At 66.9% G+C, this 57,671-nt stretch carries 47 protein-coding genes, 1 tRNA gene, 1 rRNA gene and 2 riboswitches (1 of these 51 running past the window's edge); of the genes, 24 read left to right on the top strand and 25 right to left on the bottom strand.

What is annotated here, in order from left to right; all coding sequences use genetic code 11:
• On the bottom strand, positions 1-846 hold the 5' portion of the coding sequence (locus CXZ05_RS15550) for an NtaA/DmoA family FMN-dependent monooxygenase (protein WP_102973448.1). Its footprint begins 450 nt before the window's first position; 846 of the gene's 1,296 nt are visible here — the first part of the coding sequence; it begins with the start codon at positions 844-846; its stop codon lies beyond the left edge, outside the window.
• A gap of 164 nt (positions 847-1,010) precedes the next feature.
• Positions 1,011-1,125, top strand: a riboswitch (SAM riboswitch).
• A gap of 13 nt (positions 1,126-1,138) precedes the next feature.
• Here CXZ05_RS15550 and CXZ05_RS15545 point away from each other — a divergent pair.
• The 5 genes from CXZ05_RS15545 (at position 1,139) to CXZ05_RS15525 (ending at position 6,513) form a co-directional block, all read left to right on the top strand.
• Complete coding sequence (locus CXZ05_RS15545) at positions 1,139-1,447, top strand: DUF1737 domain-containing protein (RefSeq protein ID WP_180987413.1); 309 nt, start codon at positions 1,139-1,141, stop codon at positions 1,445-1,447.
• Complete coding sequence (locus CXZ05_RS15540; RefSeq protein ID WP_102973447.1) at positions 1,444-1,854, top strand: rhodanese-like domain-containing protein; 411 nt, start codon at positions 1,444-1,446, stop codon at positions 1,852-1,854. The genes CXZ05_RS15545 and CXZ05_RS15540 overlap by 4 nt, the downstream gene beginning before the upstream one ends.
• 1 nt (position 1,855) lies before the next feature.
• A complete protein-coding gene (locus CXZ05_RS15535; RefSeq protein WP_102973446.1) occupies positions 1,856-3,064 on the top strand; it encodes an O-succinylhomoserine sulfhydrylase in 1,209 nt (402 codons plus the stop codon).
• Between the two features lie 326 nt (positions 3,065-3,390).
• A complete protein-coding gene (locus CXZ05_RS15530) occupies positions 3,391-3,816 on the top strand; it encodes a YegP family protein (RefSeq protein ID WP_102973445.1) in 426 nt (141 codons plus the stop codon).
• A 165-nt stretch (positions 3,817-3,981) separates the two neighbouring features.
• Positions 3,982-6,513 carry an AMP-binding protein gene (locus tag CXZ05_RS15525; protein ID WP_102973444.1) on the top strand — a complete coding sequence of 844 codons (2,532 nt, stop codon included), beginning with the start codon at positions 3,982-3,984 and terminating at the stop codon, positions 6,511-6,513.
• Positions 6,514-6,515: 2 nt separating this feature from the next.
• Here CXZ05_RS15525 and CXZ05_RS15520 read toward each other — a convergent pair whose 3' ends face one another.
• The 3 genes from CXZ05_RS15520 to CXZ05_RS15510 all read right to left on the bottom strand — a co-directional run bounded on the left by CXZ05_RS15520 (position 6,516) and on the right by CXZ05_RS15510 (position 10,246).
• The gene (locus CXZ05_RS15520; protein WP_102973443.1) at positions 6,516-7,172 is read right to left on the bottom strand and encodes an aspartate/glutamate racemase family protein; all 657 of its coding nucleotides are present in this window, start codon (positions 7,170-7,172) and stop codon (positions 6,516-6,518) included.
• A gap of 191 nt (positions 7,173-7,363) precedes the next feature.
• On the bottom strand, positions 7,364-8,599 hold the full coding sequence (locus tag CXZ05_RS15515; protein ID WP_102973442.1) for a glutamate--cysteine ligase: 1,236 nt from the start codon (positions 8,597-8,599) through the stop codon (positions 7,364-7,366).
• A 123-nt stretch (positions 8,600-8,722) separates the two neighbouring features.
• Positions 8,723-10,246: a UDP-N-acetylglucosamine 1-carboxyvinyltransferase gene (locus tag CXZ05_RS15510; RefSeq protein ID WP_102973441.1), complete on the bottom strand. Its 1,524-nt coding sequence runs from the start codon at positions 10,244-10,246 to the stop codon at positions 8,723-8,725.
• Between the two features lie 238 nt (positions 10,247-10,484).
• Between CXZ05_RS15510 and CXZ05_RS15505 the strand changes: the two genes are divergently transcribed.
• Both CXZ05_RS15505 and CXZ05_RS15500 read left to right on the top strand, forming a co-directional pair.
• Positions 10,485-11,405 (top strand): hypothetical protein, encoded by a 921-nt coding sequence (locus CXZ05_RS15505; protein ID WP_102973440.1) that lies wholly within the window; start codon positions 10,485-10,487, stop codon positions 11,403-11,405.
• A gap of 29 nt (positions 11,406-11,434) precedes the next feature.
• Positions 11,435-11,947 (top strand): GNAT family N-acetyltransferase, encoded by a 513-nt coding sequence (locus CXZ05_RS15500; RefSeq protein ID WP_102973439.1) that lies wholly within the window; start codon positions 11,435-11,437, stop codon positions 11,945-11,947.
• On the opposite strand, the gene CXZ05_RS15495 is transcribed toward CXZ05_RS15500, so the two are convergent.
• From CXZ05_RS15495 to CXZ05_RS15485, 3 genes are read right to left on the bottom strand one after another with little or no spacing between them, the layout of a single operon-like run.
• On the bottom strand, positions 11,944-12,747 hold the full coding sequence (locus CXZ05_RS15495; protein ID WP_102973438.1) for an energy-coupling factor transporter transmembrane protein EcfT: 804 nt from the start codon (positions 12,745-12,747) through the stop codon (positions 11,944-11,946). The genes CXZ05_RS15500 and CXZ05_RS15495 overlap by 4 nt on opposite strands.
• Positions 12,744-14,348, bottom strand: coding sequence for an ABC transporter ATP-binding protein (locus CXZ05_RS15490; protein ID WP_102973437.1), 1,605 nt, complete (start codon positions 14,346-14,348; stop codon positions 12,744-12,746). The genes CXZ05_RS15495 and CXZ05_RS15490 overlap by 4 nt, the downstream gene beginning before the upstream one ends.
• On the bottom strand, positions 14,348-14,968 hold the full coding sequence (locus CXZ05_RS15485) for an ECF transporter S component (RefSeq protein WP_102973527.1): 621 nt from the start codon (positions 14,966-14,968) through the stop codon (positions 14,348-14,350). The genes CXZ05_RS15490 and CXZ05_RS15485 overlap by 1 nt, the downstream gene beginning before the upstream one ends.
• A gap of 72 nt (positions 14,969-15,040) precedes the next feature.
• Positions 15,041-15,184: riboswitch (TPP riboswitch) on the bottom strand.
• A gap of 118 nt (positions 15,185-15,302) precedes the next feature.
• Between CXZ05_RS15485 and CXZ05_RS15480 the strand changes: the two genes are divergently transcribed.
• From CXZ05_RS15480 to CXZ05_RS15470, 3 genes are all read left to right on the top strand, one after another.
• Positions 15,303-15,854, top strand: coding sequence for a heme-degrading domain-containing protein (locus CXZ05_RS15480; protein ID WP_102973436.1), 552 nt, complete (start codon positions 15,303-15,305; stop codon positions 15,852-15,854).
• A gap of 36 nt (positions 15,855-15,890) precedes the next feature.
• Entirely contained in the window at positions 15,891-16,154 is a 264-nt protein-coding gene (locus CXZ05_RS15475; RefSeq protein ID WP_102973435.1) for a DUF4235 domain-containing protein, read from the top strand.
• 438 nt (positions 16,155-16,592) lie between these two features.
• Complete coding sequence (locus CXZ05_RS15470) at positions 16,593-18,578, top strand: hypothetical protein (RefSeq protein WP_102973434.1); 1,986 nt, start codon at positions 16,593-16,595, stop codon at positions 18,576-18,578.
• 133 nt (positions 18,579-18,711) lie between these two features.
• Here the strand turns inward: CXZ05_RS15470 and mnhG are convergent, their stop codons facing one another.
• Genes mnhG through CXZ05_RS15440 form a run of 6 tightly spaced genes read right to left on the bottom strand, consistent with a single transcriptional unit; the run spans position 18,712 to position 25,206 of the window.
• Positions 18,712-19,128, bottom strand: coding sequence for a monovalent cation/H(+) antiporter subunit G (mnhG, locus tag CXZ05_RS15465; protein ID WP_102973433.1), 417 nt, complete (start codon positions 19,126-19,128; stop codon positions 18,712-18,714).
• The gene (locus CXZ05_RS15460; RefSeq protein WP_102973432.1) at positions 19,118-19,396 is read right to left on the bottom strand and encodes a monovalent cation/H+ antiporter complex subunit F; all 279 of its coding nucleotides are present in this window, start codon (positions 19,394-19,396) and stop codon (positions 19,118-19,120) included. The genes mnhG and CXZ05_RS15460 overlap by 11 nt, the downstream gene beginning before the upstream one ends.
• Positions 19,393-19,938 carry a Na+/H+ antiporter subunit E gene (locus CXZ05_RS15455; RefSeq protein WP_102973431.1) on the bottom strand — a complete coding sequence of 182 codons (546 nt, stop codon included), beginning with the start codon at positions 19,936-19,938 and terminating at the stop codon, positions 19,393-19,395. Before CXZ05_RS15455 ends, CXZ05_RS15460 begins: the two co-directional genes overlap by 4 nt.
• Positions 19,935-21,524: a Na+/H+ antiporter subunit D gene (locus tag CXZ05_RS15450; protein ID WP_102973430.1), complete on the bottom strand. Its 1,590-nt coding sequence runs from the start codon at positions 21,522-21,524 to the stop codon at positions 19,935-19,937. Before CXZ05_RS15450 ends, CXZ05_RS15455 begins: the two co-directional genes overlap by 4 nt.
• A complete protein-coding gene (locus CXZ05_RS15445) occupies positions 21,521-22,099 on the bottom strand; it encodes a Na(+)/H(+) antiporter subunit C (protein ID WP_102973429.1) in 579 nt (192 codons plus the stop codon). The genes CXZ05_RS15450 and CXZ05_RS15445 overlap by 4 nt, the downstream gene beginning before the upstream one ends.
• The gene (locus tag CXZ05_RS15440; protein ID WP_102973428.1) at positions 22,096-25,206 is read right to left on the bottom strand and encodes a Na+/H+ antiporter subunit A; all 3,111 of its coding nucleotides are present in this window, start codon (positions 25,204-25,206) and stop codon (positions 22,096-22,098) included. The genes CXZ05_RS15445 and CXZ05_RS15440 overlap by 4 nt, the downstream gene beginning before the upstream one ends.
• A 190-nt stretch (positions 25,207-25,396) precedes the next feature.
• Between CXZ05_RS15440 and CXZ05_RS15435 the strand changes: the two genes are divergently transcribed.
• The 3 genes from CXZ05_RS15435 to CXZ05_RS15425 all read left to right on the top strand — a co-directional run bounded on the left by CXZ05_RS15435 (position 25,397) and on the right by CXZ05_RS15425 (position 28,568).
• The gene (locus tag CXZ05_RS15435) at positions 25,397-26,800 is read left to right on the top strand and encodes an MFS transporter (protein WP_102973427.1); all 1,404 of its coding nucleotides are present in this window, start codon (positions 25,397-25,399) and stop codon (positions 26,798-26,800) included.
• Positions 26,801-26,895: 95 nt separating this feature from the next.
• Positions 26,896-27,378, top strand: a complete 483-nt coding sequence (locus CXZ05_RS15430; protein ID WP_102973426.1) for a cation:proton antiporter regulatory subunit — start codon at positions 26,896-26,898, stop codon at positions 27,376-27,378.
• Positions 27,379-27,383: 5 nt separating this feature from the next.
• Positions 27,384-28,568 (top strand): cation:proton antiporter, encoded by a 1,185-nt coding sequence (locus CXZ05_RS15425; RefSeq protein ID WP_102973425.1) that lies wholly within the window; start codon positions 27,384-27,386, stop codon positions 28,566-28,568.
• Between the two features lie 23 nt (positions 28,569-28,591).
• Here the strand turns inward: CXZ05_RS15425 and dcd are convergent, their stop codons facing one another.
• Both dcd and CXZ05_RS15415 read right to left on the bottom strand, forming a co-directional pair.
• The gene (gene dcd / locus CXZ05_RS15420) at positions 28,592-29,167 is read right to left on the bottom strand and encodes a dCTP deaminase (protein ID WP_102973424.1); all 576 of its coding nucleotides are present in this window, start codon (positions 29,165-29,167) and stop codon (positions 28,592-28,594) included.
• Between the two features lie 142 nt (positions 29,168-29,309).
• Complete coding sequence (locus tag CXZ05_RS15415) at positions 29,310-29,756, bottom strand: SRPBCC family protein (RefSeq protein WP_102973423.1); 447 nt, start codon at positions 29,754-29,756, stop codon at positions 29,310-29,312.
• A gap of 244 nt (positions 29,757-30,000) precedes the next feature.
• Between CXZ05_RS15415 and CXZ05_RS15410 the strand changes: the two genes are divergently transcribed.
• From CXZ05_RS15410 to CXZ05_RS15405, 3 genes are all read left to right on the top strand, one after another.
• A tRNA-Gly gene (locus tag CXZ05_RS15410) sits at positions 30,001-30,074 on the top strand.
• Positions 30,075-30,185: 111 nt separating this feature from the next.
• On the top strand, positions 30,186-30,332 hold the full coding sequence (locus CXZ05_RS23125) for a hypothetical protein (RefSeq protein ID WP_180987412.1): 147 nt from the start codon (positions 30,186-30,188) through the stop codon (positions 30,330-30,332).
• Positions 30,329-31,492 carry a N(5)-(carboxyethyl)ornithine synthase gene (locus CXZ05_RS15405; RefSeq protein WP_102973422.1) on the top strand — a complete coding sequence of 388 codons (1,164 nt, stop codon included), beginning with the start codon at positions 30,329-30,331 and terminating at the stop codon, positions 31,490-31,492. The genes CXZ05_RS23125 and CXZ05_RS15405 overlap by 4 nt, the downstream gene beginning before the upstream one ends.
• Before the next feature lie 3 nt (positions 31,493-31,495).
• Here CXZ05_RS15405 and CXZ05_RS15400 read toward each other — a convergent pair whose 3' ends face one another.
• A complete protein-coding gene (locus CXZ05_RS15400; RefSeq protein ID WP_102973421.1) occupies positions 31,496-32,824 on the bottom strand; it encodes an MFS transporter in 1,329 nt (442 codons plus the stop codon).
• Between the two features lie 132 nt (positions 32,825-32,956).
• Here CXZ05_RS15400 and CXZ05_RS15395 point away from each other — a divergent pair, with 132 nt between their 5' ends.
• Entirely contained in the window at positions 32,957-33,811 is an 855-nt protein-coding gene (locus CXZ05_RS15395) for a LysR substrate-binding domain-containing protein (RefSeq protein ID WP_102973420.1), read from the top strand.
• A gap of 159 nt (positions 33,812-33,970) precedes the next feature.
• Positions 33,971-34,225, top strand: a complete 255-nt coding sequence (locus CXZ05_RS15390; RefSeq protein WP_258006605.1) for a hypothetical protein — start codon at positions 33,971-33,973, stop codon at positions 34,223-34,225.
• A gap of 91 nt (positions 34,226-34,316) precedes the next feature.
• Here CXZ05_RS15390 and CXZ05_RS15385 read toward each other — a convergent pair whose 3' ends face one another.
• Positions 34,317-37,841, bottom strand: a complete 3,525-nt coding sequence (locus CXZ05_RS15385) for a bifunctional proline dehydrogenase/L-glutamate gamma-semialdehyde dehydrogenase (RefSeq protein ID WP_102973419.1) — start codon at positions 37,839-37,841, stop codon at positions 34,317-34,319.
• Positions 37,842-38,224: 383 nt separating this feature from the next.
• Complete coding sequence (locus CXZ05_RS15380) at positions 38,225-39,685, bottom strand: amino acid permease (protein ID WP_102973418.1); 1,461 nt, start codon at positions 39,683-39,685, stop codon at positions 38,225-38,227.
• Positions 39,686-39,842: 157 nt separating this feature from the next.
• Between CXZ05_RS15380 and CXZ05_RS15375 the strand changes: the two genes are divergently transcribed.
• The 4 genes from CXZ05_RS15375 to CXZ05_RS15360 all read left to right on the top strand — a co-directional run bounded on the left by CXZ05_RS15375 (position 39,843) and on the right by CXZ05_RS15360 (position 43,610).
• On the top strand, positions 39,843-40,862 hold the full coding sequence (locus CXZ05_RS15375) for a LysR substrate-binding domain-containing protein (protein WP_102973417.1): 1,020 nt from the start codon (positions 39,843-39,845) through the stop codon (positions 40,860-40,862).
• A 57-nt stretch (positions 40,863-40,919) separates the two neighbouring features.
• Complete coding sequence (gene panD / locus CXZ05_RS15370) at positions 40,920-41,348, top strand: aspartate 1-decarboxylase (RefSeq protein ID WP_180987411.1); 429 nt, start codon at positions 40,920-40,922, stop codon at positions 41,346-41,348.
• A 160-nt stretch (positions 41,349-41,508) separates the two neighbouring features.
• Complete coding sequence (locus CXZ05_RS15365; protein ID WP_102973416.1) at positions 41,509-42,435, top strand: AEC family transporter; 927 nt, start codon at positions 41,509-41,511, stop codon at positions 42,433-42,435.
• Between the two features lie 53 nt (positions 42,436-42,488).
• Complete coding sequence (locus CXZ05_RS15360) at positions 42,489-43,610, top strand: FAD-dependent oxidoreductase (RefSeq protein ID WP_102973415.1); 1,122 nt, start codon at positions 42,489-42,491, stop codon at positions 43,608-43,610.
• 40 nt (positions 43,611-43,650) lie between these two features.
• On the opposite strand, the gene CXZ05_RS15355 is transcribed toward CXZ05_RS15360, so the two are convergent.
• From CXZ05_RS15355 to CXZ05_RS15345, 3 genes are all read right to left on the bottom strand, one after another.
• A complete protein-coding gene (locus CXZ05_RS15355; protein ID WP_102973414.1) occupies positions 43,651-46,308 on the bottom strand; it encodes a trehalase-like domain-containing protein in 2,658 nt (885 codons plus the stop codon).
• Between the two features lie 129 nt (positions 46,309-46,437).
• Positions 46,438-47,760: a hypothetical protein gene (locus CXZ05_RS15350; protein ID WP_102973526.1), complete on the bottom strand. Its 1,323-nt coding sequence runs from the start codon at positions 47,758-47,760 to the stop codon at positions 46,438-46,440.
• A gap of 294 nt (positions 47,761-48,054) precedes the next feature.
• Positions 48,055-49,044: an LLM class flavin-dependent oxidoreductase gene (locus CXZ05_RS15345; RefSeq protein WP_102973413.1), complete on the bottom strand. Its 990-nt coding sequence runs from the start codon at positions 49,042-49,044 to the stop codon at positions 48,055-48,057.
• A gap of 153 nt (positions 49,045-49,197) precedes the next feature.
• Between CXZ05_RS15345 and CXZ05_RS15340 the strand changes: the two genes are divergently transcribed.
• Both CXZ05_RS15340 and CXZ05_RS15335 read left to right on the top strand, forming a co-directional pair.
• A complete protein-coding gene (locus CXZ05_RS15340) occupies positions 49,198-50,922 on the top strand; it encodes a helicase HerA-like domain-containing protein (protein ID WP_102973412.1) in 1,725 nt (574 codons plus the stop codon).
• 128 nt (positions 50,923-51,050) lie between these two features.
• The gene (locus CXZ05_RS15335; protein WP_180987410.1) at positions 51,051-52,043 is read left to right on the top strand and encodes a hypothetical protein; all 993 of its coding nucleotides are present in this window, start codon (positions 51,051-51,053) and stop codon (positions 52,041-52,043) included.
• Between the two features lie 222 nt (positions 52,044-52,265).
• On the opposite strand, the gene CXZ05_RS15325 is transcribed toward CXZ05_RS15335, so the two are convergent.
• The 4 genes from CXZ05_RS15325 to rrf form a co-directional block, all read right to left on the bottom strand.
• Complete coding sequence (locus tag CXZ05_RS15325; protein WP_102973410.1) at positions 52,266-54,248, bottom strand: NHL domain-containing thioredoxin family protein; 1,983 nt, start codon at positions 54,246-54,248, stop codon at positions 52,266-52,268.
• Complete coding sequence (locus tag CXZ05_RS15320; protein WP_102973409.1) at positions 54,248-56,410, bottom strand: cytochrome c oxidase assembly protein; 2,163 nt, start codon at positions 56,408-56,410, stop codon at positions 54,248-54,250. The genes CXZ05_RS15325 and CXZ05_RS15320 overlap by 1 nt, the downstream gene beginning before the upstream one ends.
• A 116-nt stretch (positions 56,411-56,526) precedes the next feature.
• On the bottom strand, positions 56,527-56,811 hold the full coding sequence (locus CXZ05_RS15315; protein WP_003803320.1) for an HU family DNA-binding protein: 285 nt from the start codon (positions 56,809-56,811) through the stop codon (positions 56,527-56,529).
• 473 nt (positions 56,812-57,284) lie between these two features.
• Positions 57,285-57,401, bottom strand: a 5S ribosomal RNA gene (gene rrf / locus CXZ05_RS15310).
• Positions 57,402-57,671: the final 270 nt, after the last annotated feature.

The raw sequence follows: 57,671 nt of genomic DNA, 5'->3' as shown, positions 1-57,671 counted from the left end.
CTTGGAGCCGGTCACGGTGGGTTTGAGGACGAACAGCACCTTGACGTCGTCGGGGTTCCGGCCGGCCGCGGCGGCCTCGGCGCGGATGGAGTCCCGGTACGCCTTCATGCCGTCGGCGCCGCGGGCCAGGGCGATCGCAACATCTGCGTTCGCGCCGGCGAAGGCCTTGCCCCGTGGGGATGCACCGGCCTGCACCAGCACCGGTTCCTCCGGCAGCGGCGCTGTGTTAAGCGGCCCGCGGACCTTGAAGAACTCCCCCTCGTGGTGGATCGGCCGGACCTTGGTGTGGTCCGCGAAGATGCCTGCCCGGGCGTCCTCCAGGATGGCGTCCGGTTCCCAGCTGCGCCACAGCTTGCGCACGACGTCCACGAACTCCTCGGCTTTCTCGTAGCGGAGGTCGTGCTCGATCTGCTGGTCCAGTCCGTAGTTCTGGGCGGCAAGGTCGCTGCCGGAGGTCACCACGTTCCAGCCCAGCTGCCCGTTGGAGAAGTGCTGCAGCGTGGCCAGCAGCCGGGCGGCGGTGAACGGCGGGTAGAAGGAGGCGCTGATGGTGGGCACAATGCCGAGGTGTTCCGTTGCGGAGAGCAGGTACGGCACCAGTGCCAGCGGATCGTGCTTCGGCGCAAAGGACGCCTGCGCCAGCGACACCTCGGCGCTGCCGCCGTAGGTGTCGGGGACGGTGAGGGAGTCCTCGATGATGAACAGGTCCAGCCCGGCCCGCTCAAACTCGCGGACCGCATGCTGGTAGGGGGCGGGCTTCCTCCAGTCGTAGCCGATTCCGTAGCCGGGCGTCCCCCAGCCCTGGACCCCGAAGCCATGGCCCACAAACCATCCAAAGTGCAGCATGGGAGTCACTGTATTCGGGGTCGAATCATTCACTGCGGCCTGGTTTCATCCGGCGTTACGGCGGTTCATCTCCCGTCATTATCCTCCCGTTGCAGTTTGATGCGTTACGGAAGATGACGACGGCGGCGGTGCGCGCCGCCGTCGTCAGTGTTACGTTTTTGGGGAGTAATGAGTACCGGCATTAAGCCCTGACTGGCCGGTCGGCAACCCTCCTTCCACGGCGGGGTGCCTCAGGTGAATACTCGGCATATCGACCACTTCGAGCTGCAAGCGTGAGAAAAGGAGATCCGTCGTGTCAGACGCCCCCGCCGTTGCAACACTGCCGTCCCAGCAGGATAAACCCGAGGAAAAGCTGTCCTACCGCCTGATCACGGGACCGGACGACCGTGCGTTCTGTGAGCGCATCTCGGCTGCCCTGGCCGAGGGATACGTGCTGCACGGCAGCCCTGCCGCCACCTACAATGGCACCGGCGTCATCGTGGCCCAGGCCGTCATCCTGCCTGCCGCCATCGCGACGGCAGATGCCGCGGTCGCCACCGCCGTTGACCAGCTGGACTCTGACGAGGACCTCGCCGAAGAAGCTTACGAGGGCCACGCATGAGCTACGCCGGAGACCTCACCCCGCAGGACGCCTGGGCCAAGCTCGAAAAAGGTGCCGTCCTGGTGGATGTCCGCACCGAGGGTGAATGGGCGCACATCGGTGTCCCGGACACTAAGTCGACGGACAACGATCCGCTGTTCATCCAGTGGACCTTTCCCGGCGGCATTCCCAACCCCGACTTCGTCGAGCAGCTGAAGCAGCAGGCACCGGAAGACACCGGCGTGGAGCTGCTTTTCCTGTGCCGCTCCGGCCAGCGCTCCATCGCGGCGGCAATCGCCGCCACCCGGGCCGGTTTCACCGCCTACAACGTGCTCGAAGGCTTCGAGGGCGAACCCGACCGCTACGGTGAGCGCACCGTGAACGGCTGGAAGAACCGCGGCCTGCCGACGAACCTGGGAAAGAACTAAGTTGACCTTTAATCACGACGCCGCCGGCTGGAGCCCCGATACCCAGGCCGTCCGCGGCGGGCTTGACCGCACCAATTTCCAAGAGACCACGGAGCCCGTTTTCCTCAACTCCGGGTTCGTCTACGAGTCCGCCGCGGCCGCGGAGCGCGCCTTCACCGGCGAGGACGAACGCTTCGTCTACTCGCGCTACGGCAACCCGTCCGTGGCCACCTTCCAGGAACGGCTCCGCCTGCTCGAAGGCACCGAGGCGTGCTTTGCGACGGCGTCCGGGATGTCCGCCGTGTTCACCGCCCTGGGCGCCCTGCTCGGGGCCGGGGACCGTGTGGTCGCCAGCCGTTCCTTGTTCGGCTCCTGCTTCGTGATCCTCAACGAAATCCTGCCGCGCTGGGGTGTGGAGACGGTGTTCGTGGACGGTCCGGACCTTGAACAGTGGCGCGCGGCCCTCTCGGTGCCCACCACCGCCGTCTTCTTCGAATCCCCGTCCAATCCCATGCAGGAAATCGTGGACATCGCGGCGGTCAGCGAACTCGCCCACGCCGCCGGCGCCAAGGTTGTGGCGGACAACGTCTTCGCCACCCCGCTGCTGCAGCGCTGCGGAGACCTCGGCGCGGACGTGGTGGTCTACTCCGGCACCAAGCACATCGACGGCCAGGGCCGGGTGATGGGCGGAGCCATCCTGGGCACCAAGGAATTCATCGACGGCCCCGTCAAGCAGCTCATGCGCCACACTGGCCCGGCGCTCTCCTCATTCAATGCCTGGGTCCTCACCAAGGGCCTGGAGACCATGGCGCTGCGCGTGAACCACTCCTCCGCCACGGCGCTGCGCCTGGCCGAATGGCTGGAGGCCCAGCCCGCTGTCAACTGGGTGAAGTACCCGCTGCTCCCGTCGCACCCGCAGTACGAACTGGCGGCCAAGCAGATGAAGGCCGGCGGCACCGTCCTCACGCTGGAGCTCGCGACGACGGCTGGCCGGTCGGGCAAGGAAGCCGCCTTCGCGCTGCTGGACGCCCTGAAGATCATCGACATCTCCAACAATTTGGGCGACGCCAAGTCGCTGATCACCCATCCCGCCACCACGACGCACCGGGCCATGGGGCCGGAAGGACGCGCCGCGATCGGGCTCAGCGATGGAGTGGTGCGGCTGTCCGTAGGCCTGGAGGACGCTGATGACCTCATCGCGGACCTGGAGCAGGCGCTTAAGCAGATCTGAGCTTTCAGATCTCGCCCTTGCGGGCATGCTGTTTCTTACTTCCCATGGCGGGCTGTGAACACGGGTTGCGCTGCAGGTCCCTTCATTTCTGGCATCCTTTGAGAACACGGGTGCGGCACGGTTTAGTGGGTGGACCAGCAGGGTTTACCCAGGGTTTACACGGACGGTCTTGTTAGGCTCCGTGTGCACTGGGCAGACTCTAATGACACCGATGAACCGATCAACCCTGTCGGTTCAGCACCCCACCCAAGGACAGACGCAGCGATGCGTTCGGGGCCGCGGCCGCGAAGACGCTGCGTGCAGCCTCCCTGACCGGAAGGACCGCCATGGCCGGAGTTTTCGAAGTTTTTGTTGACGCGGAGTCCCAGTTCCGGTTCCGGCTGAAGGCCCCCGACGGAACCGTGCTGGCGATCTCCGCACCCTTCGAGGACAAGCGCGCGGCTGCGGCCGGAATCGCCGACGTCCGCGAATGCGCCGGAACGGGGCTCATTACGGACCTGTCAGCGGCGGCAGCTCCGGTGGCAGAGTCAACTCCGGTGACAGAGTCCGCTCCGGTTCAGGCGGCCGTTTCGGCCCCCGCGCCTGTGCCTGCGCAGGTTCTCCCGCCGCGGCCCGGCCACCGCAGGCAGGGATTCGGCAAGAAGCGTACGTTGTCGGAGGCTCCCGGGTCGCCGCTGTGCAGGCCGGCGGCACCGGCAGAGCCGTCCCCGGTGGACCGGGGCGGCTTAGCCGCCGCAATCCTTAGGCACTGACGAGGACAAGCCGGACCTCGTCATGAAGTGCCAGCCAGACTGCCCCGGATAGAGCCATTAGGCCGCCCTGAACTCGTACGACGCCGTCACAGCCTGAGTATCGCATGGCGTAACAGGCACCTGGCCGGTTTTACTTAGGTAAGCCTTAACTAATATCCTCTTCCGGTGACCACGCAGCTTGATTTCGCGCGGGTGTCCTTCGCCGCCGATCTGGCGGGCCACGGGGACCGGCCCGCCATTCTCACCGACAACTTCACCCTCACCTACCGGGACTTGGCACGCAGGGTCGATGCCCTCGCCCTCCGGCTGGGGAGCCAGCGGCGCCTCGTGGCACTGGCTGCGGCGAACGACGTCGGTTCGCTGGTGGCGTATCTCGCCGCCCTGGTCGGCGGTCACCCGCTGATCCTGCTGCCGGAGGACAAGCCGGCGGCACTCGAGTCCCTGGTGGCCGCGTACGACCCCGACGTCGTGCTGCGCCCCGCCAAGGGAGAGACGGTGTTTGAGGAGCGCAGGCCCGGAACCAGGCACGACCTCCATCCGGACCTCGCGCTGCTGCTCAGCACGTCCGGTTCCACGGGCTCGCCCAAGCTCGTGCGCCTGTCCGCCGCCAACCTGCAGGCCAATGCGGAGTCTATTGCCGAGTACCTGGACATCGGCCCGGCAGACCGCGCCGCAACCACTCTGCCGATGTCCTACTGTTACGGGCTGTCCGTGATCAACAGCCACCTGCTTCGCGGTGCGGGCTTGGTGCTCACGGACCTGTCCGTTGTTGACCCGTGCTTCTGGGAGCTTTTCCGTACCGGCGGGGCGACGTCGTTCGCGGCGGTGCCGTACACCTTCGAACTGCTGGAACGGGTGGGCTTTGCCGGCATGGACCTCCCCTGCCTGCGCTATGTCACCCAGGCCGGAGGCCGGCTCGCCCCCGAACGCGTGCAGAGCTACGCCGAGCTCGGCCGCCGGAAGGGCTGGGAACTGTTCGTCATGTACGGCCAGACGGAAGCCACCGCCCGGATGGCCTACCTTCCGCCCGCGCTGGCCGCCGAGCACCCCGGCGCCATCGGCGTCCCGGTGCCGGGCGGCGCCTTCCGCATCGAGCCGGTGCCGGGCCTCGAGCACGGCGAACTCGTCTACACCGGGCCCAATGTCATGCTCGGCTACGCGGAGACACCGGAAGATCTCGGCGCCGGCCGCACGGTCCACGAACTCCGCACCGGCGATCTGGCCCGGAAACACCCCGCCGGTGTCTATGAAGTGGTGGGGCGGCGCAGCCGGTTCGTCAAGATCGTTGGCCTCCGGGTTGACCTCGGCCAGGTGGAGCGCATCCTGGCCGACCTCGGCGTAGAAGCGGCGAGCGCGGGCACAGACCAGGGCCTCGTCGTCGCGGTCGAGGGCAGCCACGACACCCAGCTGCTGGCCAAGGTCCTGGCCCAAGGCATCGGGCTGCCCCGTGCGGCCCTGGAGCTGCACGCCGTCGAGCATCTCCCCCGCCTGGCCACCGGCAAAGTGGACTACCCGGCTGTCCTTGCGCTGTCAGAACCAGGGCCCTCAAAACCCGGGCCGGACCCCGCTGCCGGTCCCGACGACGTGCGGCGGATCTTCCGCGACACCCTGGAGCGCCCGGACATCGGCGACGGCGACACGTTCGTCTCGCTCGGCGGCGACTCGCTGTCCTACGTGGCCACGTCCGTCCGCCTGGAGCAGCTGCTGGGCCACCTTCCACCGGACTGGCACGTGACGCCGGTCCGCAACCTGGAGCAGCACGCGGGGAAAAAGCCTGCCGGAAAGATGCGGCGGTTCTTTGCCCCCCTCGAAACCAGCATCGTGCTCAGGGCCGTGGCCATTGTGCTCATCGTCGGCACCCACGTGGGGCTGATGAAATGGCCGGGAATGGCCCACGTGCTCATGGCGGTGGCCGGCTACAACTTCGCCCGGTTCCAGCTCAGCGGGGAACGGCTTCCCCGGTTCAGGCGCCAGCTCACCAGCGTCGCCAGGGTGGCACTGCCCAGCATGGCCTTCATCGGAGTGGCCTACCTGATCACCGACCGGTACACCCTGGCCAATGTCCTGCTCCTGAACTCCGTGGTCGGCCCCGAAGCGGTGACCACGCAGTGGCACTTCTGGTTCATCGAGGTGCTGGTCTACATCCTCCTGGGCATGACAGCCCTGCTGGCCATACCCTGGGCGGACCGGGCGGAGCGGCGGTTCCCGCTGCTCTTTCCGCTTGCCGTCACTGGCGTCGCGCTGCTCTCGCGCTATGACATCGTTGATCCCGGCATCCCCCACCCGTCGCCAACCCTGTGGCTGTTTGCCCTGGGGTGGGCCGTTGCGCGGGCCCGGACGGTGATCCAGCGGTGTGCGGTGTCAGCCCTCCCGATCCTCACGGTCCCCGGATACTTCTTCGGGGATACCCACCGCGAGCTGACGCTTGTTGGCGGAATCCTGCTGCTCACCTGGCTGCCCACCATCCCCCTGCCCAGGGGGCTGCAGCGGCTGGCGGTCCTGCTGGCCAGCGCTTCCCTCTACGCGTACCTCGTGCACTGGCTGGTCTACCCGCTGCTGGAAGCAATCAGCCCGGCACTGGCGGTGGCAGCGTCCTTGGCGGCCGGGGTGGCCTACTGGGCGCTGTGCACGCGTGTCATGGGGCTGTTAAGCCGGGGCAGCTGGCGGTCGTTGCGGGGAAGGCTCAAGCAGCCGTAAGCTCAAACGGCCTGAAGCTCGCGGGAGGCAACGGCGGAGACAAGCATGGAGCCGGCAGCCGTGACAGGGTCAATGACGGGAATCCGCAGCCTGCGCCGCAGGACCTCCGCCATGCCGATGCTCGTCAGGCCTGTGCTGGCCTCTACGATTATGTCCGCTCCGGCGTCGACCAGCATATGCGCGGCAGCGAGCGCGTCGAAGATGCCTGTGGGGAGCAGAAAGCCGTCGGGTGTCTCCACACTCTCGGGGCCGCCGTCGATCAGGAGCATACGCTCGCCCAAGGCGTCGGAAATGGGACCGGGCACTGAGTGCTTGAGGCCAAGCACGCCCACCCGGCCGCCGAAGGCGAGGGCTGCCGCAGCCGCCGCGGAGCCGGCACCGATCACGGGGATGTCCAGCAGGGCACGCACCTCCGGCAAACCGGGATCGGCGGCGCAGCTGATGACCAGCGCGTCGACGTCCGGAGCCATGTCCAGGGCGAGTTCAACCACCTTGGGGACCGCACGCTGCAACGACTCGGCGTCGTGGACCCCCGAGGGCTGGTCCGGAATGCACCGGGTTGTGACGTCAAAGCCGAAGGTCGCACGGAGCAGCTTTCCGTGTGAGTTGAGCAGTCGCCGGTCGGTGGTGGTTAAAGCCCTGATAATTCCTACGCGCATGGTCCGTTCCTTCCCCGGGCGGTACTTGTGATGCCACACTAGCCAGCCGACATTTCAGGCGGATTACCACGCGCGAACTGGCAGGTAATGCCTTCCAACGCGCGTTTTGAGGGCATTAGCTGCCAGTTCGCGCGCCCCAGGGAGAGGGAGGAGGCTTAAGTGTTCGTTCGCACTGGCGGGAAGCGCTCGCGTTAGAGCTGACGGACGCGCAAGAGTTCAGGCGCGCCCGCGGCATCCGGGCCGACGTACTCCTCGGTTCCCTTGTGCGTGGCGCGCACAGCGTGCGCGACGACGGCGCCCAGCCCGCCGTCGTCGGGCTCTGCCTTGTCCAGCACCACCTGGCGGATGCCGCGCTGTTCAGCAGCGCCGGTACCGCGTGCGAAGATTGCCTCGACGCCCTGCCGGGCCAGGTCAATTTCGCCGTTCTCGGTCAGCACCGGCTCCAGGAAGTCGACCAGCGAGTTCACCACGTCCTCGGCAGGCACGGGCCGGAAGCTGCCGAAGTCCAGCAGTTCGCCGCGCAGGCCAAAGTTGCTCGCCTGCCAGGCGGCCATCCGCAGCAGCACCGTTGGCACAGGTGCCGGCTCCACACCCTCACGCCATTCCCGGCACGCCGATTCCACGAGCGCACGGACCAGGACGGCGATCAGCGCGGCATCCTCGGCGCGGAGGCAGACGTCCGCCACCCGCACCTCCACGGTGGGATGGTTCCGGGAGAGTCGTGCGTCGAAATAGATCATGCCCTCATCCAGCACCACCCCGGTATCCAGCAGCCGGCCCACCACGCGGCGGTAGGTGGACAGGTTGCCGTAGATGGCGGACGGGCCCGACGACGGCCAGCGGTTCCACGCCTGCGTCCGGTAGCTCTCGAACCCGGTTTCCACGCCGTTCCAGAACGGGGAGTTGGCACTGAGCGCGATCAGGACGGCCAGCTTGTCCCGGATCCTGTCCAGCACCGCCACGCCTTCGTCGGGGGATTCGATGTAGGTGTGGACATGGAAGCCGCAGGTGAGCTGCTCCTGGGCGGTCAGGCCGAACCGTTCCAGCATTCTGGCGTAGCGCGGATCCGGCGTGGTGTGGCTGGAAAGGGCCAGCGGTGAGGTGGCCAGGGCGGCAATCCGTGCACCGTGGCTCTGGGCGGCTTCGTCAGCTAGCGCCCTGCCCGCGCGGATCTGGCGCAGCAGCTCCGCATGGTCCAGGCATGGGCGTGTCTGCGTCTCGATCTGCTCAAGCTTGAGCTCGGCGCTCAGGCCCATCTCGTTGTCGTCGCACGTGGTTTCGGCCTTTTTCTTCACCAGCCGGGGCCTGCCCGGGGCGTCGTCGGCAGCGAGTTTGCGGCGCGCCAGCAGGGCATCGGCGAGCGCCAGCGGCTCCCCGCTGTCCGGATCCACGATCAGGAGCTCTTCCTCCACGCCAAAAGTCCGCATGCCTTCATTGTGCTCCAGGCCAGCCAAAACGTCCCCGACATGACGAAGCGCGAATGGACACCTCGGGCCCCAAACCGGCCGGGGCAAAGGGGGCTGAAGTGTCCGTTCGCGCTTGGTTTAACGTCAGTCCTGGAAGTACTCGATCTTGGCGCCGATGGTGTTGAGCCGCTCCGCCAGGTCCTCGTAGCCGCGCTCGATGACGTAGATGTTGCGCAGCTCGGAAACCCCCCGGGCCGCCAGCATCGCCAGGAGGAGGCAGGCAGCGGGACGCAGCGCGGGCGGGCAGCCCACCTCCGCGGCACGCCAGCGCGTGGGGCCGTTGACGTAGATGCGGTGCGGGTCCAGCAACTGTATCCGCGCGCCCAGCTTGTTCAGCTCCGTCAGGTAGATCGCACGGTTCTCGTAGACCCAGTCGTGGATCATGGTCTGGCCCTCGGCGTTGCCCGCGATCACCGCGAAGAACGGCAGGTTGTCGATGTTGAGCCCGGGGAACGGCATCGGGTGGATCTTGTCCTCCGGCGCGCGCAGCTCCGAGGGCTTGGTGGTCACGTCCACCAGCCGGGTGCGCCCGTTGCGGGCCATGTACTCGCCGGAGACCTCCAGCTGCTGGCCCATCTGTTCCAGGGTGGCCAGCTCGATTTCCATGAATTCGATGGGCACCCGGCGGATGGTCACCTCTGAGTTGGTGACGATGCCGGCGGTGATGAGGCTCATCGCCTCGATGGGGTCTTCCGAGGGGAAGTACTCGATGTCGACGTCGATGGTAGGTTTGCCGGTGATCTTCAGCGTGGTGGTTCCGACGCCGTCGATCTCCACACCCAGGCGCTGCAGGTAGAAGCAGAGGTCCTGGACCATGTAGTTGGGGCTGGCGTTGCGGATGACCGTCGTGCCGCAGCGGTGGGCGGCGGCCATGATGGCATTCTCCGTCACGGTGTCACCGCGCTCGGTCAGCACGAAGGACCTGTCCAGTTCGTCGGTCTGCGGCGCCTGCACGCTGTAGAAGCCTGAACTGGCCTCCACGGACAGACCGAACTGCCGCAGTGCCTGCATGTGCGGCTCCACGGTGCGGATGCCCAGATCGCAGCCGCCGGCGTAGGGCAGCCGGTATTCGTCCGTCTCATCGAGCAGCGGGCCCAGCAGCATGATGACGCTGCGGGTCCGGCGTGCTGCCTCGGCGTCCATGGACGCCAGGTCAAGGTCCGCGGGGCGGCGGAGGCGGAGGTCGTTGTCGTTGAGCCAGGTACATTCGACGCCGATGCTGCTCAGGACCTCGACGATGCGGTTGACTTCCTCGATGCGGGCCAGCCGGCGCAGCGTGGTGGTGCCGCGGTTGATGAGGCTGGCACAGAGCAGGGCGACTCCGGCGTTCTTGCTGGTGTTGACGTCGACGGAGCCCGAAAGCGTCCTGCCGCCCTCCACGCGGAGGTGGGTCATCTGGGATTTGCCGAGCTGGACAAAGCTGCGGCCGAAGATGGCCTCCAGTCGCTGGATCATTTTCAGGCTCAGGTTCTGCTTGCCCTGTTCCATGCGGGCCACAGCACTTTGGCTGGTGCCGAGTTCCGCGGCGAGCTGGCCCTGGGTCCACCCCTTCTGGCCGCGGGCGTCGCGGAGCAGAAGGCCAACGTGTTCAACAGTCTGTTGCGTCATGGGACGAATATATCAGATATGAGTTATTTAGTCGCCTCAAGCGCCTTTCGCAGGGTGGTGGACCCCGTGATATACCCGTTACACGCATAAGCATCCAATAACGGGCCACAGCAGTGTGACAGAACCTGTGAGGGCCTGTGCAACCCCGGTCAAGGACCGTGCAGCGGCCTTGACCCGGCCCCGCATCCGGGAGCAAGCTAGCGGTACCTGTTGCGGCCATGAGGGATGGGAGGCCGCCGTGTCCATTTTCAGCTCCGCCGCGCGGGGCAGGAACCACCCCGTCGGGCGTCCGGCCTCAGCACTGCTGTCCTTCGTGGTCGCCACAGCCGTGGGCTTCATCCCGGGACCGAGGCTCGACGACGGCGCGCCGCCGGCACCCGAATCAGCCGTCACCCTGGCCTCACCCAGGACTTCCGCCACTTCCAGCGGCGCGGCGCGGGCGCAGCCGCCAGAGCCCGGCAGGGTCCCCTTGGGCAACGACGTCTCCTGGCCGCAGTGCAGCGGCGAGCTGCCCGACGAGCCTGCGTTCGCGATTGTCGGAGTCAACAACGGGCTCGCCAACACCACCAACCCCTGCCTCCACCAGCAGCTTAACTGGGCGGAGGACGCAGCTGGAGGGACGGGCCAGCCCCGCCTCGCGCTCTACGTGAACACCGCGAATCCCGGGCGGCGCGGCTCCTGGTGGCCAGCGAACAACGAGTACGGCGGCAAGTCCCTGGCCAACCCCTATGGCACCTGCCAGGGCAAGGAGGACGCGGCGTGCGCCTACTTGTACGGGTATGCGAAAGCCTTCGACGACGCGTACCTTCGGACCATCCCCGACCCTGAGACGTACCTCTGGTGGCTGGATGTCGAGACGGGCAACAGCTGGTCAGGCGACAGGAATGCCAACCGGGCGGACCTGGAGGGCATGACCGACTTTTTCCACAGCATCGGGGCCAGGGTGGGCATCTACTCCTCGGCGCGGCAGTGGGGACAGATCGTGGGCGAGGTCGGTTCGGCCAGCAGCCTCTACTCCCTGCCGAGCTGGCTGGCCGGGGCGCGCACCCCCGCCGACGCGACGAGCATGTGTTCCGCGCCGCCCCTTACGGCGGGCGGCAAAGTAGTCCTCACCCAGTTCGTGGCCGACGGCTTCGACTACAACCACTCCTGCATTTGACGCCCGCCGCGAACATTTAGACTCGCCCCATGGACCACACCTGCAGCATCCGCCGGGCCGCGCCCGAAGACGCCGAGGCCCTGGCCCGGCTCCACGTGGAATGCTGGCGCGAAACCTACACGCGCCTGCTGTCACCCGGCTTCATGGCCAGGCAAAGCGTGGAAGAGCGGCTGGAGATGTGGCGGCACCTTTTGGCCGGCCCGCATGCGGGCCGGCAGTTCGTAGCGGACGACGCCGGGAAGCTGGTGGGGTTTGCCGGTTCCCTTCCGCCCGCGAAGGGGCTGAGGGAGCAGACCGAGCTCTGGGGCATCTACCTCCTCACGTCCCACCAGGGCAGGGGGCTCGGCCAGGCCCTGCTCGAGGCTGCGATCGGAAACGAAGCGGCAGCGCTGTGGGTCGCCGCGGACAACCCGCGCGCCCAGGCCTTCTACCAGCGCCAGGGCTTTGACTTCACCGGCGCCAGGGACACGATCGAAGACTGGGAGGGGCTGGCCGAGGTCCGGATGGCGCGGCCCGCCGGGCTGGCCCGCCCGGCGGGTTAGGAGCCCTCCAGCCACACCATGTTCCAGGTGCCGGCCCACAGCGCCGCAGCCACGGCGCCGCCAGCGATCAGCACTCCGCCGAGCACCACCCAGACGTCCAGCACACTGTAGGTGGACGGGCGAGCCCAGGTCCGGCTGGCACCGCCGAAGCCGCGGGCTTCCATCGTCACGGCAAGCCGGGTGGCGCGGCGGATGGCCTGGACCAGGAGGCCGAAGCTCTGCCCCAGGGTGGCCCGCATCCGTTGCCACGGGTTGCCGCGCGATCCGACGCCGCGGGCGCGCCGGGCCATGCCGATGGTCTGCCATTCCTCGGCCATCAGTCCGACCAGCCGCATGGCGGCCAGGGTACCCAGCACAAAGCGGTGCGGCAGCCGAGCCTTTTGCGCCAAGGCGTCCGCCAGGTCGGTGGGATCGGTGCAGCTCATCAGCAGCACCGCAGGCAGGGCAATGGCCAGGCCCCGCAGCAGAAAACCCAGCCCCAGCTGAAGGGAACCTTCGCTCATGGACCAGAGGCCGACGTCGAGCAGTATCCTCCCGCTGTCCGCCGACAGTATGGAGGTGCTCCAGCCGCCCACGGCGGCCGCAAGGATCAGCGGCCAGCCGCGCTGCCACAGCAGCGAGAACGTCAGGCCGGCCAGCGGGAAGACCAGCAGCTCGCACACGAGCGCCACCGACGCCGACATCCAGTCGATGGACAGCGCCAGGACGAGGGTGATCAGGAAGACCGCGGCAAACTTGGCCAGCGGATTTGCGCGGGTCAGCACCGCCCGATTTCCGGCAAGCGTCAGTGCGTCCCTCATGTCGCGGCCTGTTCCGACGTTGGCTCGGCGGGTCTGGGCTCCAGCCGGCCGCCGGAGCCCAGACGCAGCTCGGTGCCGCCAAGCACCTGGGTGAACTCCTCGTCGTGGGTCACGGATACCACAGCCGTGCCGGCATCGAGCAGTTCCGAAAGGAATGAGGCGAGCTCCGCCCAGGTGTTGGCGTCCTGGCCGAAGGTGGGCTCGTCCAGCACCAGCACCTGCGGGTGCGCCGCCAGGACGGTGGCCACGGACAGCCTGCGTTTCTCCCCGCCGGAGAGGGTGTATGGGTTGGCGTCCACGAGATGCGTGAGGCGCAGCCGCTCCAGCAGCTCGTCGACGCGCTCTTCGCCGTGGCCCAGATGGCGCGGCCCGAACTGCAGCTCGTCCAGGACGCGGCCGGTGACGAACTGGTGCTCGGGCTCCTGGAACACCGTGCCGATCCGGGCGATCAGCTGCTCCGCCCTCCACTGGTACGGGTCGATCCCGGCTCCGGCGCTCAGCTCAACCGTCGCGGAGACCTTGCCGGCCACCGGCGGCAAAAGCCCGGCGAGGGTCAGCGCAAAGGTGGACTTGCCGGCGCCGTTGGGACCTGTGACGGTCAGCGCCTCGCCCGCCCGGACCTGCGCTGTGACGTCGCGCAGCACGGGCTCCGGGGGTACGGACCGGAAGCCGCGGCGGCGTGGACGTTCCCGCGACACGGCAAGCGTTTCGGCCGCCAGCAGCAGCTGGCCGGCGTTATGCCCCGAGGGCGGCGTAAGGGCGGCACCTGAACGGCGCCGGGTCTCAGGAACGTAGCCGGGGACCCAGACGCCGGCAGCGGTGAGCATCCCGCGCGCCTGCTCGAGAACCTCGTCCGGAGTCCCGTCGATCAGCACCGCGCCGTCCGCGGCGGACCCTGGCTGCAGGACCACGATCCGGTCCACAAGGTCTTTCCAGGCAGCTACCCGGTGTTCCACCACCACCAGGGTGGCCCCGGTCTTGTCGAGGCAGCGGCCCACGGCGTCCCGGACTTCCAGGACGCCTTCCGGGTCGAGGTTCGCGGTGGGCTCGTCCAGGAGGAGGAGTCCCGGCCGCATCGCCAGGATGCCGGCGAGCGCCAGGCGCTGTTTCTGGCCGCCGGACAGGGCCGACGTCGGGTGGTTCAGGGGAAGGTGCGACAGTCCGACGTCGTCCAGTGCCTCGTGTACGCGGCGCCAGATCTCGTCGCGGGGCACCGAGAGGTTCTCGGCGCCGAAGGCGACGTCGTCACCGAGGCGCGAGAGCACCACCTGCGTTTCCGGGTCCTGCTGCATGAGCCCGGCGCGGCCGCGCCGGGAACGGGGCGGCGCACCGTCGATGAGCAGCTCTCCGCTCTCGTCCGCGTCGTCACGGTCGGAAGTGCCGGCGTCGTCCGCGTCACTGTCCCCCAGCACACCCGCGAGGGCGTGAAGCAGCGTGGACTTGCCGGCCCCGGACGGGCCCAGCAGCAGGACCCGTTCACCTGGACGGATGTCCAGGTCGAGGGCGTGAACCGCGGGTTTGGACCGGCCGGCGTGGCGCCAGCCCCAGCCGCGGGCGGTGACCGCGGCGGGGCGGACACCGCCGTCGTGATTTTCAGGCATCAGGAGAAGACGGGCTCCGTGGCTGCCTTGCGGGACGCGAAGGAGCTCAGCACGCCGGTCTTGGCCAGGCCGCGGGTGGCGATCCAGGACAGGGCCCCCGCGATGACGGCACCGGAGATGGCGCAGAACACGATGTACGCGAGCTTGTCGCCGGCTGCGTAGGCGATGTTCCAGCCCCACGGCAGGAACGAATCGTTCAGGCCGCAGAAGAGCCCGGCGCCGGCGCCGGCCAGCAGCGAGGCGGGGAGGTTGAATTTCTTGTACACCAGAGCGGCGAACACGAGCTCCGCGCCAAGGCCCTGGAGAACACCGGAAATGAGCACCGTGGTGCCGTACTGCGAGCCCATGAGCAACTCACCCGTGGCCGCCACCGTTTCGCAGAACAGGGCAGCACCGGGCTTGCGGATGATGAGCATGCCCAGCACGGCCGGAATCATCCAGCCGCCGGCGTACAGGCCGGTCAGGGGCGGGTAGACGGCGTTGACGGGGGTGGAGATGAGGTTGGCGCCCTGGGACCAGGCCCAGAAGATCACGCCGCCGGCAACGGCGATGAGCGCCGCCACCACGATGTCAGCCACGCGCCAGTTGTAGCCGGTCTTCTTGATTGCTGCAGTTGTCATGATGGTCCTCCTGAGGAACAGGAGGGGAAAGCGTTCCCCCGGCTGCCGGTGGCTGGGCCACGTGCTGCCGGGCACTTTGAGAACTCGACTCCCTTGCGCCGGTACTAGCCGGATCAGGTTCGAGGGTCTGCGGCTGTCCGCACTCTCAGCGCCCATCCACGGTTGCGCTGGCAGTTGCCTTTGCATCCCGACGGCGGCGCTCCCCTGTCGTGATAAATCTGCCCTTGTGGGCTGATCCAGTTTACACCTCGCCCGGCCCGTAAACCGGGGGCGCTGTCACAATGCGGGAGTTTTCATGCGGTGTCGGGACTGCCGTCCGGAGTAGATTGAGGCCATGACGCAACAGGACTCCGGCAGCGCTGCCCTGCCCGCCTTTGACCCCGATTCCTCCGAAGGACAGCCGGCGGGAGCACTGGAAGCCCTGATCGGGCAGATCGCAGGGGAGATCGCTGAACTGCAGTTCCCGAGGTTCAGCAAGGACGATGCCCTGGCGCTGGGCCTGGAACTGGTCGAACGGGGCAAGGAGGACAACCTGCCCATCGCCATCGACATCACCAAGGGGGAGCAGGTGCTCTTCCATGTGGCGCTCGAGGGTGCCACCCCGGACAACGAAGGCTGGGTGCGGGCCAAGCAGCGGACTGCCGTGCGCTACGAGGAGCCGTCACTGCTGGTGGGCCTGCGCGGCAGGGCCGGCGGCGGACGGATCGAGGACAACGCCTGGTTCGACCAGTCCGCTTTCGCTGCCCACGGCGGAGCCTTCCCCGTCTACGTGCGGGATGTGGGGGCGGTGGCTGTGGTTACCGTGTCCGGGCTGCCGCAGAAGGCGGACCACGACCTCGTGGTGCAAGCGTTGCGGGAGATCCACCGGTCCATGCGGCTAGGCTAAGGAAAGACCAGTGTTCATCACGCGAGGAGTTCCGAAATGAGTTTCTTCATAAAACTGCTTGGCACAGGCATCAGCCTGCTGGCAGGGTTCGCCGGCACCAAGGCCGTCGACACGATCTGGGAAAAAATCACGGGCCGGAAGCCCCCCAAGGGAGACAAGGACGACGTCCCCACCACGCTGCGCACGGCCCTCACGTTCGCCCTCGTCTCCGCCTCCGTGAGCGCAGTTATCCAGGTGCTGGCGAACCGCGGCACACAGCGGGCCATCACCCGCTTCGCCAAGACCCAGGACATCGTCTAGTCCCTGCACCCGCCAACGCGGCCTGCGCCCCCCACATGGGGTGGGTCCCCCCACAGCCAGTTCCACAACCGTACCGGGTTTCTCCAAGCCCGGCAGGCCAATCTATACCTGTTCTGAACCTGGCAGTGCTGATGACCTCGGCCAGGCTCGCAACAGCCGGACCCGGCACCGCAACCCTGCGGCGCCGGGTCCGTTCATGTGCACGGTCACAAGGGCACGCCCTGTCAGATGACGGCAAGCCCCGTACGCCGGCAGGGTACCCGGGGCAGTGCTTTACATGCGGCGGCGTGCCCGTTGCGCCGGGTGAGACTGCCGGGCCCCCTCACTAACGGCCCGATGCGGCGGCTTCCAAGGTTTTTCCAACCCGGAACCCGAACGTTTCCCCAACCCTGCCCGTTTTTAGTGGATGCCATGGCCCCCTTTCAAAGGAGACAAGAAATGGTACCCACCCCACAAGGCCCGGCAACCGAACGCCTGGGCCAGCTGTTTTCATCACCACTGCTTGCAACCCGCCGCCGCAGTGTTGCTGCCGCCACGGCCGTCCTGCTTGCGGCGACGGGGGCAGGCGCCTCCTTGGCGGCAACCCAGGTAACCCAGACAAACCTGAACAAGCTGACCGCCGTCGGACCCGTCAACACCGAGTACGGCTTTCCGTCCTGGTACGAAGACAGCAACAAAACGCGCGTCGAGCTGTGCTTGGACGCGGAGAACCCGCTCTGCGGTTTCCTGCCCGGGGACATCCCGGACGAGACCGCACCCATCTCGTTCCCGGGCAACTTCCCGGACGAGGCGTTCTACATGCTCGCAGGCTCCGAACTGGCCCTTCCCGGCGGCGGCAAGGCCGTCCTGGTCCTCGGCCTGGAGGCAGCGTTCGCCAACACCGTCACCGAAGGCGACCAGGTGGTCTTCGGCCGCCAGCGCATCGTCGTCAAGGGCGCGCCGGCCAACACCACCCTGACCTTCCAGCACCCCTACGGCACCATCACCATCGACACCGACGGGACGGGGGCCGGCAAGCTCGTCGAAGACATCTCACCCGCAGCAGGCAACTTCACCACAGCACTGAAGAGCAACATCGGACCGTTCCTGAAATGGGACCCGGCCGCCGCGCCCGCCGCACCTGCCGGCTACCTCGGAGACCCGGGCCAGGACCACACCGTCACCGGAAGCCCCACCGGCTACAACAAGTTCTCCGTCAACGGCGGCGGCCTGGCCCTGGAAACAGACCAGTTCACCGTCCAGGGCAAGATCTCCACCAACCAGGGCGTCAACGGCGACAGCGCCGTCCTGAACGGCAACATGATCGACGTGTTCGCCAGCAGCGGCAACGGCGCCCAGCTCCAGATCGACGGGCAGACCGGGCTTTTCGAAACCACCCCCATGCTCAGCGACCCCGACACCGGCCGGTACTACGCCCGGCTCCAGGTCACCGGCACCGCACCGGCCACAGTGAAGATCACCAACATCGGCGACAAGCCCGCCAGCAGCAGCCAGATCAACGTCACCAAACCCAGCGGCGTCATGATCACCAAAGCCATCTACGACGGCACCAACCTCACCGTGGGCGCCACCTCCACAGCCGGCTACCCGCTCACCGTCACCGGGCTCGGAACCATGGAAGCATCGGCCACCGGAACCGGCGCCGAGAAATCCTGGCCAGTGAAGGCCCCGCCGGCAACCGTCACCGTGAAAACCCCAGCCGGAGGCACCGCCACCCTGCCCGTGACCGTTTCTGGCGGCGCGGCAACACCGGCCGGGCTGGACCCCGTCACCCCCGCCCCGGACCCCGGTCCCGTCGTCGACACCGGCAGCGGACCCGTCACCGGCGAAACCCAGCCCACCGCCGCGGTAGCCTCCGCCGCTTCGACCACCATCACCCGCGGCGGCACCGCCCAACTGGACGGCAGCACCTCAACCGGGGCCGCCACCTACAAATGGACCCAGCTCAGCGGACCCACCGTTACCATTTCCGGCGACACCACCGCCAAACCCACCATCACCCTCCCCTTCTGGGCCAAGAACACGGATACCGCACCCCTGGCCGCCAGCACCAATGGACCAGTTGTCATGCAGTTGATCGTCACGGACAAGAACGGCATCGGCAGCGCCCCGGCAACAGTAAACCTCACGGTCCAGACCGATACAGTTACCGTCGCCGGCTCCCGCCACCGGGTGGGCACCGAACTGCGAGTCACGGGAACCTCGACACTGGCCGGCAACGCAGCAGTCCTGGTCCCCGCCACCACTGTGGTCATCTACGACACCACACCCGGCCGGGCCGTCACCAAGATCGGCACAGCACAGGTGGACACCCTCGGCGCCTGGTCCTACCGGGCCAAGCCGGGACCGAACCGGCAGATCACCAGCGTCCTGGTCCAGTCAAGCCGCGGCGGCACGGCAACCGGGGTGCTCGCCACCCGGTAGATCGAGCGATCCGGTAGATCGAGCGATCCGCCACTACGGGTCGGGCCCCGTCTGCACAGCAGGCGGGGCCCGACCCGTTTAAGGATGTTGTTCAGTCCCCAACCCCTTCGAGCAGGTCGCCGGGTTGGCAGGCTCAGCGAGCGGTGCGGTTGCCGCCGTCGTCCTCTTCCGATTCGCGGGCGGCCTTGGCGGCCTTCACCACCACGGCTTCCAGCTCGTCGGTGCTGAGCAGCTCCTTGTGGAGGTGCTTGGTGCGGTAACCGGCGCGGCCCACCATGTGGGCCGAGACCGGCACGGTGAGCAGCTGGAAGATCCAAGCCACCAGCAGCACCGGCCACACCCACCACGTCCGCAGCTGCAGGCCCACGGAGGCAAGGAGCAGGAACAGCCCGAGTACCTGGGGCTTGGTGGCGGCATGCATGCGGCTCATCAGATCGGGAAAGCGAAGCAGTCCGATGGCGGCAGCGAGGGACATCAGGGCGCCCACCACCATGAACACTGCCGAAACTGCATCGATTACCGTGTCCACGGCATTCGGTTCAGGACTCACTGGGCTGCTCCCGCCTGTCGGCCACGAAGCGGGCCACCGTCACCGAGCCGATGAATCCGATGACGGACACAGCCACCACCAGCATCAGGTTGTTCAGGTGCCGGTTCACGGCCATGTCGATGCACAGCGCCGCGCCGAGGATGGCCAGCAGCACGTCCGCTGCGAGGACCCGGTCCAGGAGCGACGGGCCGCGGGCGATGCGGATGATCGCGCCCGCGGCGGCGAGGGCCAGCGCCACAGCCGTGACGGTGAGGACAAGCCCCATCATGCGCCAACCTCCTGGTTCAGGGCAGCAAGCTCTTCCTTCGTTCCCATGATCCGGATGAGCCCCGCCTCGGTGTCGCGGACTTCCTTGCGGAGTTTGAGGACGTCTTCCCCGTTCCGCACGTTGAGTCCGTGGATGTAGAGCGTGGAGGTGGACCTATCCACCTCCACAACCAGTGACCCCGGAATCAGGGAGATCACGTGGCCGGTGGCCGTCACCATCAGGTCCGAATGGCTGCGCAACGGAACGGCGACTACAGCGTTGGTCACCTTGGGCCCCTGGGCCACCGCCAGGTAGAACACCTGGCAGCTGGCGGCCACCACCCGACCGAGGAACACCACCGCGAACGGAACGGCCTTCAGCACGTTGAAGCGGCCGCTCAGCTCCACCGGCGGCAGGTAGAACAGGCGCGCCACCACAGCCGCCAGCAGGGCGCCGAAGAGGAGGTTGCCGGGGCTGAAGTCCTGCCAGAGTGCTCCCCAGACGATGACCAGCCAGACCAGCAGCGGGAGTTCCTGACGCAGGGACACCCGTTGCCGGCTCACTTTCCGCCTCCGCTCAGCGCCAGGGCCGGGACGGGCGCGCCGTCACCGAGCACCGCCTGGATGTAGGCGGACCTGTCCAGCATGGCCGCGGCGGACTGGTCCGCCACCTGGAAGAGAGGTCCTGCGAAGACGGTGAGCGCCACACCCAGCACCACCAGGCCCAGCGTGGACCCGACCATGGTCCGCGGCAGCAGGCGCACCGCCGTCGCGCCGCCCTCCGGGGCGGGCACCGCCAGGAGCACAGGGTCGGGGTGCTCCGCGTCCTCGGCCTTGCGCCAGAACGCACGGTTCCACACCCGGGCGACGGCCAGGAGGGTCAGGAGGCTTGTCAGCACGCCGCCGATCACCAGGGCGTAGGCCAGTGGGGTTCCCAATCCGATGCCGGCCTGGATCAGGCCGAGCTTGCCCAGGAAGCCCGAAAACGGCGGGATGCCCGCAAGGTTCATGGCGGGAACGAAGAACAGCAGGGCAAGCAGCGGGGACAGTTTGGCCAGCCCGGCGAGCCGGTCCACCGACGAGCTGCCGCCCCGCCGCTCAATCAGCCCGGTGACCAGGAAAAGGCTGGTCTGGATGGTGATGTGGTGCGCCACGTAGAACACGGCAGCAGCGAGGCCGGCCACGGAGGACATCGCCAGGCCAAACACCATGTAGCCGATGTGGCTGACCAGGGTGAAGGACAGCAGACGCTTGATGTCGCTCTGCGCGAGGGCACCCAGGATGCCGATCACCATGGTCAGCAGCGCCACCACCATCAGCGGCGTGTTGAGGCTGTCGCCGGGGAACAGCAGGGTTTCCGTGCGGACCATGGCGTAGACGCCCACTTTGGTCAGCAGGCCGGCGAACACGGCAGTGACCGGGGCCGGCGCGGTGGGGTATGAGTCCGGAAGCCAGAAGGACAAGGGGAAAACGGCGGCCTTGATGCCGAAGGCCACCAGCAGCATGACGTGCAGGAGCGTCTTGGTTCCTTGGTCCAGTTCCGACAGCTTGATGGCCAGGTCCGCCATGTTGATGGTGCCGGTTGCGCCGTACACCATGGCAATGGCAATCAGGAACAGCACCGACGACACCACCGAGACCACCACGTAAGTGACGCCCGCACGGATGCGCGGACCTGTGCCGCCGAGGGTCATCAGCACATAGCTCGCCGTCAGCAGGATCTCGAAGCCGACGTAGAGGTTGAACAGGTCCCCGGAGAGGAACGCGTTGGAGACCCCGGCCACGAGGATCAGGTACGTCGGGTGGAAGATCGACACCGGGGCGTCCTGGTCGCCGTCGGCCATGCCCTGGCCGGTGGCGTACACGAGGACGGCGAGGCTCACCGCGGAGGACACTACGAGCATGAGCGATGAGAACTGGTCCACCACCAGGACGATCCCCCATGGCGGCAGCCAGCCGCCGATGTTTACCGCCGCGGTGCCGCCGTTCCAGACGGACGCCAGGAGCAGGCACTCCAGCAGCAGGGTGAGCGAGAGCAGGCTAATGCTCACGGCGCGCTGGGCGCGGGAATGCCGGATCAGCACGAACGTCAGCGCCGCGCCCAGGATGGGAAGTACGACGGCGAGCGGGGCCAGGCTTGCGAGGTTCACTTCGCCCCTCCGTCCGTGTCTGTGTCTGTGTCCGCACCGGTGATATTGGCGGATCCCGGTTTTTCCTCCAGTGCCGCGTGCTCGGCCAGGAGGATCCGGCCGCCTACCTCGACAGTCGCCGTCGGCTCTGCCACGGCGGAACCGTCCGGTCCGCGCATGGGCAACGGGAACTCTGAGGTTTCCACAGGGATGACGGCGTCGTCCTCCGCGTCGAAGCTGGGGGTTTCGGCCACGCGGCGGTCCTCGATGTCGTCCTGGATGTCGTCCTGGCGGGCAAGCACCCAGGTCCGGTAGATGATGCCCAGCATGAACGCGGTCACCGCGAAAGAAATGACGATGGACGTCAGTATCAGTGCCTGCGGCAGGGGGTCGTTGTATGCCGCAGGGTCCGTGTCCTTGCTGAAGAAGGGGGCCAGCCCGGCATAGCCGCCGGTGGCGAGGATCAGCAGGTTGGTGGCGTTGGCCAGCAGCATCAGCCCCAGCAGCACACGGGTGAGGCTGCGTTCCAGGATCAGGTAGATGCCGCAGGCGTAGAGCGCACCCATGACGGTGAGCAGGGTCAGGTTCACTGTCATGCGGTGCCGCCTCGGGTTGATCCGGCCGGGATGCCGCCGGGCACCGGTTCACTGCCCTCGTCGCCGTCCTCTGCGTCCTGTGCGTCGTGTGCTTCCTGTGCGTCCTGGTGCAGGGGACGCTCTTCAAAGTGCTCGTCGATTTCGGCGCCAAGGCTGCGGAGCACATCCAGCACCAGGCCGACGACGACGATGTAGACGCCAATGTCGAAGATTGTGGAGGTGACGAACTTGATGTCGCCAAAGACCGGCAGCCAGAACTCGATGATGGCGCTCTGGAACACCTGTCCGCCCAGCAAAACGGGCGCGGCGCCGGACAACGCGGCCGTCGCAAGGCCGATCCCGAGCAGCGTGCCCGCGCTGATGGGGGTGGCTTCCCGCAGTTCGAAGCGGCCGCCCGCAAGGTAGCGCAGGGTGAGCGCCAGTCCGGCCATGAGGCCGCCGGCGAAGCCGCCGCCGGGAAGGTTGTGGCCGGCCAGCAGCAGGTAGAGCGAGAAGATGATCATCGAGTGGAAGACCAGCCGGGTGACCACTTCGAAGATGATGGAGCGGCGCTCCGGTGCCAGGGTTCGCCCGGCAACGAGCCACGGGTCCCGCGCGGACGCGGCAAACTTGCGGGTCAGCGCCAGTGCGGCGCCGTCCCGCGACGATTTGTCGACGCCGTGACGGCGGCCCACGGTCCCCTCGGCCACCGCGGACGCCGTGCGCAGCCGGTCGCCGCGGCCCCGGACGAAGATGAGGCTTGCCACGCCGGTCGCGGCCAGCGCCAGCACGGAGATCTCACCGAAGGTGTCCCACGCACGGATGTCCACCAGGGTGACGTTGACGATATTGAGCCCGCCGCCGCCCTCGTAGGCCAGCTGGGGGAACTCGAGGGAGACGGGCGTGGCGATGCGGGCGCCCATGGCGTGGATGGCGGCGAAAACCATGGTGGCGCCGAAGGACAGGCCGATGATCACGCGGACCACCCGGTACTTGCCGCGGGTGCGGTCCCGCAGCTCCGCCGGGAGGCTGCGCATGGCCAGCACGAACGCCACCAGGATGATGGTCTCGACGAGCATCTGCGTCAGTGCCAGGTCAGGGGCGCCCTGCAGCGCGAACATCAGCGCGATGCCGTAACCGGTGACGGAAACCATGAGTACGGCTAGGAAGCGCTTGTTGGCCCGGACGGCGGCGAGTGCCCCGATCACGATCCCGGCGCCCGCCACCAGCTGCAGGGGCGAGTTGGGGTCGACGAAATACAGCCCTTCGGGAAGAGGCTTGTTCGCCGTGATCAGCGCGGACAGGGGCAGCACGAAGGCAACGCTGAGGATCACGGCCAGGTAGAAATACAGCGAACCACGCTGCGTGCGTCCAGTGATCCACACGGCGACGTCGTCCAGCGCGCCGATGGTCAGCTGGTAGCCGCGGTCGGCGTCGAACCACGGCGGAACGGCGCTCTGGATCCGGTCCACCACCGCTCGTCCGTAGAACATTGCCGCGCCGGCGGCGAAGGTGATGGCGGTCAGGCCCAAGGCGGGAGTCAGCCCATGCCACAGCGCGAGGTGCCCTGCGGCACCTGCCGCAGTGGCGGCGTCGTGCGTTCCTTCGGTAAACAGTGCCGCGTAGGGCTGGATCCAGGCATCCACCGGAACCGGCCACAGGCCGTACACAATGGTGAGGACGCTCAGCACCGCCGGTGCCGCCAGGAAGGCCGGCCGGATGGCCTTGAACGGGGTGTTCTCGACGCCCGGCTTCACGGCGAAGGCGCCCCACATGAAGCGCGCGCTGTAGGCGAAGGTCAGCACGGAGCCGAGCACCACGCCCGCCAGGACCACTGCGCCCCAGGGGCCGTAGCCGGGCGCGGCGGCGAAGTGCACGAACGCCTCGAGCACCGACTCCTTCGCCACGAAGCCGCCCAGCAGCGGGATGCCGGCCATGGAGGCGGCGCCGACGCCGGCCACGATGCCGAGGGCCCGGGAGGAGCGGAAAACGCCCGAAAGCTTGCGGATGTCACGGGTGCCCGACTGGTGGTCGATGATGCCCACCACGAGGAAGAGCGTGGCTTTGAAGAGCCCGTGTGCCAGCAGCATGGCGAGCCCGGCCAGCGCGGCGTCGGGCTTTCCGAGCCCCACCACCATGGTGATGAAGCCCAACTGGCTCACGGTGCCGTAGGCCAGGATGAGCTTGATGTCCGTCTGGCGCAGTGCCCGGTAGCCGCCCACCAGCATGGTGGCGAGCCCGAGCCCGAGGACCATCGGCAGCCAGTACGCGGTGTCCGTGAAACCCGGCGCGAGCCGCGCCACGATGTAAACCCCCGCCTTCACCATCGCGGCGGCGTGCAGGTACGCGCTCACGGGCGTCGGCGCGGCCATGGCGCCCGGAAGCCAGAAGTGGAAGGGGACCAGCGCGGATTTGGTTACCGCACCGATCAGGACGAGGACGACGGCGGCGCCCACGGCTCCCGCGGCCGGTCCGGCGACTAGCCCGGGTGCCTGGTCCAGGATGGCGGAAATGCGGTAAGTGCCGGCGCTTGCGCCGAGCATGATCAGGCCGACGAGCATGGCCAGTCCGCCGGCGGTGGTGACCATGAGTGCCTGCAGCGCGGAGCGGCGGGCGGCAAGCCTCGTCCGTGCATAGCCGATCAGGAGGTAGGACAGGACCGTGGTGAGTTCCCAGAAGATGAACATCATCAGCAGGTCATCCGCGGTGACCAGCCCGAACATCGCCCCGGCGAATGCCAGCAGCTGGGCGCCGAACCCGCCGAGGTAGCTGTCCTTGTCCTTGAAGTACCGTGCGCAATAGACCAGCACCAGGGCGCCCACACCCAGGACCAGCAGGGACATGACCCACGCCAGGGCGTCCATGCGGAAGGCGAATTCGATGCCCAGTCCCGGGATCCACGGGACGGTTTCAGCGGGTGGGACGGTTTCGGCGGGTGGGCCGGTTTCTGCTGGGCCGGTTTGCGCAGGAGATCGGGCGCCGTAGACCGCGGCATGCTGGAACAGGAGCCAGACGAACGAACCGGCCGGCACCGCGGCCAGCGCGTAAAACGAGTTGCGGCCGAACTTCCGGAAGACGAACGGCGCCACAGCGGCCACCGCGAAGTGCACGGCAAGGACTGTGATCACTGGTATCTCCGCAAAGTCAGAATTCGGTTATCAAAAGTTGGAGCAGGCGGTCATTCGTTGGGTTCGGTTCCGACAGTTTATCAACGGGGCGCCGACGGTTTTCCCGCACGGGCGGGGCAGGAGGTAAGTTTCGCCAGTTCACAGGAGGGTTGTCGGGTCACTGTTCGCCACGGGCGGATAGCATCGGCCTATGAACTCCGCAGCCGCATCCGAGGCAACGCAGCCGCCGTCGGAACTTGAAGCAGGGCCGCAGGCGTCCAGCAAGGGCCGCGTTCTGGCCTGGGCAGCCTGGGACTGGGGGTCCGCGGCGTTCAATGCGGTCATGACGACGTTCGTCTTCACCGTCTACCTGACGTCCCAGGCGTTCGGCGGTGAAGACCGTGCCTCGGCGGTGCTCGGCGGAGCCCTGGCCATTGCGGGGGCGGCCATTGCCCTGCTGGCGCCCGTCACGGGTCAGCGGTCCGATACCGGGGGCCGCCGCAAGCTCTGGCTGGGAGTCAACACGGCCGCCGTCGCAGTCCTGACAGCACTGTGCTTCTTCGTCTTTCCCCGGCCCGAGTTCCTCCTGCTCGGCGTCTCCCTGATCGCCCTGGCCAACGTGTTCTTCGAGTTCGCGGGCGTGAACTACAACGCCATGCTGGCGCAGATTTCGACGCCCCGGAACATCGGCAAGGTCAGCGGGTTCGGCTGGGGCATGGGCTACCTCGGCGGCATCGTGGCCCTGCTCATCGTGCTCCAGCTTTTCGTGCAGCCTCGTTTCGACTGGTTCGGCGCCTCTACCCAGGACAGCCTGAACATCCGGCTGGTGGCGGTGTTCTCCGCCCTGTGGTTCTCCATCTTCGCTCTGCCGGTCATGTTCGCGGTCCCGGAGCTGCCCAAGCCGAAGCGGGCGGCGAGCCTCGGATTCCTGGCGTCATACGGGCTGCTGGTGCGCAGGATCAAGGCGATCTACCGCACCAGCCCGCACACCATCTTCTTCCTGCTGGCCAGCGCCATCTTCCGGGACGGCCTGGCGGCGGTCTTCACCTTCGGCGGAATCATCGCGGCCGGCACCTTCGGCTTCACGCTGCCCCAGGTCATCGTTTTCGCCATCTTCGGCAACATCGTGGCGGCCGCGGGCGCGATCATCGGCGGCTTCCTGGACGACAGGGTGGGGCCGAAGGCCGTGATCATCGGCTCCCTCACCGGCCTGCTGGTCGCCGGAACGGTGATCCTGGTGCTGGGAAACGACAACCACACATTCTTCGGCGTGCCTTGGTCAGGTTCCACCACGTTCTGGGTTTTCGGCCTGTTCCTTTGCCTGTTTGTTGGACCGGCGCAGTCCTCGTCCCGTGCGTATCTGGCCCGGCTGGCCCCGCAGGGTGAATCCGGTGAGCTCTTCGGCCTGTATGCGACCACCGGCCGCGCCGTCAGCTTCCTCGCCCCGGCCCTGTTCACCCTGTGCATCGCCGTGGCCACTCCCCTGGTGGCTGAGGGCGACGCGCAGCGCTGGGGCATTTTGGGCATCATGGTAGTGCTGCTCGCCGGGCTGCTGGTCCTCCTGCCGGTCAAGGCCCCGAGCGACGCCGAGATCGCCGTCGTCCCCCAGTCCTAGCCCGCCCCCGGCAGCGAGCGCGCATGAACACTTAAGCTCCCGTCAGGGCGCACAGTTTCAGCCGAAATCGCGGGTTCGCGGACTAGGCTGATGTCATGAACGTGGAAGAGACGGACCTCCCGGGTTTGGGCCGGCGCAAGGACTTCATGACAGCATCCGGCCGGCGCATCGGGGTGGTGGAACTCCGCGAGGGCCAGACCGAACTGTTCGTCTCCACGTGGGATGACCCGGACACCTGCCAGGCCTCGATACCGCTGACCGGCGACGAGGCGGCAACACTGGGGAATCTGCTCGGCGGACAGCATCTTGCCATGCAGCTGACCGAGGCGCACCGGGAAGTTCCAGGGATTACCACCAGGCAGTTCTCCATCGCCGCGGACTCCCCGTTCCAGAACCAGCCCATGGGCAAGGCCTGCATCCGCACCCGGTGCGGCGTTTCGATTGTGGCGATCATGCGTGAAGGCGAGGTGGTCCCGTCGCCGGGTCCCGACGTCGTCCTTCACCCCGGCGACCTGCTGGTCGCCGTCGGCACGCAAGAAGGCCTGGACGCTGCGGCCGACATCCTGCGCAACGGCTGACCATCATGGACCGCGTGGCCCTGACGCTCATCGAACTGGGGGCAGTCGTGTTCTGCCTCGGTCTGCTGGCGAGGCTGGCCGGGCGGATCGGGATGTCCCCCATACCGCTGTATTTGGTGGGCGGACTGTGCTTCGGCGCGGGCGGCCTGGTGGAGCTGAGCGGCATGAAGGAGTTCTCCCACCTTGCGGGCGAGATCGGTGTCATCCTGCTGCTGCTTATGCTCGGCTTGGAATATACGGCAACGGAACTGGTCACGGGCCTGCGCAGATCGTGGAAGGCGGGCATCCTCGACCTCGTCCTGAATTTCATTCCCGGGGCTGCCCTGGCTGCCCTGCTCGGCTGGGGAGTGGTCGGTGCCATGGTTATGGGCGGAGTCACGTATATATCGTCGTCGGGCATTGCGGCCAAGGTCATCACGGACCTTGGCCGTATCGGTAACAGGGAAACCCCGGTTGTGCTCTCGATCCTGGTTTTCGAGGACCTGGCGATGGCGGTCTACCTTCCGATCCTCACTGCCACGCTCGCCGGGGTCAGCTTCCTGGGCGGCATGCAGACCGTGGGCGTCTCGCTGGCTGTTGTCACCGTGGTGCTGCTGGTGGCCCTGCGGCACGGACACCACGTCTCGAAGGCCGTGCACAGCGAGAATTCCGAGGTCTTCCTCCTCAACCTGCTCGGCGCCGCCCTGCTCGTGTCCGGCCTGGCTGCCGCACTGCAGGTTTCCGCCGCGGTGGGCGCCTTCATGCTCGGCATCGCGATCTCCGGCGCAACCGCCCACAGCGCAACGCGGATCCTCGAGCCGCTGCGTGACCTCTTCGCCGCCATCTTCTTCGTGGCGTTCGGGCTCAACACCGACCCCGCGTCCATCCCGCCGGTGCTGGCGTGGGCGCTTGTCCTGGCGGTCCTCACCGCCGCCACCAAGATCATCACCGGAGCCTGGGCCGCGAAGCGCGCCGGCATTGCGCGTCCGGGCCGTTTCCGCGCCGGGGCCGCGCTGATTGCCCGCGGCGAGTTCTCCATTGTCATCGCAGGCCTCGCCGTGACATCCGGTGTTGTCGAGGCCGAACTCGCCGCCCTGGCCACGGCATATGTCCTGATTATGGCGGTCATCGGGCCGCTGGCTGCCCGCTACATCGAGCCGCTCGTCAAGAAGTTCTCCCGCCCCGCGCGGCCGGAGCCGGTGCCGGCCTGAGCACGCTCACCGGGGCGATTCCGCTAAATGTCGGTCCGGTGGAAGTTCAGGTGGCTGCGGCTCGCAGTGGGTCCGCGCTGGCCCTGGTAGCGGTTGCCGTACTCGCCTGAGCCGTAGGGGAACTCTGCGGCGGAGGACAATCGGAAGAAGCAAAGCTGGCCGATTTTCATGCCGGGCCAGAGCTTGATGGGCAGCGTGGCCATGTTGGACAGCTCCAGCGTGACGTGCCCGGAGAAGCCGGGATCGATGAAGCCGGCCGTGGAGTGCGTCAGCAGGCCGAGGCGTCCGAGTGAGGATTTGCCCTCAAGGCGCGCGGCGATGTCGTCCGGCAGCGTGACGGTTTCGTAGGTGGAGCCGAGCACGAATTCGCCGGGGTGCAGGATGAAAGGTTCGCCCTCTTCCACCTCCACCAGCCGGGTCAGCTCGGGCTGCTCTTCGGCGGGATCGATGTGGGCGTATTTGTGGTTGTCGAACAGCCGGAAATAGCGGTCAATCCGGACATCCACCGAGGACGGCTGGACCATCGCGGCTTCGTACGGATCGAGGACGATCCGTTCGGAATCAATTTCGGCACGAATGTCGCGGTCAGAGATCAGCACACCGTCAAAAATACCATTGTCAAAAAGCGGGTTCCTGCCGCCGGTCGTACACTTCGGTGGAGTTTTTGTACAGATGTTGGCCTCAGAAAGCCGTTTAGCTCGCGGTATCTGTACAAAAACTCCAGCGTACAAGCGGAAAGTCTCAGTCCGCCGTCGTCCGCTCTTCAATGACGCCGGGCAGCTTCGCAAGCTGTCCCACGGCCGCCCGGAGCTCGCGCCGGTATGCCGGACGGATGAAACTCCAGAAACCGGGCGTCGGGACCTCAAGCGCGAACCGCACCCGGGTCCCGGCGCTCTCGGTACTGAGGTAAAAACCGCCGCGCAGGAGGGACGGCCCGGCCACCACCTGGAACTCGATTTCGGCGCCGGGCCGCGCCTGGGTGATCTCGTAATCGCGCGCCACCGGCTGGCCACGGGGACCGTCCACGGTGACCTGGTACCTGGCCCCCACGCTGCCGGCGCTGCCCGAGCTGAGCCCTGCGCTCCGGACGTCGTCCTGCCATCTGGTTAGATTCGCGCCGTCCAGGAGGAATGAGTAGACCGTCATGGCGTCGCGCGCAACGAGGACCTCGTGTTCTGCACCTGCCATGGGGATCCTTTTCCGACGTCGGGCCATGCCTTGCGTAGCCCGTTCCCCTTACTGCAGCTAACGAGACTCAGGATAGTCACCCGCGCCGGCCCGTGACCGCGCACCGCACGCGCCTTTACCGAACAGTTACGGGAGGCCGTTCGGCCGCGTTTGCCGAGTCGCGCGGACTCGGGATCCAGATGGCCGGAGTGGCCGCACAACTGCGCTAAGCTAGGTTCTGCCCCGGGCAGTTTCCGGTGCGACTGCGGCTGTAGCTCAATGGTAGAGCGCTAGCTTCCCAAGCTTGATACGCGGGTTCGATTCCCGTCAGCCGCTCCAACTCCTTCCAGCCCCAGCCGGCCCGGAACCTGATCGGGCCCGCGGCCCATTAGGCAGCTACCTGTATCGTCAGAGGTCAGGAACCTCTTCGGTTCCGCTACAGGAGCAACCATGGCTGACAAGTCCCCCCGTCAAGCAGCATCCAAAAAATCCGCGAAATCCATCAAGGAAAAGCGCGCCGACAAGAGAGCCGCCGCGGCACCGGCCAGCTCACTGGACAAGACGAGCGCGAAGCCAGTGCCTGCGAAGAAGAAGTGACCGTCCCGCCGAACCATCTGACCCTCGGGGTTGTCTCTTCCTCCCGCAAACCGGATGAACGTCGTCTGCCCCTGCACCCTCTCCACCTTGAGCGCATCGCCCCGGAGCTGCGCCAGCGCATGATCCTCGAGCGCGGCTATGGCGAAAGCTTCGGCTTTTCCGACGCCCAGCTCGCCCCGCTGGTGGGCGGTCTGGCCAGCCGGGAAGAACTGCTGGCCAAAGCCGACGTCGTCCTGCTTCCCAAGCCGCAGCCGCAGGATCTCGCCGATTTGCGCGATGGCCAGATCCTCTGGGGCTGGCCTCACTGTGTCCAGGACCGCGCTATCACGCAGTTGGCCATCGACAAGAAGCTCACGCTGATCGCCTTCGAGGCCATGAACCATTGGGCCAGCGACGGCGGCTTCGGCCTGCACGTGTTCCACAAGAACAATGAACTCGCCGGCTACTGCTCGGTGATCCACGCCCTGGCCCTCACCGGGTCCACGGGCGATTACGGCCGGCGGCTCCGCGCCGTCGTCATCGGTTTCGGAGCCACCGCACGTGGTGCCGTGACGGCTCTGAACGCCCACGGCATCCACGACGTGCAGGTGCTGACCAACAGGGGGGTTGCTGCGGTGGGCTCCCCCATCCACTCAGTGCGGATTGCGCAGTTCGACCATGATGACAAGGCGCCGTTCCTCAGCCAGGTCATCACCGAACGCGGCCGGGTCCCGTTGGCACCGTTTCTGGCCGAAAGCGACATCGTGGTCAACTGCACCCTGCAGGACCCCAACAGTCCGCTGACGTACCTGCGGACGGAAGACCTGGCCGCTTTCAGGCCGGGAAGTCTTATCGTGGACGTCTCCTGCGACGAGGGAATGGGCTTCAGCTGGGCCAGGACCACCACATTCGCCGAGCCGATGTTCACAGTGGGCGAGCACATCGATTATTACGCGGTGGATCACAGCCCGTCCTACCTGTGGAACTCCTCCAGCTGGGAAATCAGCGAGGCCCTCCTCCCGTTCCTGGAGACCGTCATGTCCGGCCATGCCGTGTGGGAGAACAGCGATACCATCGCCCGCGCGATCGAAATCCGCGACGGCACGATCATCAACAAGGACGTGCTGGAGTTTCAGCGCCGGGAGGCTGGTTACCCGCACGCCGTGCTGCCGGCAAGCTAAGGTCTACGCCGCCCGGCGCACCACCCTCAGCGGTCCCCGCCGGTTCCGCAGGTCCACCTTCAGCGTCAGCTCACCTTTGCGGGCAAGCACGACGGCGACAGTCGCCGCCGCGAGCGCCGGCACCCCTCCCGCCACCAGCAGCCCGGCGTGCGGATCCACATGCTCGGCGATGAACCCGATCATGGGTCCACCGAGGGCCTGGCCGCCGATCAGCACCATGATGTACAGGCTCATCACGCGGCCGCGGATGCCCATGTTGGAGCTGGTCTGCACCAGCTGGTTGGAGGCGGTGAGGAACATCAGGCACCAGAACCCGGACAGCACCAGCGCGGCGCCGAAGAGCGGCAGGGTGGGGACGGCGGCGGAAAGGCACAGCATCAGCCCGTACATGCCGGCCGCCAGGACCACGGACCGCAGCCGCAGCTGCCGCCGCCGGGTGGAGGCAACCGCCCCGGTCAGCGCCCCGAGCGCCACCAGCGCATTCAGCATCCCGTAGCCGCCCGCGCCAATTCCGTACACCCGGTCTGCGAAGGCGGCGAGCAGCACCGGCAGGCTCATGGCGAACACGGAGATGAAGCCCACCATGAGCCACGGCCAGTAGATGGTGGGCTTGCTCAGCGCGTACCGCAGCCCTTCCCGCAGCATGCCCTTGGACTTGGGTGCCGGCGCGCTGACGAACAGCTCGTCGCGCCGCAGCAGCAGGAGCATGGCCACGGTGGAGCAGCAGGCCGCCGCGTTGGCGGCGAAGGCCCAGCCGGCGCCGACGGCGGTCAGCAGTACCCCGGCGATCGCCGGACCGATCAGGCCGCCCAGCTGGAACGTCGTCGAGTTCACGCTGATGGCGTTCCGCAGGTACCGGGGCCCCACCAGCTCATGGACGAACACCTGCCGGGCCGGCTGGTCCAGCACGGTGACCAGGCCGAGCACCAGTGCGATGACGTAGACGTGCCAGACCTCGATCCTCCCGGTGAGTGCGAGGGCGGCGAGCGCAGCGGCGAGGATGGCTGCAGCCGACTGGCACAGAATGAGGATCCTGCGCTTGGAGAACCGGTCCGCGACCATTCCGCCCCACGGTCCCAGAAGCAGGGATGGCAGGAACTGAAGCGCCACTGTGAAGCCGACGGCGGTGACCGATCCGGAGAGCTGGAGCACCAGCCAGTCCTGGGCGATCCGTTGCATCCAGATGGCGATGACGGCAATGAAGTGGCCCGTGGCGAAGAGCCTGAAGTTGGGAACCCGGAGTGAGATGAAGGTGTGACGCCACGGAAGCCGTTCACTGACGACGGCGACGGGCTGGGTGACGGTGGCCAGAGGCGGCGGTGGGGGTGTCACAGGGGTTCCTCAGGTGAGCGGGCCGGCGGGGATGTCCTCAACGCTATGGCGCGCACTTCTAATTGTGGAAGACTATTGCTCCTATAACTATCATTGCCGAACGTAATGATTCCCGGCCGTCGAGGAGGACGAATGTTCGAACCGGCCCAGCTCCGATCGTTCCTCGCCGTCGCCGAAACGCTGAGCTTCACCAAGGCGGCAGAACGCCTGGGCCTGGCCCAGCCGACGGTCAGCCAGCACGTGCGCAAGCTCGAGGTTGCGGCCAAGCGGACGCTGATCAGCCGGGACACGAGGGACGTCAGGCTGACGGACAACGGCGATGCCATGGCAGGCTTCGCACGGAGCATCCTCGCAGCCCACGATGCCGCCGCCCGCTACTTTTCCGGCTCGGCCATGCGTGGGCGCCTGCGCTTCGGCACCGCCGACGACCTCGCCATTACCGGCCTGCCGCGGATCCTCCGTGAGTTCCGGCAGATCTATCCGCAGATCAACCTCGAGCTCACGGTCGGCCAGAGCGACCAGCTGTACAAGCGCCTGAATTCCGGCCAGCTGGACCTCGTGTTCGTGAAGTGGGTGGCCGGCGCCAAGGACGGCACGGTGGTCCAGCACGACACGTTTTCCTGGGTGGGTCTCGAACAGACAGCGCTGGAACCCGGCCATCCGGTGCCGCTGATCGCCTATCCCGCGCCCAGCCTGAGCCGTAAGCTCGCCATCGACGCGCTCGAATCCGTGGGCCGGACGTGGCGCATCACGTGCACCACCAAGCAGATCAGCGGTGTGCTGGCGGCAGTCCGCGCCGGCATCGGGGTGGCGGTGATGCCGTCCTCGCTGGTTCCCGAGGACCTGAAGATCATCACCCGCCGCTTCGAGCTGCCGCCGGTGGGGGATGTCGACTTCACGCTGATCAGGAACCCACTGGCGAACGCCGAGGTGATCGACGCCCTGACCCAGGCCATCATGGGAAGAACCCTCAAGAAGCCTGTTTGAGCCGGCCGGGGCCGGGGTGCGTGCGGCAAAATGATTGATAACGGTTCGCAGCTGGCCTATGCTGTGACTGTTGCGGTCATGCAGCGGCCGATAACATGCACAGGTTTCGATAACGAACATGCTTGGTAATGACGCCCGTGTGTTCGGGATAGGTACGCCGTGACCACAGCCGCAAACCCCCGCTATACCCGCCACTCCATGACCGTGGACGCCGAGTACATCGGCCAGCCCAACTGCGAAAAATGCGGAACAGACGAGTTCATCTACCTTGAGTCCTTCGTGCCGCCCAAGCACCGTCAGGACGGCACCGTCCGGAAACTGGGCGAAGTCGCGTATACCTGCACGCGCTGCGAGGACTTTTCCGCACACAGCGTTCCTGCGTCGTGGGCTCCACCCGGCTGGTATCTGGGCTAAGCAGCAAAGCAGCAAGCATCAGAACGGGCGGGCACCTTGTGGGTGCCCGCCCGTTCTGTTGCCTTGTCAGTCCCGCTGGATCAGCGAACCCCTAGATCAGCGAATCGGAGAGGTGGTTGGGCGTGCCGAACCGGTGCGCCGTGATGCTGACGGCCTGCTCGTGCAGGAACGGCAGCATTTCAATGCGGCCGGCCTCCGTCACCTCGTGGGAGTAGATGGCGAGGTCCGGACGGCCACCGGTCGCTTCGGCCAGGTCAGCTGCGGAGCCGCCGATCAGGCGGATGCGTCCGCCGGACAGCTTGCCCGCCGCGGCGAGACGTCCCGCGGATGCCAGCCACTCGGCGTCGTTCTCCACCGTCACGGGGATGTCCAGCCCGGTGAGCACGGAACGCAGCTGGGCGGGAAGCTCGACGCCGGAGGAGACGGTGAGCGGGGCAGCGGCAAGTACGCCGGCGGCTACTGTCCGGACGAGCGCCCGCAGGGATCCGCCGTCGGACAGCCGGACGGTGACCGGCAGCGCACGGTAGCGGAAAATGTTCCGCTCGGCGCTCAGGCCCGAGACGTCCTTGGCGGTGCCGAATTCGTCCGCCCAGGCGAGGGCGTCGGAGCCGAGCGACCGCTGCAGGGCCTCCAGGTCGGTGGCATTGAGTTCGCCCTTCACTGCCTCCACAAGCCGCTGCACCCTGCGGTTGGCGATGCCCGCCGAAGCGCCCTGGGTGCTCTCGGTGCTGGTCCAGCCGCCAAGACCGGCGAGGTAGTTGGGGCCGCCCGCCTTGGTGCCGGCGCCAACTGCCGACTTCTTCCAGCCGCCGAACGGCTGGCGCTGCACGATGGCACCGGTGATGCCGCGGTTGATGTAGAGGTTGCCGGCCTGGATGGTGTCCAGCCACAGCCCCAGCTCGTCGGTGTTGAGGGAGTGCAGGCCGGCGGTGAGGCCGTACTCGATCTGGTTCTGGATGGCGATGGCCTCTTCCAGGGTGTCCGCGGTCATGACGCCGAGGACGGGACCGAAGAACTCGGTCAGGTGGAAGTAGGATCCGCGCTTGACGCCGTAACGCACGCCCGGGCTCCAGAGCCGGCCGGTCTCGTCCAGTTTCTTGGGCTCGACGGCCCAGTTCTCGCCGTCGCCGAGGGTGGTCAGCGCGTTGAGCAGCTTGCCCTTAGCCGGCTCAATGATCGGGCCCATCTGGCTGGTGGGGTCCTCCGGGTAACCGACCTTCAGCGAGGTGACGGCGTCGATCAGCTGGTTATGGAACCGCTTGGACCTGGCAACCGATCCCACCAGGATCACCAGTGAGGCGGCGGAGCACTTCTGTCCGGCGTGGCCGAAGGCCGAGTAGGCAACGTCTTTCGCGGCGAGGTCCAGGTCTGCACTGGGGGTGACGATGATGGCGTTCTTGCCGCTGGTCTCCGCGAGCAGCGGCAGGTCCTTGCGGAAGGAGCGGAACAGCTCGGCGGTTTCATAGCCGCCGGTCAGGATCACGCGGTCCACGGCCGGGTGGGAGATCAGCTGCTGGCCGAGCTCGCGTTCGCCCAGCTGCACCATGGTGAGCACGTCGCGGGGCACGCCAGCCTCCCACAGCGCCTCGATCATGACGGCGCCGCTGCGGCGGGCCTGCTTGGCAGGCTTGATGACGACGGCGGAGCCGGCGGCGAGTGCCGCGAGCGTGGAACCGGCGGGGATTGCCACCGGGAAGTTCCACGGCGGGGTGACCACGGTGAGCTTCGCCGGAACGAAGGTGGCGCCATCGACCTGGTCCAGCTTGCGGGCGGACTCGGCATAGTAGTGGGCGAAGTCAACGGCCTCACTGACCTCGGGGTCGCCCTGGTCGATGGTCTTGCCGGTCTCGCTGGCCATGACCTCGAGCAGGTCCGCGCGGCGGGCCTCCAGGACGTCACCGGCGCGGTGCAGGATTTCGGCACGCTCGGCGCCTGACAGCGCAGCCCAGGCCTTGCCCTTCTCAACGGCCGTGGCGATCACGGTGTTGAGGGTGTCCGCGTCGGCGATCGTGGCAGCCTCAACGGAGGCGTTGCCCAGGGTCGACGCCGGGACCCGGTCCAGGATGGCCCGGCCCCAGTCGCGGTTGGCGGGCAGGGACGGGTCCGTGTCCGGGGTGTTCTGGAAGCCGGTGCGGGGCATCAGCTCTGCCGGAAGGCTGCGGTTCTGCAGGCGGTTGGGCGGCGGCACCTCGTCGTCGAGCTCTTTCAGGGAGGACAGGAAGCGCTGCTTCTCGCGCTCGAACAGTCCTTCATTTTCGCTGAGCTCGAACACGGCCGACATGAAGTTTTCCTGACTGGCGCCCTCTTCGAGGCGGCGGATCAGGTAGGCGATGGCGACGTCGAATTCGGCCGGGTGCACCACGGGTGTGTAGAGCAGCAGGGAGCCGACGTCCTTCTTGACCGCCTCGGCCTGGCCCTGTGCCATGCCGAGCAGCATCTCGAATTCGATGCCCGACTCGACGCCGCGCTGCTTGGCCAGCAGCCAGGCGAAGGCAATGTCGAACAGGTTGTGCCCGGCGACGCCGATGCGGATGTTGCCGATCCGGTCCGGGTGCAGCGCGTAGTTGATGACGCGCTTGTAGTTGATGTCCGAGTCCAGCTTGGTGCCCCACGTGGCCAGCGGCCAGTCGTGCAGCGAGGATTCCACCTGCTCCATGGGAAGGTTGGCGCCCTTGACCACGCGGACCTTGATGGCAGCCCCGCCGTCAGCGCGGCGTGCGGCCGCCCATTCCTGCAGCCGGATCATGGCGGCGAGCGCGTCCGGAAGGTAGGCCTGGAGCACGATGCCGGCTTCCAGGTTCTTGAACTCGGGCTTGTCCAGGATCCTGGTGAAGACCGCGATGGTCATGTCCAGATCCTTGTACTCCTCCATGTCCAGGTTGATGAACTTCGGTTTGGGGAAGGAAGCGGCGCGGGCGAACAGCGGGGTGAGCTTCTCGACGACGTGCTCCACGGCCTCGTCGAAGGCCCAGGCGGAGTGCGGGGCCACGGTGGACGACACCTTGATGGAGACGTAGTCCACGTCCGGGCGGGCCAGCAGCGTGTGGGTTCCCTCGAGCCGGCGGGAGGCCTCGTGCTCGCCCAGCACGGCCTCGCCGAGCAGGTTCACGTTGAGCTTGATGCCGTCCTTGCGGATCTTGGCGATGGCCGGACCCAGCTTGGAGTCGGTCGCGTCAACGATGAGGTGGCCCACCATCTCGCGGAGGACCTTGCGGGCCACGGGAATGACAACCTGCGGCAAAACCGGGGCCATGAGGCCGCCCGCCTGGACAGCGCTGCGCATATACCAGGGCAGGAAGGCGGGAACCTTCGGGGCGAGGGCGGCGAGGTTGCGGGCTGCGACGTGCAGGTCCTCGGGACGGACCACGCCGTCGACGAAGCCGACGGTGAAGTCCAGGCCGTTGGGGTCCTTCAGGACGCCGGCGAGCTGCTCGGCGGATGCGTCCACGGGCATCTTCGCGGCTTCGGTCAGCCAGCGGCGGACGAGGGCGATTGCGTCGGTGGCCAGGGCGGTCGCTTCGGCGACGTCGGACCCTGCCGAGGGGGTGGCGACGGCGCCGGCTACAGCGGCGTCCTTGCCTGCCTGCACGCGGTGATCCGTGGCGGTGTTGGTCATGGCTTTCCTCGTTCTTTCAGTGCGATGTGATCGTCTTAACCATCAGTATGGGCCTCACATCCCTTAAGATAAAGCGACCTTTTCTTAGCAATACACATTAGAAAGACCGATCGTTCTGCAGGTCGGCCAGACACCCGATAACGGCGCCCCTCCGCGCCCTGACCAGACAGGTGAGGAAGCGTTGGGGAAACCCCTGCGAGACGTGAGGAAGCATTGGGGAGAGTCCAACGCGCCCTCAGCTCTCGTCGCCAAAACCCAAACGCGTCCTCAGCTCTCGTCGCCAAAACCCAAACGCGTCCTCAGCTTTCGTCGCTAAACGACGAACCCCTCCCGCACCTGGGGTGCGGGAGGGGTTCGTCGGTAACGCGTCAGAGGTGGGTGGTCTACACCTGGGTGTGCATCTCCACTGCCTCGTCGTGCCGGGGGCTGTTCGGGTTCATCAGCGAGTGCCGCTTGCCGTAGCCGAAGTAAATCACCAGGCCGATCACGAGCCAGATGCCGAAGCGCAGCCAGGTCTCCCAGTGCAGCTGGAACATGAGGAAGGCGGAGGCCAGGACGCCAAATGCGGGGACCACCGGCATCAGCGGCAGGCGGAAGGTCCGGGGCGCCTCCGGCTTGGTGTAGCGGAAGATGATGACGGAAACGCACACCACCACGAACGCGGCGAGGATGCCGATGTTGGTGAGGTCGGCGACGGCCTTGATGGGGAACACACCGGCCAGCAGCGCCGAGGCGATGCCGCCGATCCAGGTCACGCGCTGCGGGGTGCCGTGCCGGTCCGTCTTCGAGAACCAGCCGGGGAGGAGTCCGTCGCGGCTCATGGAGAACCACACGCGGGTGACGCCGAGGAGGAACGTGAGCATCACGGTGAGGATGGACAGCACCGCGAAAACGGAGATGATCGTGGCGATGACGGGAAGGCCGACGCCCTGGAACGCCGAAGCGAATCCGGCGGCGGGGTCGATGTCCTTGTAGTTCTGCATGCCGGTGAGCACGAGGGTGGCGGCAACGTAGAGCAGCATGGCGATGATCAGGGACAGGATGATCGCCTTGGGCATGTGCTTCTTGCCATCGGTCGCCTCTTCGGCCGCGGTACTCATGGCGTCGTACCCGAACACGGCGAAGAACACTGTGGCCGAGCCGGCCAGGACGGGACCAAAGCCGCTGGGCATGAATGGGTTGAAGTTCTGGGTGTTGATGTAGAAAACGCCCAACCCAATGATGAAGAGGATCAAAACAACCTTGATGGCAACGGCAATCAGTTCAAACCGGCCGAAAGTCTTGGTGCCGCGCGAGAGGATCCAGGTCACCAGCAGGCAGACAAGGATGGCGGGGATGTTGATGATCCCGCCCTTGCCTTCGTCCATGGTGGACGTCATCCATGCGGGCATGTCGATACCGATGCCGGACAGGAACGCGTCGAAGTAGCCGGAGATACCGATGGCCACGACAGCCACGATCGCAATGTACTCCAGCAGCAGGTCCCAGCCGATGAACCAGCCGATGATTTCGCCCAGCGCCACGTAGCCGTAGGTGTACGCCGAGCCCGCACGCGGGATCATGCCCGCGAACTCTGCGTAGGAGAGCGCCGCGGCAGCCGAGGCCAGTCCGGCGATCAGGAAGGAAATGAGCACCGCAGGCCCGACGCCGGGCGTGTCAGCACTGCCGTGCGCCACAAGACCGGCCAGCGAAAAGATGCCGACGCCGATGATGCCGCCAACGCCGATGGCGGTCAGCTGCCACAGCCCCAGGGACTTGAACAGGCCGCTGTGCTTGTTCTCTACTTCGATGTCGTCAATGGGCTTGCGCCTCAAGATTGACTGCGATGGATCTGTTGTACTCATCGGGACTCCTGCGTAGGTGCGGCCCCATCATTTCGCCCTGTGATGGGGGTAACTCAATCTGTTTAGTATGCAAGCAGTGTTACATTAGATAAAGTGCATACTTCTAACCAGTATTCATTAGTCCAGCTATTCATTTGTGCGACCCAAGGAACAGCCCATGCTTGATGTCCGCCGGTTGAGGCTGCTCCGCGAGCTGAAGATCCGGGGCACGCTCGCCGAGGTGGCAGCAGCCCTGCAGTACAGTCCTTCCTCAGTGTCCCAACAATTGGCCCTGCTTGAGAAGGAAGTTGGGGTGGAACTGCTGAGAAAAACCGGCCGCCGCGTCCAGCTGACCCCGCAGGCAGAGGTTCTGGTGGCGCATACAGCACACTTGCTGGAAACGCTGGAACAGGCGGAGGCAGACCTGGCGGCATCGCTGACCACGGTTTCGGGCACGGTGCGGATCGCCGTCTTCCAGTCCGCGGCACTGGCGCTGATGCCTGACGCGCTTACCCGCCTCGCCGCGACGTACCCCGAGGTCCGGATCGAGATGACACAGCGCGAGCCCGAGACGGCACTGCATGAGACGTGGGCCCGCGACTTCGACCTGGTCATCGCTGAGCAGTACCCCGGGCATGCCGCGCCCCGCTACCCGGAGCTGGACCGCGTACGCCTCACGGGTGACGCCATCAGACTCGCGGTCCCGCCGGCCGCCGAGGGCAGGGCGAAAGTCGGCTCGCTCGCGGACACGGCAGAGATGGCCTGGGTGATGGAACCGCGCGGCGCGGCCTCACGCCACTGGGCAGAGCAGGCCTGCCGAAGTGCAGGCTTCGAGCCCGACGTCCGCTTTGAAACAGCAGACCTCCAGGCCCAGATCCGCCTGATCGAGTCGGGGAACGCCGTCGCCCTGATGCCGGACCTGGTGTGGACGGGCCGTGGCACCACAGCCCAATTGCTGGACCTTCCCGGCAAGCCCCGGCGGACAGTCTTCACCTCCGTGCGGCGCTCCGGCGCGCAGCGGCCCGCCATCCTCGCCGCGCGCGAAATCCTTGCTTCCACCGCCGCCTCGATTGCGGCCGCCCAGGAAATCGATACCGGAGCGGACGCCTCCGGCGCCCCCGCAACAACGCCGACAGCGGCAGCAGCCGCCGCTGAAGAAGCAATTGACGGCGCAGCAGCCAGCGGAGAAGCGGTGTAGCGGGGTGTTCCCTGGCTCACAGCCAAGCGTTGACCTCGGCGTTAGACTGTTGGGGTTATGAATCGCACAATGTTTAAGTCCAAAATCCACCGCGCCACTGTCACGCACGCGGACCTGCACTATGTGGGGTCGGTCACCGTAGACCTGGACCTGCTGGATGCTGCCGACATCATGCCCGGCGAGCTCGTGGCCATTGTGGACGTCACCAACGGCGCCCGCCTCGAAACCTATACCATCGCCGGCGAGCGCGGTTCCGGCGTCATCGGGATCAACGGCGCAGCCGCGCACCTGATGCACGAAAACGACATCGTCATCCTGATCACCTACGCCCAGATGACCACGGAAGAGGCGAAGGCCTACACTCCCAAGGTGGTTCACGTGGACAAGGACAACAAGATTGTCCAGATCGGCAACGACCCCGCAGAGGGCCACACCGCCGGACTCATGCGCCCGCCGTTCGCGTTGAACAACGCCACGTGCAGCTGACAGCGCCCCCTCAACTGGACCAGGGGACCGGCTGAGCCGCTCCAGCAGCGAGATCCCTGCCACAAGGTGACCCGCGGCTGAATAAATCTGATTAGGCTGGGATGGTGGATGCCACCCCCTGCCCTAGCCTGCCCCTGGCGGCAATCCCGTCGGCAACCCCGTGCTAGGCGTCCTCGCAGGCTTTTTCGTGGTCTGGTCCATCATTCTGGTGGGCATGTTCGTGGGTAGGCGCAAGATCCTGGGCGAGAATGCCCGCCAGGTCCTGAGCGGGCTGACCTTCTTCGTGGCCAGTCCCGCGCTGCTCTTCGAGACGCTGAGCAGGGCGAGCCTGCGCGACGTGTTCGCCGCGCCGTTGCTCGTGGCAGCAGTTGGCGCCGCCACCACCGCCGCGCTGTTCTTTGTCATCGTCAGGTTCCTGCTCAAGCGGACCGTCCCGGAATCACTGATGTCGTCCATGAGCGCCTCGCTGGCGAACTCCGCCAACCTGGGCATCCCGATTGCGGTGTACGTCCTCGGTGACGCCAGCCATGTCGCTCCCCTGCTGATCTTCCAGCTGGCGTTTTTCACGCCGATGTTCCTCATGGCCCTCGATGCCACCACCAGCTCGCACCGCACCACGCCGCTCCGGTTCGTCATGCTGATCCTGAAAAACCCCATGATTGTGGGTTCGGCCCTAGGGCTGCTGGTCGCCGGAACGGGATGGCAGCTCCCGCCGCTGCTCCTGGAACCGATCCACTTGATCGGCGGCGCCGCAATTCCGGCCATGCTGATGGCCTTCGGCATGAGCCTGAACGGGTCAAAGCCGCTGCAGGCGGCCGCCGGCCGGAGAACCGATGCCCTGCTGGCCAGCGGCTTCAAGCTCTTCGTGCACCCGGCGATCGCGTATCTCTTTGCCCGCTTCGCCCTCGGGCTGGACGGCCCGGCGCTGTTCGCCGTGGTGGTCACATCCGCCCTGCCCACGGCACAGAATGTGTTCGTCGCCGCCAGCCGGTACAAGGCCGGGCTCACGGTCGCGAAGGACACCGTCCTGATCACCACGATCGTGGCCGTGCCTGCGATGATCGGTGTGGCCCTGCTTCTGGCATAACTGCCGCCCCTTCCCCGACCGCCCCGCGGCTGCCGCCCGAACTGGAGGAAACCTTGAACACCACCCTGGACACCGTGATCATCGGAGGCGGAGCCATGGGTTCCGCTGCCGCCTGGGCGCTGGCCGCACGCGGGCGTAACGTGACCCTGCTCGAGCAGTTCACGCCCGGCCACCATAAAGGTGCCTCGCACGGCGCAACCCGGAACCTCAGCCTTGCCTACGCCGAGCCCGAGTACGTCGCCATGCTGGCCGAAACGCTGAAGCTCTGGGCCGAGCTCGAAGACGAGAGCGGCGAGCAGCTGCTGGCGCGCACCGGCGTCGTCAACCACGGCCCTGCCCCGCGCCTCGGCGAGATCCACGCCGCGCTGAACAGCGCCGGCCTCCGCGCGGACTTCGTGCCGCTCGCCGAAGCCAGCGAGCGCTGGAGCGGCATCCGCTTCGACCAGCAGGTGCTCCACATGCCCGACGGCGGCCAGCTCAACCCCGAGGCCGCCCTCCCGGCGTTCCAGCGGCTCGCGGCGCGGAACGGTGCTGCAATCCGGCACGGCGTGGCGGTTGTGGGGCTGGAAATACTCGACGACGGCGTCCGGCTGACCGTGGACGACGGCGGGCGGACGGAGGTGCTCACCGCCCGGCAGGCGGTGGTCACCGCAGGCGGCTGGACCTCCAAGCTGCTCGCAGGCTCAGTCGCCACCCCGCGCCTGACCGTCACGCAGGAGCAGCCGGCGCACTTCGGCATCACCGACGACGGCGCCACTTGGCCGGGCTTCAACCATTTCCCCGGCGAGGGCGGGGACTACGCGGGCTTCTACTCCCCCGTGTACGGCATGCTGACCCCCGGCGAAGGCGTCAAGGCGGGCTGGCACGGAGTGGGGCCCGTGGTGGACCCGGACCGCAGGTCCTACCTGCCCGAACCACGCCAGCGCGCGGCCCTGCAGCAGTACGCGAGGCACTGGCTGCCCGGCGTGGACGCCGATGCGATGACGGACATCAGCTGCACCTACACGACCGCCCCGGACCACAACTTCGTGCTGGACCGGATCGGTCCCGTGGTCATCGGGGCGGGCTTCGCCGGCCACGGCTTCAAGTTCACGCCGGTGGTGGGCCGGATCCTGGCCGACCTCGCCACGGGAGAGGGCCCCGCGCCGGAAATCTTCGCGGCCTCCCGCGCCTAAGAACGCCGGGGCTGACATCCCGCCCCATGACCGCCCGGGCTCAGCTCCGCTGGTGCCGGTCCAGGAGCCGGGCGCAGCGGATGAAACCGAGGTGTGAGTACGCCTGCGGGTGGTTACCCAGGTGCGTCTCGGTGCCCGGGTCGTATTCCTCCGGCAGCAGCCCGGTGGGTCCGAACAGATTGACCAGCTGGTCGAAGAGGTCCCAGGCGTCGGCGATCCGGCCCACCGCCACGTAAGCCTCAATCAGCCAGGTGGTGCAGATGTGGAAGCCGCCCTCCAGGCCCGGCAGGCCGTCGTCGTACTTGTACCGGAAGACCGTCGGTCCCACGCGGAGTTCCCGTTCCACGGCCGTGACGGTGTCGAGGAACCGCTGATCGTTCGCGTCGAGCAGGCCGGACAGCCCGATGTGCAGGACCGCGGCGTCAAGATCGGGGCTGTCGTAGGCGACGGTGTAGGACGCGGCGGCGTGGTCCCACCCCTCGCGGAGCACCTCGTCCCTGATGGTCGCGGCCGTGTCCGCCCAGGCAGGTTCGGGGCTGCGCCCGTGGCGTGTGGCGGTGCGCAGGGCCCGGTCCAGGGTGACCCAGCACATCACCTTGGTGTAGACGTGGTGCCTCGGTGCGCGGCGCGCCTCCCAGATGCCGTGGTCCGCCTCATGCCACCGAGCCAGCACGGCACTGGCCATCTGGACCAGCAGCTCCCAGTGCTCGTCCGCCAGCGAACCCCGGGACTCGCTCAGCCCGTGGATCAGCTCTGCGATCGGTCCAAAGACATCCAGCTGGACCTGGTGGTCCGCGGCGTTGCCGATCCGCACGGGACGCGAGCCCGCATATCCGGGCAGGCTCTCGATGATGGCCTCCGTGGACAGCGGTGCGCCGGTGACTGAGTACAGGGGATGCAGCCACTCCGGTCCCGGGGCATTGGCCAGGATGCCGGTCAGCCACCTGAGGAAACCGTCGGCCTCCACCGTTGACCCCAGATCCACCAGGGCGCTGACGGTCATGGAGCCGTCGCGCAGCCAGCAGTAGCGGTAATCCCAGTTGCGGGTCCCCCCGATGCCCTCCGGAAGGGACGTGGTGGGGGCCGCGAGCACTGCGCCGGTGGGCTCGTGGACCAGCGCGCGCAGCACCAGGGCCGAGCGCCGCACCAGGGACGGCTTGACGGACGGCAGCGCCAGGCCCTGGACCCAGCGTCGGGAATGATGGGCGACGGCGGCCCTGCGGTCCGCTTCGTCCGTCCCCGCTTCGTCCGGCAGCGCTTTGTCCCGCCAGGACAGCTGCTGGGGCTCCGTATCGCCGCACCGGAGGTTGAGGACAACCGGTCCGCGCTGCAGGTTAACCTCGGCGGTGGCCGTTGCGTGCCGCCCGTCCGAGGTGATAACGAAGCTGACGTCCTGCGCAAGCAGGATGATGGGGTCGGACGTGCCGACGACGTGAAGCTCGCCGCCGCGGGCCTCCATGCTGAACGGCGCATTGGCGTAATCCGGCCGGGGTGCGAAAACGATTCGTGCGGCGCCGGTGCCGGACAGCACCCGTACCAGGCTCGTGATGCCTTCCGGGGCGGGCTCAAGATAGTCGGTCACGGTGACGTCAGCCCACCGGGTTTCCACGATCATGGTGCTGTCCACGTACCGCTGGCCCAGCACCCGTGACGCCTTGACCGGTTCCACGGAGAAGTGCCCGGCGGCGTCGCCGCCCAGGATGTGGGCAAAGAGGGAGCCGGAGTCCGGCAGGGGGTGGCTCATCCAGCAGATCTTGGCCTCCGGCGTCACCAGCGCCGTGGAGGACCCGTTCCCGATCATGGAGTGCCGTTCCAGGCCGACGGCGTCCTCGCCGAAAAGCCAGGCGCGGCGCAGTTCGAAGAGGATGCCGAGAACCCGGGCGAAAGATTCCGGATCCTTCAGGCGGTGTTTGGCCGACGACGGCAGGTCCCCCACCCACAGCCCCATGTCCGGGCCGCGCAGCGTGGCCATGGCCAACTCGTCACTCACGGCATCCCCCGCGTACAGCGCCGCGCTCACACCCAGGCGGGCGCGCAGATGGTCCAGGGCATCGGCCTTGGAGGGCTGCACCACGGACAGGTCCAGGACGGAGCCGTCCACAATGAAGAACAGTCCGAGGGCCCGGGCAACCTCCTCCGCCTTCTGGGCACACCTGACCACATCGTCCGGGGCGGCGGACCTGGTGTGGACAGAGACCGCGACGGGCTTCCGTTCAATGCTGATTCCCTTGTAGGCGCCTACCGCTTCGAGCAACGCCTGATTGGCCTGCTGCAGCGCCGACTCGGTGGCCAGGGACAGTCCGTGGGCGAATCCCATGTCGAACTCCGCGCCGTGCGAGCCCACCAGGTGGACCTCGGCGGGAAGCCTGGAAACCGCGGCCAAGTCACGCAGGGACCGTCCGGAAATGACGGCGGCGTGCGTGTTGGGCAGGGCGGCCAGGGCCCGGAGGGCGATGGCCGCGCCGCCAAGCGGCAGTGTTTCCGTGGAGATGCCTTCGGCGGCACAGAGGGTTCCGCCGTAATTGCAGGCCACGAGCAGTCCCGGGGTCCGGGCCAGGATCTTCAGTTCGCCGAGCAGCTGGGGTGTGAGCCCGTCGTCGGCCGCCTCCGACTGCACGAAGGCCCTCAGCAGGCCCAGCGGAAGGGATTTGGTCAGCAGTGCGGAATCGGCCACCGTCTGGTTAAGCGGAGTGGGCATGCGCGGTAATCCTTCGGATCATCCCCAAGCGGTCTTGGACACCTAAAGTGTCCCGCGCGGCCGTTTCCCCCGAATATCCCGGTTATTGCATTCGTGTAACTTCGTAGGCCCTGTTCCTGCCGACCGGAATCAGCAGTTGGGCGAATCGTATTCGTAGGCTCCGGCATCAGCAGCGGCTGTTCCGGCGCAGTCCCCGTTCTGAACGGAAGGGGCTTTCACGAGGTCCACCGTGTAGGACGTGGTGCCGGCCCTGTCGATGGCGGGGCTGGTGCCTGTCAGGCGGAGATCCGCCGGCGCATTCGCGAACCGGGCTGGCGCCGTCGTCGACGTGCTGTTCGGGGTGAAGTTGACGGGACCGTTCACGACGTTCTGCTTCTCGGTCCAGCCCGAACCGTCGATCCATAGGGAGTTCTTGACGCCCACCAGGATGTTGGCGCGGACCACCGTTGAGGCCGGGCAGGTCGCGTGGCACACGAACGCCTTCGACTGGGCACCGGTCAGGTAGACCGTGTTGAACTCAAAAACGGTGCCGTTGGTGGGACCGTACGATGTTCCGTTTCCACGGGCAATGAGGCCCTTGGCCTCGGAGCAGTTGGCGCCGCAGGTAGAGCGGATGAGGTTGTACCGGAACGTGTTGCCGTCCGCCGTTCCCGAGGACTTTCCAAGCTCGGAGAAGCTGTTGTTGTCCAGCGACACGTTGTGGTGAATGTTGTTGCGGTTGCCGTTGTAGATTTCGAACGCGCCGCCGTCCTGGTTGTAGTCATAGGACTTGCCGGTGGAGCCGCTGACGGTGTTGCTGGAAAACTCGTTGTCACTGCCGTTAATCAGGACGCCAAAAGCCCCCGAGTCGTCGCTGCAGTTCACGGCGGCCGACGTGCCGCAATTAGTACCCGCCGTATTCACATTCATCACGTTATTATCGGTGAGCGAATTTGCCGTGTATTTACCGAAGTCAGAGCCGGTGCCAACCTTGAGCCCAACGGCATTATTGGACGCGCTCGTGTTCCGCACGGTATTCCGGTCGCCGGTGACGCTGATCCCGGCGTAGCCGCAGGCCACGGCGCGGAGACCCTCAACGGTGGTGTAGTTGCCGTTGATCCGGATGCAGTTTCCGGATTTTCCGCCGGTGACTATGGGGGCGTTGCCAGTGCCGTAGGTGTTCAGCGTGATGGGGGCGGTGGAGGTTCCGCTCTGTGCGGTGACGACGCCGCCACTGAAGGTGTCACCCCGGCGGAAGCTCACGGTGTCACCGGGCTTGAGAACCGCCTGGTTGACCCTGGACAGCGTCTTCCATGCCGACGTGCTGGCTGTACCGGAGTTGCTGTCACTGCCGGCGGCACTGACGTAGTACGTAGTCCCCGCGGCGGACGCCGGATCAGCGGCTCCGGCAACAAATCCGCTGGCCACGAGGAGGGTCATGAGAATGGCGGCGGCCATGGACTTGATCTTCATATTGGCTTTTACCTGCATCTGATCAACGGCGGAAATGCTTTGGCGGGGCACAGCGTTATTGCAGCGCAATGCCTCATTCACAAATCACCCCCACGGTCGGGTGAATCCAGATCAGGCACACCGGATTACCCCACCCGCGGCATTCGGGGGCGGGACAACGGCGTGTAGTGATTTGAGACCGCTACATCAACCCAGCCGGCAATGAGTGTTTAGATTGAGACCTTGCGCACTTAAAGCTAGATTCCGCCCCGGCCGAAGTCAAAAGATATCAGTTGAATAATGGAGCGCTGGGGTTCAGACGCTCACCAGTCCGGCTGCCTCCGCGAGGAGCTCTACCGAGCGCAGCCGTTCCGCAGTTCCGTTGCTCTGGTGCGCCACGATGAGCTCGTCGGCGTCGGCGTGCCGGGCAAAACCGTCCAGGTACTCCAAAACGACGTCCGGAGTACCGACGGCCGAGTACTTCATCATCTGGGAGACGTGCTGTCCCTGCGGCGAGTCCAGGATCATGTCCGCTTCGTCGTCGGTGAATTGCCGCCCGCCGCCGAAGAACAGCGAGACGCGGGCGCGCATCGTGGCGCGCAGCATCTCCTGGGCGTCCGGGGCAGCATCGGCAGCCACCACGTTGACGCCCGCTATGACGTGCGGGGCGGACAGCTGCTCCGACGGTTTGAACTCCCGGCGGTACACGGCGACGGCGTCCTGAAGCGCGTTCGGGGCGAAGTGGGAGGCGAAGGCATACGGCAGTCCCAGCTGGGCCGCCAGCCGCGCGCCGAAGAGGGAGGAGCCCAAAATGTAGAGGGGCACGTTGGTTCCCCTGCCCGGCGTAGCCTCCACCCCCTGCACGCGCGTGGGCCCGGTGAGGTAGCCCTGCAGTTCCAAGACGTCCTGCGGGAAGGTATCGGCCGAATGCGGGTCACGGCGCAGCGCCCGCATGGTGTTCTGGTCGCTGCCGGGCGCACGTCCCAGGCCCAGGTCGATGCGGCCGGGGTGCAGGGTCTCCAGGGTGCCGAACTGCTCGGCGATGGTGAGCGGAGAATGGTTGGGCAGCATGACTCCGCCGGCACCGAGCCGGATGGTCTCGGTGTGGGCTGCGACATGGGCGATCAGCACGGACGTGGCCGACGACGCGATGGAAGACATGTTGTGGTGCTCCGCGTACCAGACGCGCCGGTACCCGAGCTTTTCGGCCAGCTGCGCCATGGCGACGCTCCCGGCAAAGCTCTCCGCCGCCGTCTGGCCCTTGCCGATGGTTGCCAGGTCGAGGATGGAGAGGGGAACAGTCACGGCAGGACGGCCTTTCATAGGGGGTTGCGCAGCTGCCGGCCCAGCGGTGGTCCGGCACATTGGGAACAACGACGGCGGCACCCGGGATATTTCTGTCTGGCCGGTGACGCTGTCCACATATCCCGTCCATCCGCCGGCCGCTATGCTGGCGGCATGGCCAACAAGTCCACCGCAGATAAAGTAGCCACCATCCAAAAGGGCTACGCCCTGGAGGGTGCCACCATCGAGCTGGGCGCCGCCATCGTCGACGGCGAACTGCACAAGGACGCTCCGGTCCGGCTGCCGCTGTCCATGATGAGCCGGCACGGGCTCGTGGCCGGCGCCACCGGCACGGGCAAGACCGTCACCCTGCACATGATGGCGGAACAGCTTTCGACCGCCGGGGTGCCCGTGTTCCTGGCGGATATTAAGGGAGACCTTTCCGGGCTTGCCACGGCGGCAGCCGGAAGCGACAAGCTGGCCAAACGGACCGAAAGCATCGGCCAGGCCTGGTCCGGTAAGACGTTTCCTGTGGAGTTCCTGGCCCTCGGCGGGGACGGCGACGGCATCCCGGTCCGCGCCACGATAACGTCGTTCGGGCCCATCCTGCTCTCCCGCGTACTGGAGCTCAACGACACCCAGGAATCCAGCCTGCAGCTCGTGTTCCATTTTGCGGACAAGAACAACCTCGAGCTGGTGGACCTGAAGGACCTGCGCGCCGTCATCCAGTTCCTCACCTCCGACGAGGGCAAGGAACCGCTTAAGGAATTGGGTGGCCTGTCCAAGGCCACTGCCGGCGTCATCCTCCGGGAACTTGTGGGTCTCGAGGCGCAGGGCATGGAGCGGTTCTTCGGCGAGCCGGAGTTCGACACCGCCGAGCTGCTCCGCACGGCGCCTGACGGCCGCGGCGTCGTCAGCTGCCTGGAGCTGCCCACCCTACAGACCAAGCCGATGGTTTTCTCCACGTTCCTCATGTGGCTTCTCGCGGATCTGTTCGAGGACCTGCCCGAAGCCGGCGACCTCGACAAACCCAAGCTCGTGTTTTTCCTCGATGAGGCGCACCTGCTCTTCAATGACGCCTCGAAGGCCTTTCTGGAAGCCATCACCACAACCGTCCGCCTCATCCGCTCCAAGGGAGTGGGCATCTTCTTCGTCACGCAGACCCCGAAGGATGTCCCTGCGGATGTCCTCGGGCAGCTGGCCAACCGCGTCCAGCACGCCCTCAGGGCATTCACGCCGGAGGACGCTAAGGCCCTCAAGGCCACGGTCTCCACGTTCCCCCTCAGCGACTACGACCTCGAGGAGACCCTGACGTCCGCGGGCATCGGCGAAGCCGTCATCACGGTCATGAACGAGCGAGGCGCCCCGACGCCGGTTGCCCTGACCCGCCTCCGGGCACCGGAATCCGTCATGGGTCCCAGCGCCGTCGAACTGGTCAGGAGCACCGTGGCGGGGTCGGCGCTGCTTGCGAAGTACGGCACTGCAGTGGACAACGTCTCCGCGTACGAGAAGCTGACCGGCAAGGCCGCGGCTCCCACCGGTGCCGCGGCAGCGGGGCAGCCGCCGGCCCCCTCACCTGGGGTGTTCGTCCCCGGCAGTCCGGACCCAACCGCCGTCGACGACGAAGCCCGCCGCATCGAGGAGGAGATCCTCGGCCGTCCCAGCAGGTTGCCCGGCAGCGGGCGGGCCGAAAACGCACGGCCGGACGACGGGCCGGTATCGGCGCCGCCGCCCAGACGCCAGGCCTCCCAGTCCGGCGGGATGATGGAAGACATCACCGGCGCCCTCGGCGGGGCCCTTGGCAGCGGCCTGAAAAGCATGGCCCGGTCCGTGGGAACGCAGCTCGGCCGGGAACTCCTGCGGGGCGTTTTCGGCAACTCGTCCCGGCGCCGCCGCTAGCGGAAAGCAGCGCCGACAGCGGCGGCTGAGCCCCGCCGTCGGGCGTTCCTGCACGGTGGGCTGGCGTCACCGGGACCGCCGCTACTCCAGAGTTGCCTGACCTTGCAGGTAACGTGGGGTGCGTGCAAATGAGTCAAGCGTTGGTGAAGACGGCGGCCGGATGGCTGCTGGGCCTCATGCTTGCCATCGTTGGCGCCATCGTTTCGGTCAACCTGGTCAACTCCTCCGTGGCCAGTCCGCAGCAGCCCGTGCGCGAATATCTGGAGGCCCTGCAGCACGGCGAAGGTGAACGGGCGCTGGGCCTGCTCCGCGCGTCGGTGCCGGACGCCGACGCCGCCATGCTTGACGGCACCGCCCTGCAGACGTCTGCCGCACGGATCACGAACGTCAAGCTCGGAGCCGCAGTGGGGCGTGGCGGCAACCGGGTGATGGTGCCGATGGACTACACCATCGACGGCAGCCAGCTGCACACCGAGTTCCTGCTGGAGAGCACCGGCACAGAATGGCTGTTCTTCCATAAGTGGTCCTTCGTGCCGACCACGCTGCCCACCGTTGACGTGACGGTGGTGAACTCCAGTGAGGCAACGTTCAACGGCGTGCCGGTGAACATGCCCGGCGGCCACAACAGCTTCGCGGTGTTTTATCCGGGCGAGTATGAGGCGTCCCTCAACGGCCAGTACTTCACCGCTCCGCCCACGCGGGCCACGGTCTCCGGACGGGAGGCTCCCGCCGCACCGCTGAACCTGCTCACGCATGCCACGGAGGAGCTGAACCGCGCGGTGTCCGCGCGGGTCAAGGAATTCCTCGACAAGTGCGCAGCCGAAGCCGGCCAGCAGCAGCAGCTCCAGCCCGACTGCCCGTTCTACCACGTCACCAACAACCGCGTGGTGCCCGGGACCATCAAGTGGAGCATCACCGAGTACCCGAAGATCACCATCGAGCCATTTGACGGCAGGTGGGTGGTGGCGCCGCTGGACGGCAAGGCAAAGCTCACTGCCGAGCAGATCGACCTGTTCAGCGGGGCCGTTTCGCCCCTGGACGTGGAGCACGATTTCAGTTTCACGACGCGTCTGGACATCGCCGGCGACACCATCAAGGTCACGCCGCTCCTCACCTTCTAGGAGCCTGCCGGGCTTACCTCCCGGAGGACCCAAAGCCGGGCTGGTCCGGCTTTGGCCAGCGCAACGAGCCCCTTGCCAGGACGTCGGCCATGTGGATGACCGGCCCGCTCGCGGCGCGGCCGGGCTGGCCCAGCTTTGAGCCTGCCCAGGACACCGCAGTGGCCCGGTTCCGCGCCGCGATGACGGGAAACCGGGCCACTTCAGTCAGCTCTGCGAGGGACCTTAGTCCATGCCGCGCAGGTCCAGCACCAGGTCGGTGTCGCCGTCGGCCTGCAGCACCACGGGGATGCCCCAATCCTGCTGATAGAGGTGGCACGCGGCGTGGTCCGGAATCTCGCCGTCCTCGGTCTCCGGGCCGTCGCAGGCGGCAGCGCGGGCCGTAATGTGCAGCACGCCCTCCGGAACATCGGAGGCCAGCTCGAGTGTGCGGAGCAGGCCCACGGAGGTCCCGCCGCCGGACACGAGCAGCTCCGGCGGGGTGGAGGAGATCTTCAGCTGGGTGGGGTCGCCCCAGCGGTCATCGAGCTTCTGGCCGGTGGGCGCGGTGAAGCGGACCGTGAGCTCCAGCAGGCCGGGCGCCACAGGGCTCTTGGGCCGGTGCGTCTGTGAGGCGCCCTCGTCCACCTGCTGCGCTTCCTTGGGGATGGGCACGTACACGAGCTGGTGCTTGTTCGCCTCGACCACCACCAGCAGCGGCTCGGAGCCCGCCACCTGTGTGTGGTCGACGATCACGTCGGACGGCTCGGCCAGTCCCCGCGCCAGCGTGGACACGGTGCCGGCCGCGGGGTCGTAGCGGCGCACCGCACCGTTGTAGGTGTCGGCGATCGCCACGGAGCCGTCCGGCAGCACGGTGACGCCCAGCGGGTGCTGCAGGCGCGCCTCGGATGCCTTGCCGTCGCGGAAGCCGAAGTCGAAGAGGCCCTTGCCCACGGCGGATTCGACGGTGACTGTTCCGTTGGCGTCGATGGCCAGCTTGCGCAGGGCAGAGGTCTCGGAGTCGGCCACCCAGATGTTTCCGTCGGCGTCCTCGGCCAGCCCTGACGGCTGCGCGAACCAGGCCTCGTGGGCGGGCCCGTCCAGCAGGCCTTCCAGGCCGTTGCCGGCGACGATCGAGACGTCCCCGGTGAGCGGGTCGTAGCTGAAGATCTGGTGCACTCCGGCCATGGCGATCACCACGGCATTCAGCTTGCTGGACCAGACAACGTCCCAGGGCGAACTGAGGGCAACGTCCAGTGGATGGCCGCCGAGGCTTCCGGTGAAGCCTGCCGCGTCCTCGTCCACGCGTGCCGGTCCGGTCTCGAGGAGCCGCTGCACACCGCTGCCAACGAGGGTGGTGACGGTTCCGTCAGCGAGCGACAGTCCCCGCAGGCGGTGGTTGACGGAGTCGGCAATCACGACGTCGTAGCCCGTCTTCGCTGCCACGTCCTCCGGCAGCAGGACAAGACCCTGCGGTTCGTTGAACCGGGCTGTGCCGGCTGCGCCGTCGGCGTGGCCTTTCTCCCCGGAACCGTACGTGCTCAGGACGGCGTGGAAGTCGGTGCCGAGCTCCAGGACGCGGTGGTGCCCGGTGTCGGTGACCAGCCAGGTGCCGGCGTCGGCGGCACCGGCGGCAGCCCCGGCGTCGGGCGCGGAACCCCGGCCGGCCGGCAGGTAGAGGGCCTTGCCGGGGAACCGAAGGGTTCCCGACGTCGCCTCCGGGGCCACGTAGGGGCCGTTGCCGCGGTGCAGGGTGCCGCGGGCCTCGTGCTCGGCGATCAGCTCGGGAATGAGCACGCCCAGGCCATCGGCGTGGCCTTCGCCCGACAGGTGCGCCACGATGTAGCCCTCGGGGTCGATGACCACCAGCGTGGGCCAGGCGCGGGCTGTGTAGGCCTTCCAGGTTTCCAGCTCGGGGTCGTCCAGGACCGGGTGGTGGATCTCGTAGCGCTCCACGGCGGCGGCCAGCGCGACAGGATCAGCCTCGTGCTCGAACTTCGGGGAGTGCACGCCCACGGTGACCAGGACGTCGGAGTACTTTTCCTCCAGCGGCCGGAGTTCGTCCAGCACGTGCAGGCAGTTGATGCAGCAGAAGGTCCAGAAGTCCAGGAGCACAATCTTGCCGCGCAAGGCTTCCAGGTCCAAAGACTTGCCGCCGGTGTTCAGCCAGTTGCGGCCCACCAGTTCGGAGGCGCGGACCCGGAGGTGGGTGCGTACGGTTTCGCTCATCAGCGTCCTTCCAGCTTTGAGTTGCGTTCAGCCAGCTTGGCGTCGCGTTCAGCCAATTTGGCAAACATATCGTTGTAAGCGGTGAGATCGGCGTCGTTATTCCTGTCCGCCGCCCGGTCGGTGCGCCGGGTTTCACGTTCATCCGACCTGGACCACATGATGGCGACGCCGATCGCCACCAGCAGCGTCGGCACTTCGCCGATGCCCCAGGCCACTGCGCCGCCCATTTGCTGGTCCAGGAGTGCTGAGGGCCCCCAGCTGCGGCCGAGGTTGCCGAAGTAGTCTGCGGCCAGCAGGTTGGTGCCGCCCATGATGGCCACGCCAAAGAAGGCATGGAAGCCCATGGTGGCCAGCAGGAGCAGCAGCCGCAGCGGGTACGGCGCGCGGCGCGGCAGCGGGTCGGTGCCGATCATGCTGAGCACGAAGATGTAGCCCGTCAGCGCAAAGTGCAGGTTCATCAGCTCGTGGCCCACGTGTTCCCGCATCGCCAAGCTGAAGGCGTCCGAGTAGTAGAACAGAACGATGGAGCCGGCGAAGTTGGCGGCGGCGAACAGCGGGTGGGTGACCACCTGCGAGAACCTCGAGTGGACGAACAGCAGGAGCCATTCCCGGAGGCCGCGGGACCCGTCCCCCCGTGCCGGAAGGGCCCGGAGCGCAAGCGTCACGGGGGCGCCGAGCACCAGGAAGATCGGGGCAACCATGGTGAGGGCCATGTGGTCCACCATATGCGCGGAAAACAGTACGCGGCCGTATACCGACGGCGGTCCCGACGTGATGTAGGTCAGCACCAGCAGGCCGATGATCCAGTTTGCGGTGCGGAACCAGGACCACTTGTCCCCGCGTGCGCGGACCTTGGCCACGCCCAGGAGATAGGACACCAGGCCGAAGACGACGACGGCGATCCAGAGCCAGTCCAGACGCCATTCGGTGAACCAGCGCTGGGGCGTCAGTTCAGGGGGCAGCTCGTAGCCGGAGAGGATGAATGCGGGCGAGGCGTCCGGGGCGTAGGAAGTAGGTTCCGGCGGCGCTGAACGGCCCAGTGCGACGGCGATGCCTGACGTGGCGCCCATGATCAGTAGTTCCATGAGAATCAGCTGCCAGAGCACGCGCCGCGCGGACATGGCCGCTCCTGCACGCGCCAGCTGCGGGATGACCCACTGCCGGTGCATGAAGCCGATTCCGCCGAGTACCAGGGTGGCGGCGGACTTCGCGAGGATCAGCTGGCCGTAGGCCGAGCCGAAGAGGTCACCCCAGCTGGTCACCCGAATGCTGGCGTTGACGACGCCCGATGCGAAGACCAGCGCAAACGCGAAACCTGCGAGCGAGGAGAACCGCCGCAGGACCGGTTCGGTGATGTCTTGGCCTCCCGGCAGGGACGCCTGGCCGCTGCGGGCCTGGTTGCGCGGGGCGAGGATGCCGGAGAGCAGTGCCAGCAGGATGATGCCGCCCACCCAGACGCTAACCCCAACCAGGTGCAGGCCCAGGGAGTTGATGGCACCCTCGTGGTCATTGGAGCTGGCAGAGTGACCGATCAGGGCGGTGGGAACCAGACCGATCAGTGCCAGCAGCAACGTAAACGCCAGGCCGGTCAGCGATCGTACCCCGAAGAGGGCCGTTGTCACGACGGCGGCGATGATGGTCACGGCCAGCCAGGCGCGCCCGGTTTCGATGTCGGTCATGAAATACACGAGGGCACGGGTGAATTCGGCATCCCCCGAGATGCCCTGCCCCGCCACGTCGGAGTATGTCAGCACCAGGACGGCGATGGCGGACAGCGTCCACGCCACGCCGGCGGCCGCCGCGACGGCAAGGGCACGGGTAAAGGCCGGGTGCTCGGGTGCGTCATTGTCCTTCGACCGTGCACCACCGAGCTTGTGCGGCAGGATACCTGCGGCCAAGATGAGCCCGCCGATTACAGCGGCAAGGGAGACGTTGTGGACGGCCTTGCTGACCGGAAGCCCCCAACGTACCAGTGCACCGGGGTCGGAGACTTCACGGGCGGCTGCGGCACCGGAGAACAGCAGCGCGGCCACCAGTCCCAGGAAGAGGGCAGCGAGTCCGGCCAGCTGCCAGGCCCGCTGAATGCCGAAGGCACCGTCAGTGGCCCGGGTTCCCGAATCGGGCGCCGGTTGCGGAGTAAGGGGTTTTGCTGCTGAAGGCACCTATCCATTGTCCGCTACCGTCGCCACGGCGGCGAATCGGGGATTCGGCAAATCGGGGGTTAAAAGCAAGAGGAGCGGCAACCTTGTGGGTTGCCGCTCCTCTGAGCTGCGAAAGACTACTTCTTGGAGACAGCGGCCTTCAGCTTGGAGCCAGCGGTCAGCTTGACGCTGTGGCCGGCTGCAATCTGGATGGTCTCGCCGGTCTGCGGGTTGCGGCCAGTGCGGGCTGCGCGGTCCGTGCGCTCAACTGCGAGCCAGCCCGGGATGGTGATCTTCTCGCCGGCGGCGACAGAAGATTCGAAAACCTCGAACAGTGCATCGAGCACGGAGTTGACGGCTGCCTGGCTGGTGCCGGCCTTGCCTGCTACCTCGGAAACAAGTTCACTACGGTTCTTAGCCATGTATGTCCTCCTGGACGCTCTTGATCTGGAGCCTGCACGCGGCGTGCGTGCAAGCCACTGTTCGAAAACTTACCAGCTTGCACCGATGAGGGGGATAAATTCCGCGTGTTTCCGCGACTTTTTGACCTAAATCACCGGTATTTCAAGGATTTCAAGCCTCAAGAGGCCTCCGGCCCGGCCCCTCCCGCAGGTTCGGGCGCCTCCCAGCCTGCACGCTTCCTCACATCTGGTCGTCTCAACCCGGACGCTTCCTCATGTCCCGTCGCTTCAACCCCGGGGCTTCCTCACCCTCGGCGGGGATCTGCGGGAGCATTGGCGAAAAGGAGGCAGGAGTCGAGGAAGGGTCCGGGAAAAACCTGCAGGATGTGAGGGAGGGTTTTGGTGGTCCCGGGTTGGGCAGGGCGCTTGTTGAAGGCACCTGTTAAAATGCTCAGGCCCCGACGTTCTTCGTCGGGGCCTGAGCCGTAAATAGTGTCCGGCGGTGACCTACTCTCCCACACCCTCCCGGGTGCAGTACCATCGGCGCTGTGGGTCTTAGCTTCCGGGTTCGGAATGGGACCGGGCGTTTCCCCCACGCTATGACCGCCGTAACCCTGTGTCCCGTACCCCTGGGGGGGTGGGGAAAACTGTGGTGTTACAACATGTGGTGTTGTTATTCAGTTGTTGGTTCCGGGACCATCAAAACCCGTGGCGGGTTTGTTGGTTGGGAACCACATAGTGGACGCAAGCAGTCTTGTTTCTTTGTACCCTGCTCCATGGCGTGAACGTCTTTTGAAGGTTTCGTTCACGAAGAGGGTGTGTGGTGTAAGTTATCGGCCTATTAGTACCGGTCAGCTTCACGAGTCGTTAGTCCTCGCTTC

It is taken from the genome of Arthrobacter sp. AFG20, assembly GCF_002892795.1.
Lineage (GTDB): Bacteria > Actinomycetota > Actinomycetes > Actinomycetales > Micrococcaceae > Arthrobacter.
This window is presented reverse-complemented; position numbering and strand designations above follow the sequence as displayed.

Bases quoted from the DNA above. Each gene is read 5' to 3' on its own strand.
- CXZ05_RS15540 (WP_102973447.1), top strand. From the start codon at position 1,444: ATGAGCTACGCCGGAGACCTCACCCCGCAGGACGCCTGGGCCAAGCTC.
- CXZ05_RS15530 (WP_102973445.1), top strand. From the start codon at position 3,391: ATGGCCGGAGTTTTCGAAGTTTTTGTTGACGCGGAGTCCCAGTTCCGG.
- CXZ05_RS15520 (WP_102973443.1), bottom strand. From the start codon at position 7,172: ATGCGCGTAGGAATTATCAGGGCTTTAACCACCACCGACCGGCGACTG.
- CXZ05_RS15515 (WP_102973442.1), bottom strand. From the start codon at position 8,599: ATGCGGACTTTTGGCGTGGAGGAAGAGCTCCTGATCGTGGATCCGGAC.
- CXZ05_RS15510 (WP_102973441.1), bottom strand. From the start codon at position 10,246: ATGACGCAACAGACTGTTGAACACGTTGGCCTTCTGCTCCGCGACGCC.
- CXZ05_RS15500 (WP_102973439.1), top strand. From the start codon at position 11,435: ATGGACCACACCTGCAGCATCCGCCGGGCCGCGCCCGAAGACGCCGAG.
- CXZ05_RS15495 (WP_102973438.1), bottom strand. From the start codon at position 12,747: ATGAGGGACGCACTGACGCTTGCCGGAAATCGGGCGGTGCTGACCCGC.
- CXZ05_RS15490 (WP_102973437.1), bottom strand. From the start codon at position 14,348: ATGCCTGAAAATCACGACGGCGGTGTCCGCCCCGCCGCGGTCACCGCC.
- CXZ05_RS15485 (WP_102973527.1), bottom strand. From the start codon at position 14,968: ATGACAACTGCAGCAATCAAGAAGACCGGCTACAACTGGCGCGTGGCT.
- CXZ05_RS15480 (WP_102973436.1), top strand. From the start codon at position 15,303: ATGACGCAACAGGACTCCGGCAGCGCTGCCCTGCCCGCCTTTGACCCC.
- CXZ05_RS15475 (WP_102973435.1), top strand. From the start codon at position 15,891: ATGAGTTTCTTCATAAAACTGCTTGGCACAGGCATCAGCCTGCTGGCA.
- CXZ05_RS15470 (WP_102973434.1), top strand. From the start codon at position 16,593: ATGGTACCCACCCCACAAGGCCCGGCAACCGAACGCCTGGGCCAGCTG.
- CXZ05_RS15460 (WP_102973432.1), bottom strand. From the start codon at position 19,396: ATGATGGGGCTTGTCCTCACCGTCACGGCTGTGGCGCTGGCCCTCGCC.
- CXZ05_RS15445 (WP_102973429.1), bottom strand. From the start codon at position 22,099: ATGACAGTGAACCTGACCCTGCTCACCGTCATGGGTGCGCTCTACGCC.
- CXZ05_RS15435 (WP_102973427.1), top strand. From the start codon at position 25,397: ATGAACTCCGCAGCCGCATCCGAGGCAACGCAGCCGCCGTCGGAACTT.
- CXZ05_RS15430 (WP_102973426.1), top strand. From the start codon at position 26,896: ATGAACGTGGAAGAGACGGACCTCCCGGGTTTGGGCCGGCGCAAGGAC.
- CXZ05_RS15425 (WP_102973425.1), top strand. From the start codon at position 27,384: ATGGACCGCGTGGCCCTGACGCTCATCGAACTGGGGGCAGTCGTGTTC.
- CXZ05_RS15415 (WP_102973423.1), bottom strand. From the start codon at position 29,756: ATGGCAGGTGCAGAACACGAGGTCCTCGTTGCGCGCGACGCCATGACG.
- CXZ05_RS23125 (WP_180987412.1), top strand. From the start codon at position 30,186: ATGGCTGACAAGTCCCCCCGTCAAGCAGCATCCAAAAAATCCGCGAAA.
- CXZ05_RS15395 (WP_102973420.1), top strand. From the start codon at position 32,957: ATGTTCGAACCGGCCCAGCTCCGATCGTTCCTCGCCGTCGCCGAAACG.
- CXZ05_RS15385 (WP_102973419.1), bottom strand. From the start codon at position 37,841: ATGACCAACACCGCCACGGATCACCGCGTGCAGGCAGGCAAGGACGCC.
- CXZ05_RS15380 (WP_102973418.1), bottom strand. From the start codon at position 39,685: ATGAGTACAACAGATCCATCGCAGTCAATCTTGAGGCGCAAGCCCATT.
- CXZ05_RS15375 (WP_102973417.1), top strand. From the start codon at position 39,843: ATGCTTGATGTCCGCCGGTTGAGGCTGCTCCGCGAGCTGAAGATCCGG.
- panD (WP_180987411.1), top strand. From the start codon at position 40,920: ATGAATCGCACAATGTTTAAGTCCAAAATCCACCGCGCCACTGTCACG.
- CXZ05_RS15355 (WP_102973414.1), bottom strand. From the start codon at position 46,308: ATGCCCACTCCGCTTAACCAGACGGTGGCCGATTCCGCACTGCTGACC.
- CXZ05_RS15350 (WP_102973526.1), bottom strand. From the start codon at position 47,760: ATGAAGATCAAGTCCATGGCCGCCGCCATTCTCATGACCCTCCTCGTG.
- CXZ05_RS15340 (WP_102973412.1), top strand. From the start codon at position 49,198: ATGGCCAACAAGTCCACCGCAGATAAAGTAGCCACCATCCAAAAGGGC.
- CXZ05_RS15335 (WP_180987410.1), top strand. From the start codon at position 51,051: ATGAGTCAAGCGTTGGTGAAGACGGCGGCCGGATGGCTGCTGGGCCTC.
- CXZ05_RS15325 (WP_102973410.1), bottom strand. From the start codon at position 54,248: ATGAGCGAAACCGTACGCACCCACCTCCGGGTCCGCGCCTCCGAACTG.
- CXZ05_RS15315 (WP_003803320.1), bottom strand. From the start codon at position 56,811: ATGGCTAAGAACCGTAGTGAACTTGTTTCCGAGGTAGCAGGCAAGGCC.